Raw genomic sequence first — 57,671 nt, 5'->3', positions numbered from 1 at the left:
ATCTCGACGCGAGCGCCGAGGAGCTCGGCATCGAGGTCGGCAAGGAGTATCCGCTCGACTTCTTCTACGCGGAGCGCCGCGGCGGAAGCGCGACGTTCTTGATATCGACGTCGTTCAAGTTCACGAACTGCGACCCGATCCTGAGGTAGCGCCGACAGCGCGCCGCGCGCCACCTCGTCTCCATCGACCGTCGTCTCGCGGTCTCCCTCGCCTGCTTGCGCTGCTCAGGGCTTGACCTCGCAGCCGACCCTCCGGCAGACTCCCGCGCCTCGAGCACCTATGCCGCACAAATTCTGCGTCGCCGCGCCGTTCGCGCTGGCGTTCGCCTCGCTCCTCCAGGCCGGGGCCGCCCGCGCGTCGGGCGCGCTCGAGCTGACCGGCGCTCCGACGAGCGCCAACGGGCTGAACGCACGGGCGCTCGCGCGGGGACCGGAGGCCGCGTTCTTCAACCCGGCGCTCCTGCCGTACGCGGCAGCGACGACGCAAGCGGGCTTCTTCGTGCTCGTCACGCACGGCGACATCACCCTCGCCCCGCGCCCTCCTGGCGTCGACGTGCCCGAGTCGGTGTACGACGGCCAGATCCGGAATCCGGACGGCTCGACCTCTCGGCTCACCCACCGGCCCATGCCGGGGTCGAAGCTCGCGACCCCGCGGGCTGACACGCGCGACCGGGAGATCGTCCCGTATGCGACCCTCGGGCTCGTGAGGCCGCTCTACCAGGACCGCCTCGTCCTGGGCTTCTACGCCCTGCTCCCGCTCAGGAGCTTCCAGGAGCAGCAGGCCTTCTTCCCCGACGAGCGCGCGCAGTACTTCTCGAATCGGCTGGAGTTCGAGATGCTGGGAGATCGCTTGTCGGTCACCAGCCTGGCTGTATCGATGGCTGGCCGAATCACCCGCTGGCTATCCGTCGGGGCGGGCGTCGACGTCACGATCGGCACCAGCGCGCGGACCGCCGTCCACGTGCCCGACGCGAGCGACCAGCGGACCGCCCTGATAAACCCCGACGTGGAGGTCGAGAGCGTCTTCGCTCCTTACTTCGCCTTCGCCACCAGCCCGACACCCTGGCTGCGCCTCTCGGCCACGCTCCACCTTGCCTCGGCGTCGGACACCGACGGCGAGAACAGGATCCGCTTCTGGAACTACCCCTATCCGGAGGGCGAGAGCTCGGTCCCCCAGGCCTATCGCTTGACGCTCGACCACCAGCCGACGCGCGTCGGCGTCGGGGCCTCGGTCATGGGCCCGCCGAGCGAGGATCGAGCGGGCGGGCGCGCCGCGCGCTCGAAGAGCCCGGCGCTGCCCGCCTGGGAGATCGGCGCGCAAGCGCTCCTGACGCGGTGGTCGGAGTACCGCGATCGGCACGCCGAGACCCCGCCAGACCCGTGGTCGAGCACGTTGTCCGTGGGGCTCGGCGGCGCGGTCGCGCTGGGGGGCCGCAGGTTCTCCGCCGACGTCGCCTTCACGCCGTCTCCCGTGCCGGACCAGACGGGCAGGACCAACTACGTCGACAACCCGCGCCTCGCGCTCAGCGCGTCGTTCGAGACGCCGGTGTCGCTCTTCGGCGCCGACTTCGGCGTGGGAGTGTTCCTGCACGGCCAGCTGCTCGTAGCGCGGGAGGTGTCGAAGAGCCCGTCCGCCAGGAACCCCGTGTTCGATGAGGTCCCCGACAACCTGGTCGACATCGTGAGCGGCGAGCCGATCGACGGCGCCGGTGGGCTGCAGACGAACAACCCGGGTTATCCCGGCTTCTCCAGCGGCGGGTGGCTGGCCGGCGCCGGCTTCGTCCTGCAGCTGCCTGAGTGAGCAGCGCAGCGAAGCCGGCGTCCTCCTGACCGGAGTCCCGGGGGCGATCGGGTCACGCGGGGCGCCCCGACCGCCGGGAGGGGCATTACTGGAAGAGCGTGTCGGCCCTTTCCTTGATCCAGGCGCAGTCCGCGGCGTCAGGGACACGGACCATCACGAAGGTGCTGTTGCACTCCTCCGGATCGGGATACGTCCTCGAGCCAACCATGGTCGCCTTGAGGCTCGGAGGATCCGTTTCGAGCACGCTCTGCTCCGACGCGAACCCGAGTCGCCCCTCGATGCGATCGGTCGCGACCGCCACGCCGTCGAGCTCGGTCCGCGCCCGCTCGGCCACGTACACCGACCCGTCGATGAGCCCCTGGAGCTGAACCGTCATCCCCGGGTGTCCATCCTCGTCCTGATCGACGACGCGGGCGTCCGCCGGATCCGCCGGCAGATCGTCCTGCGCCGAGTCGTCGAGCGCGGCGCCGACCACCTCGTAGAGGGGCCCGAGCTTGTAGCGGAGTCCCCCTTCGCTCGCCGCAAACGTGCCCTCGCGCGCCACCGGGGCGAGCGCCTCGCGGAAGCTGTCCGGGATGACGGCGTGCACGATCGCGTCCGGGTCCTCGGTGTAATGGTCGCAATACGTGCCCTGCAAGGAAATGGCGTCTCCAGTCTGCTGCTGCGTGATGAGCATCACGCTGACGATGCGCGTCTGGAACGGCGGGAGCCCCTGTGCCTGGGTGAGCTGCGACCCGACGGCCCGGTACGCCCACGTGCCGGAGACATCGGTGACGTCCGGCGCCGCGGTCTGAGCGCAGCCCGGCGATTGCCCGCCCGCACCTCCCGTCCCCCCGGAGCCCGTGCTCGTCGTCGTCGCGGCCGCGTCATCATCGTCAGCAGGATCCGATCCGCAACCCAGGAGAGGCAAGGCAAGCAATCCAGCGAACAGTATGTACCTCATTCAACGCTCCATGCATCACCGGCCCGCGAGTCGACGCGGCCCTGAGCATGGCCGCGTCCGGTCGTCCATGGCCGGCGCGTCTGCGTTCGGACGACCGGTGCGGTTGTTAGCATGAGCGTACGCGCTGGACAGAAACCCACGCCCGACGGTTCGGCACCGCAGGTGCCCTCCGGCTCGGCTGACCGCTGAGCTCCCCGACGAGCGAAGGCTCGCCGCGCGGCGGTCGTTCGCGACCGATGACGCGCGCCGACATCGATGGTGCCGAGGCGGATTGCTCGATCAATCTCCGTGTCAGTAGAAAAATTCGATATGACGCGCCATCGACGCGGCGCTCGCTCCTCATACTAACGGCGAGCGGCTCATGCACCGCGTGAATCGGCAGCCGTCGTGATCATTCCGGCGCGTTGCGGGAATCTCTTCGTTTAAACCATGATAAAATCATCGAAGTTACGCTGTCTTGGGATTTTTTCTACATCATCGCCAATGACACTCGGTGCGCTGTTCTTGCTGAGCGCGCTCCAGTGTGTCGCCTGCAGCGGTGACGACGGGGGAGGCGCTGGCGGCGCGGGGGACGAGTCGACCGCGGACAACAGCAGCAGCAGCGGTAGCAGCACGACGGGGAGCACCACAGCCGGCACGGGAGGCAGCGGGCCGTCAACGACGAGCAGCGGCGACCCGTCCACCTCCTCCAGCACGGCCTCCTCGTCCACAGGGGCTGTCACCGGTGGCGGCGACTCGACGGGCACGGGCGATACACACCCGAAGGACCATTGCGTGGACGGGTACGATCCCCATCCCAGCGACGCGGCCATGAAAGACGGGCCGACGGAGTACACAAAGAACGGCCAGATCGATCTCACGGTTCAGCCGGAAGTCATCTCCTGGATGGAGGAGAACGAATGGCAAGCCGCCCACTTCGAGTGGCACAGCATCCGGCGCTGCCGTGGCGGGCAGAGCATGAGCCGGGTCAATATCTGCAGCTCGGCGGTCACGGTCCCGTCGGATCAGGAGTGCAAGACCACGGGCGACGGCTACCAGTTCCTCGCCATGCACCGGCACATGATCCAGTCGTTGAAGCAGCTCTGGCCGAAGCACTCGGAGCAGTTCGAGGGCTTCAAGAAGTTCCCCACGACGGCGGAGGAGGTGCCCCAGCAGTGGAGGTCGGACTTCAGGGCCTGGAGCGCCACGACGCTCGCCAACGCGAAGATTGGCGATGAGATCGACAAGCCGGAGAACCTGAGCCGCTTCCCGGACGAAGGCGCGCTCGGCATGTGGCTCCAGTGCTTCGCCGGTCAAGCCATCCCCGGGGCCAGCGTGCAGGCCAGCGGCCTGCACGGGGATCTCCACTTCAAGTGGGTACGCTCCAACAACACCGACCACGGCCTCGGCAATCAGTTCACGAACATCGACAATTACATGTTCTGGAAGCTGCACGGCTGGATCGACAATGTCTGGGAGAAGTACCGTGTCGCCAAGGGCTTGACGCCCACCGACCAGAAGCTGAAGGACGCAGTAGCGGCCCAGTGCTACGAGATGGACGCGATCGCTCAGGTCATCAACCCTGACTTGAAGCCGGATGAGCCGGGAGAGCCCCTGCCCACGGAGTCCGGCGTGTTCCACACCACGGTCCGCCCGATCTTCGAGAGCGCGATCCACAAGTGCAGCGGCTGCCACGCCGCGCCGTCGACAGGTCCGCAAGCAGGTCTGTCGCTCGGCGGCGACATCAGCTCCACGGACATCGTCGCGGGCCTCGTCAACAAGGCGTCCAAGGGCGGTGGGCAGTTCAAGCTGGTGGTGCCGGGAAATCCGGACCAGAGCTGGCTCTACCTCAAGGTCGCAGGGACGGCCGCGCAAGCAGGGTGCAGGGCGGCCGCCGGCGCCACCTGCCAGACGGGCGTCATGCCGCAGGCCGCGGACGGCAAGCCGAGCGTGACGAGCGCTGAGCTGGCGGCCCTCCGCAGCTGGATCCAGAGCGGCGCGCCCGCGCCGACGAAGGAGTAGGCTCGCCCGGAGCCACCTCACCCGCGGGCGGCGCGCCCCTGCGACCGCCGCCCCGTCTTCGCTTCGCGACCTCTCCGGTCTTCCGATCCAGCTTCGGCTCCCTCACCACCTCCGGCTGGGCGCACACGATCTACGGAGTCGAGCCGTGCACATCGGCCTCGATCCGCTCCTCCAGGTTCTTCGCAAGGTGTCCGCCGGCGCGGGAGCGGCGCTCCGCGACCGGCTCACACCCAGCCGGTCGTGGCTCGCAAGAGCAGCCCCAGCCCGAGCGACGCGCCGTTCGCGAGCGCCGAGGCCGCGATGGCGCGCAGGGTAGGCAGATCGCGCAGCGCGAGCCGGTAGACGCCGAGCTCGAGCAGCACCGCCCAGAGCTCCGACAGGGCGAGCCGCGCCGTGGCGCCGATCGCGAGCGCGGGAAAGATGAACCACACCGCCGGGTGGCTCGCGATGTTGGCGACGGCGACGAGCGCGGCGCGGCGGCCTCGTGACCGCTCCGCCGCGCCGAGCAGCGGCGAGGCGACGGCGAGCTCGATGAGCAGCGTACACGCGAACGCGCGCGCCCAGGCAGACACCAGCGGATCGGTGAAGACGCGGCTCATGGCGCGGCCGGCTGCGCGGCGATCTCGGGCCCGCCGCGCTCCTCCGCGAGCGAGAGCCCGGCCCGCTCCTGGCGCGCTCGCGCGGCGCGCCGGCCGACGTCGCCGCGGACATAGAAGTAGGCGAGCAACGCGAGCTCCAGGTACCCGTGGAAGGAGGCGAGCGAGAGCACCACGTTGCGCGTGCCGAGCGCGCTGTGCAGGGCGCCGAGCAGCACCAGGACGGCCAGGACGGCCACGGCGGCGAGCCCTGCGTCCCCGAAGTCGCGCCGGAGCGAGCGCGCGGACATGCGGAAGGTGGTTGTCCGCTGGCCAGGGTGATCTTCCTGAGGGATGAGCAGCAGCCAGATCGCGTAATGCACGGACTGCAGGAACGCATAACATGCGGTGAGCGCCACCGCGGAGCGGGTCGGCAGCCCGGGAGCGAGCCAGTCGCTCGCCAGGAAGAGGTGCAGCCCGAAGGCGTCCAGCCACCCGGCGCGCAGCGTGAGCGAGGTCATCGCCCCGCTCGCGAGGAGCGCGGTCCCGGCCAGCACGAGCCCGAGCGGCCAGGCGACCGCCCGCACCCCGCGGCGGAAGAGCATGAGCCATAACGCGAGCGCGACCAGGTTGTGCGTATGCGCAAGGACGAGCCGGAAGCCGCGCGGAGCAGCGAGCGCCACCGCGGACAGCGCCACGACGGCGGCGGCGGCGAGCGCGACGCGCCGCCACGCGCGCGACGCGAGCGCGCCGGCGACGACCGCGGCGCCGAGCCAGGCGGCGAGCAATGTGTGCTCGGCGCGGAGCAGCGCCGCGGCCGAGCCGAACAGCTCCTGGGCGCCCCGCACCGCCACGAGCGCGGCGCAGGCCGTCCAGACGAGGCCGCGCCACCACGACGGCAGCCCGCGCCGCAGCACGAGGTAGCGCACGTCGGCCGCGACGTGCAGGACGCCGAGCAGGACGGGCCCGAGCACGAGCAGCGCGGTGGGCGCAAAGACCGCCATGGCGAAGGCGCCGAGCGCGTTCGCCGCGGCGAGGGCGGCTATCCTGCGATCGGGGCGCGCCACGATCGCGATCGCGAGCTCGCTCCGGCGGAGCAGGCCGAAGAGGCGCCGTCGCGCGCCGTCGAGCGGCGCGATGCCGCGCTCGATCAGGCGGGCCACGCTCGCAGGCCGAGGACCGAGCGCACGCACGGCCGAGGCTCGGCTCAGCGGCGCCGGCGGGCGGCCACGAGCGCCGCGGCGCCGCAGAGCAGCATCAGCCCGGCCATCGCGCCGCCCGAGGCGGCGCTGCTCATGGCGCAGCCGCCGTCGTCCGACGACGCCTTGTCCGCATCCGCGCTGCCGGCCGACGTCGCGCCTGCGCCCGTGGTCGACGTCGCGCCTGCGCCCGTGGTCGACGTCGCGGCCCCTCCCGAGGGAGCGCACCGATTGCAGTCGTATTCGACCGTGGTGATGCCGCCGTCCGCGTCCGGCAGCGCTCGCTGGCACTTCTGCGTCGTGCAGGTGCCAGGCTGGTTGGCCTCGGGACCTGCGTTGTTACAGCTCGACCCCGGCGTGTTGCAGCCGTCGGGCGGCGCGATGTCCGCGCGCGCTGGAGCGGCGAGCAGCGGCGCCGCGAGCAAGGTGGCGACCGCCACAAGGCACGAGAGCTTCATCATCCCGCCACTCTGTGCGTTTCCCGGAAAAACTGCAAGAGCGGAACATCCGAGCCACGCCCATCCCTTGCCATGCCGTCGCCGAGCGCGTCCAGAGGTTCTGCGGAATCGTGCAGGGCGTTCGGCAGCTCCGATGGAGATCGCGTCCCTGACCGAACGTGGAGAATGCTTATATTGTGGAGTTTTGCGATCCCCTGCGGTGGCCGGCCATGAAGCCGTTACAACCGTGAGGTGGGGCGCTACAATGAGCCCAGCCCGTATGCCCGTCCATACCATCCGAATCGAAGAGCGCCTCTGGTTCAGCTCGTCGCCGCTCCGAAGGCAGGAGTGGCTCACGATCACGGCCGATATCGTCTCCGGCGAGCCGCCCTGGCCCTCGCGCGAGCCCTGCACCCTCATCGCCGGCTGCGACGACAGACACCTCCACTTCGCCTTCACAGGAAGCTCCCGCTCGGAGGACGCCATCGTCCTCGCGCGGCCGGACATCGCGCCGCTCGTGGGCGAGTACGCGGGCCTCATCCAAAAGCTCTCCGGGGGCGACCTCCATCCAACCCACATCGAGGCCATCGATATGGCCAAGCGCGTCGTCCACGACGCCGGCGCAAGGCGGATCGGCGCCCTCCTCCCCGACCTGAGCCCGAGCTTTCAGACGCGCCGCCGCTTCTTCTCGCTCGTCGTCTCGCTCACCGTCGACACGACGCAGCTCAGCCCGCTCCCGGCGCATCACCATCATTCAAAGCACGCGCGATAGCGGGCGTCACGCCTCGCAGGGAAGAATGGTCCATCGACCCGGGGCAGGTCCCGCGATTGGGGCTCGACGCCGTCCTATTCCCCCGCGCGCTCGGGCTTCGCCTGCGGCGGCGCCTCTCCTTCGGGCTCTGCCGCGGGCGACGGGGTCATCCGATCCGGCGGCTCCCGGACGCAGGTCTCTCTTCCCTCCACCAGCTTGCAGCGATAGTCGGCCGGACACTTGCCCCCGCACGGCAGCGCCTCGCACATCCCCGTCGCGGCGTTGCACGCCATGCCGGTCGGGCAGCTGGCGTAGCAGGTACCAAAGGCCTCGCGATTGACGGCCGTCGACGTGACCGCGCCGGCGAGCGTCGCCGCCGCGCCAGCGTAATCGTTGCTCGAGGTGTTGGGCGACTTGGTCTGGATCCCCGCCACCCCAGGCAAGAACTCGGGCGGAGCGTGCCGCGACGGCCGGCAACCGAGTACGCCGAACACCCCGATCCACAAGATCACGCGCTTCATGGGCGCCGCGATTGAACCATCGCGGTACCCTCGAAGCAAGGCGCCCCGATCGGTTCCCGCTCGAGAAGTCAAGGGGCGCGCGCAGTTGTATTCAAGAACACATCCGTCGAGGCGCGTTCGGGTGGCCGGCGTGAGCTGACGCAGGCGTCGTGGCGTGCTCCGCAATGCGGATCCTCAGGGCGATCTGCGCGCGCGATGGCGAGCTCAGGAGGCCGTCAGATGCACGGCGGAGCGCCCCAGAACCCGACGCACCAGCCGCAGCCCTGGGTGATGCAGCCGGTGCTGCACTTGTAGTGACACGTCTGCACGAAGGCGGTGCACGACGTCCCGATCAAGTAACACCCGTTCGGCGTCGCAGGAGTCCCCCGATCGGCCGGGGTCACGCCGTGCATCCGCCGCAGCGTGTCTGCGTCAGGCGGGCTCGATCCCATGAAGCGTGAAGACGACGGCGCATATGAAGGTGACTCGGGTAGGCGCATGACGTGTTCCTTTCTGAGCTATCGACTCGTTCGACGATCTGCAACCATGGGCGAGGAGGAAAAAGTCCTTCGGTTCGGGTAGGCGCGCGCGATCAGCGGATGGTCCACGATCGGACCTCTCCGATCCGCGCTGGCACGACGTCGCTCACATCTACCGTGAACCTGAAGAGGCGGCGAGCGCTGTCCTTCGAGGGCGAGAAGAACGTGAGCTTCACGTCCCAGCAATCGCTGCCGGCGCGCGCGAGCGGGTTCTGTTCGACCTCGATCAGATCGAGCTCCATGTCGGCGCCGAGCGCCGCCTCGTAGACGTGCTCGAGCTGAAAGGCGTTTGTCGCGGCGAAATTGATGGCGCGCTCTTGCGACGATCGGCCGGGGTTGCGCAGCTCGAAGTACACTCGCTCCAGAAACTGCGTGATCCCGTGCGCGATCCGCTCTGTCGAGACCCCCGGGTCCCGGAACTGCGCGACGTCCCCGACGAGCCCGGTCGTGGCGGCTTCCTTCTTGGCCACGATCTTCTGTACGAGCGCCTTTGTCGTCCAGTTGTAGATGCCGCGGATCTCGGGGTTGATGGTCGGCACGGAGTAGCCGGCCCTCAGCCGCTGCGATCCCGTGATGTATCCAGGGATCGAGACGCGCTCGGTGCCACTCTGCACCTGCTCCTTCCAGCACTCGCGGAGCACGTCATAGGCGTCCCGGGCGAACGGCCCTTCAGGCGCGATGACGTACACGGGGGTCCCCTCCACCACGAGGACCCACTGGAGCGAGGCCGCGATCCACGGGCTCCGTTCCAGGAGCTCGATCAGCTTCTCGGGTGATTCGAGCGCTCCCGGCGCGATCTGGCTGAGGGAGCTATGGCGCCCGGAGGACACCACATCGCAGCCGAGCTGGCCGAGAGCATAGACCAGGGGCGAGGGCTCGGCCTGCTCCGCGGTCTTGCAGCCACAGCTCGACTTCTTGGCTGACGCGTCGCTCGCCTCGGCAGCCGGGGGAGCGGCGGGTGCCGCGCCTGATGATGACGAATTGTTCGCGCTCGTTTGACTCATGCTGTTCTCCGTCGCCGGTGTCGTGCCTGATGGATGCTTGCGCTCGAGGTGATAGGAGCCGTCGGGTCTTATTTCGCCTGCGTCCATCACGGTGCACACCGTGCGGACGACGACGTTGTCGCTGGACGGGTATTTCCCGGCCGCGACACGGAACGCGGCGCCCGGCGTGTGAAAGTACCCCGCTCCGCCCTGGTGTTTGCACGCCGCCCCCCGCACGTGCGCCCAGCGCTCGTCGAGCGCGCGCGCGAGCCAGGCCGCGACGTCACGATCGGAGCTCGGCGACGGGGCGAGCGAGGCGGCGACCTCCGCCACGTACGCGCGGAGGCGTCCGCTCGCCTCCTCGGCGTCCTCAAGCCGCTTTAGCCCAATCCCCTCGCTCTCGAGCTCGGCGAGGGCAGCGGCGCGCCAGACGGAGGCGACGGAGCCGGATCGGCGCGCGTCCGCCTCCAGGTACGCCAGGTAGATCGGCCGCAAGAGCGCCTCGATGGCGACGGCCTCCAGCCCCAGCACGTCGGCCATCAGCGGCTGCAGCGTCGCCAGCATGACGGCGCTCGTGACCCCGGAACATCTGTCGAACGGCAGGTACGTGTCGAACAGGGACGCGATCACATCGGCCAACGTCTCCGGAGGCCACGCGAGCGCGTCGCGGGTCGCCTTGTGGAGGCCGTCCTCACCTTCGAGCGTCGGCGTCGCGTCGATCGCGGCGCGCACGTCCGCCGCCGTGAGCCCGTCCAGCTGCCAGAGCGGAACGAAGGCGGTGCCGTCTCGCTCCTCGAACGCCTTCCCGCCGGCTCGCTCGAAGGACCGCAAGAAGGCGTCCCACAGCGCCGCTCCGGCCTCGCCGAACACCTCGGCGAAGGCCGCAGGGCTGTGCGGCAGATTGAGCGCGATGTTCACGACGAGGAACTTGTGATCCGCGCAGTTCGTCGCGGGCAGCTGGCCTCGATCGAGCAGGAGATCTCGATAGTAGCGAAGGCAGGTGGCGAGGCTGTAAGCAGGCGTGCTGAGCAGCTCGGTGTCTTCGGGGACCTCCAGCTTGCCGACAAGGAGGAGATCCACGATCTGCAGGTTGCGGTTCACCACCGCCTGGGGAGCGCCCCGCAGCGAGATCACGTGGACGTTCGCCGGGCGCTCGCTGACGTTCCAGGTGAAGAAGCTCCCCTTCTTCTCCCACGAGGGCAATCGACGCCGCGGCAGGGCGTGGGTCGTGCGCCCGTCGCCCAGGTACGCCCCAACGTGCTGGAAGCCCAGCCTGCGCTTGTACGTTCCGAGCAGGTTGCTCAGCGGGACGCGCGTCTCATCGGGTCGCGTGTACGTCAAGAGCGCGTAGAATGGCGCACCTGGCTCGAGCGCGGCCAGCGACCTCACGTAGGTGTCGACCCAGCTCGTTCCCGCGCTCGACGCCTCGTCGAGCGGCGCGACGTGAACACCGTTGCTGCCGTCGTTTAGTCGGTAGCAGAGGTCGTCCACGCGATAGACGCGGCCCGCGAACGTCTCGACGTCGGTGGAGCCGAACGCCCCGGCCTTCAGTTGAAGGGGAGCCTGATGGGGCGCCGATCGCGGCGCATCACCGCTCGGGCCGGCGCTCGCGCTGGCGTCCTGCCCCTGCGAAGGCGCAGGACGTTCACGGTCGCCCGGCGCCGCCTCGCGCACATCCGGCAGGAGCTCGGCGAGCGCGCGGCGCGGCGCGATGCACCCGCCGCCCGATGTGCTGACAAGCGCGGACCGGACGCGCAGCGGCGCGGGCGAGGCGCCGGTCTGGATCTGCGCGCTCAGGAGGAGCGCCGCGACGCCCGATACCACCGCCGCAGACGCGCTGGTCCCACCCACGCGCTGCGCGGCGCCTCCCATCGGGGCGAGGACCGCGTTCGATCCGAACTCCGCGCGCCAGCCGGCAAACGGAGCAGGGGTATCGGCGTCGGCCCCCGACGCGCCGACAGCGAGGACCGTCTCGAACGCCGCGGGCAGCGAGAGCACGCCGGGGCCTCGGTTCCCCGTGGCCGCTACCACCAGGATGCCAGCGCTCTCGCAGCGCCTCAGCGCGCGCTCGAGCGCCGGGCTCGGGCGGCCGTCCGGCGTCGCGCTGCTCGCGCTGACGTTGATGATGTGGGCGCCGAGCTCGACGGCCTCCTCGATGGCGGCCGCAAGGTCGTCCTCGCTGCACGTCGTGGCGCCGAACGCCTCCGATTCCGAAAAGACCGGGATCGAAATGCCCGTGCAGCCGGGCGCTACGCCTTGCGGCTCGGCCGATCTCCCGAAGAGCAGGGCCGCGATGGCGGTCGCGTGCTCCGACGGGCGTGGTTGCAGCGCGGCCCTCGCTCTTCGCTGCTCTATCTTGCAGCCCGCGAGCGCCGGATCCGCGAGATCGACGACGCCGTCCAAGAGCGCGATCCGGATTTTCGGGTCGCCGCTCGATATGCTCCTGATTGGCTCCACCAGCGCGTGGAGGAGCGTCTGCGGCCGGCTGGGTGCGTCCAGCGACGGAGTTGAGCCGATCTCGATCGAGCTTCCAGCCGCGGTCATTGCAGATCTCAGGCGATGTACGGCTGTATCAACCGCGGATCGTGCAGTCAATAAAATCCAGATTGTCCGAGTTTGTTCGCTCTCAGCGGCGCGGGGTGCTGTTCCGCCGAGCGGCGTCGCCGCCGAGAACGTGCCGAAGCCTTGCAAGAGGCGTCATTCTCGGCGGCGGAGCAGCTGCGTGTCGTTCGCGAGGTCGCCGCACGCAGCGCGTTCATCGCGTTCATTCCGCGACGCGGCACCTCGGGCGCGTCAGGCCGCCGGCGCTTGGCTCGCCGGGGCAGCCATCGCCACCGCCTCGCCGGACGGCGCGGGCTTCGCGGAGGCGGCGCCCGCCGGCCGCCGGGTGAAGAGCCCGGCGACGAACCCCACGAAGGCCAGGACGCCGACGATGAACAGGCTGTCTCCGACGAGCCGCATCCAGCGCAGCGCCTCGAGGACCGGCTGCTGCAGGAACTCCGCGCTCCGCGCATACCACAGCCCGCGCTCGACGCTGGCCCACGCCTGCGCGAGCCCGATCGGCAGGAGGCTCAGGAGGATCATGAGCCCGAGTCCGCCGTTCATTCCCCAGAACGCCACGCGGAGCCGCGCCTCGTTCCAGACCGCGTCGGGGCGCAGGCGGCGGAGCATTACGAGCACGAGGCCGAGCGACAGGAGCCCATAGACGCCGAAGAGGGCGGCGTGCGCGTGCACGGGCGTCGTGTTCAGGCCCTGCATGTAATAGAGGGCGATCGGCGGGTTGATCAGGAAGCCGAAGACCCCGGCGCCCACGAAGTTCCAGAACGCGACGGCGACGAAGAACTGGATGGGCCAGCGATAGGCCTGCATCCACGCGCTCCGGTGCTGCATCTGCCAGGTCTCGTGCGCCTCCATCCCCACGAGGACGAGCGGCACCACCTCGAGGGCGCTGAAGCTCGCGCCGACGGCCATCACCGAGACCGGCGTGCCGCTGAAGTAGAGGTGGTGGAACGTGCCGGGGATGCCCGAGATGAGGAAGATGCAGGTGGACAGGAGCGCGGCCCGCGCCGCGCTGTCGGGCCGCACGAGCCCGAACCGCGTGAACAGGAACGCGATCGCCGCGGTGGCGAACACCTCCATGAACCCCTCGACCCAGAGGTGAACGACCCACCAGCGCCAGTACTCCATGACCGACAGGTGCGTCTTCGCGCCGTAGAACAGCCCCACGCCGTAGAACATCCCGATCGCCACCGTGGCGCCGGTGAAGAGCAGCACGATGTGCCGGCTCATGTCGCGGCGCGAGAGCGCGGGCCAGAGCGCGCGCAGCATCAGGAAGAGCCAGAGCGCGAGCCCGCCGAAGAGCGCTATCTGGAAGGCGCGGCCGAGGTCGACGTACTCGTACCCCTGGTGTCCGAACCAGAACGAGGTCTCGAGCGCGAAGCGCTGCTTCACCGACAGCCACTCTCCGGCGAGCGAGCCGAAGACGACGAGGACGAGCGCCCCGAAGAGGACGTTGACGCCGAGCCGCTGCCCCCTCGGCTCGCGGCCGCCCACCGCCGGCGCGAGGAACAGCCCCGCGGCGAGGAACGCGGTCGCGATCCAGAAGACGCCGAGCTGGACGTGCCAGGTGCGCGTCACGGCGTACGGCAGGTACTCCGCGACCGGCAGCCCGAAGACCTCGTGTCCCTCGACGGTGTAGTGCGCGGTCAGCGCGCCGAGCGCGACCTGGAGCACGAGCAGCGCGACAACGACGACGCAGTACTTCCCGACGGCCCGCATCGACGGGGTGAGCACCCACCCGGAGAGCGGATCGCGCTCCGGCGCAGGGTCGGCCGGCTCCTCGCTGCGGCGGAACGCGTGGTACCAGACGAGCGCGCCGATCCCGGCGAGCAGCAGCACGACGCTCACGATCGACCAGATGACGTTGGCGCTGGTGGGCACGTTGCCGACGAGCGGCTCATGAGGCCAGTTGTTTGTGTAGCTCGCGCCGGTGCCCGGGCGCTCCGCGGCCGTAGCCCACGAGGTCCAGAAGAAGAACGCCGTCAGCTTGTCGCGCCGCCCCGGATCGGGGACGGCGCCCGTGTGCAGCGCATAACTCTCGCGCAGGCCGGCGAGGCCCGGGTCATCGCCGAACAGCGCGCGGTAGTGCGCCGCGGTCTCCTCCATCGCCACCGCGCGATCCTCGGGGACGGTGAGCGCGCCCGTCGCCGCGTCGTATCCGTTGTGGCGCATCGTCTTCTGGAGCCGCGCCCTGAGCGCGGCCTGCGCCTCGTCGGGGAGCGCCGAGAACGGCGCGCCGTGCTCTCGCTGGCTCCACAGGGCGAGCTGCGCCTCGGCCTCGCGATGGAGCCAGTCGGCCGACCAGTCCGGCGCCTGGTAAGCGCCGTGCCCCCAGACGCTGCCGACCTGCTGTCCGCCGATGCTCTGATAGACAAGCTGCCCGTCAAGGATATCGTCCTTCGTGAGCAGCACCCTGCCGGATGGGGTCCGCACGACGTCGGGGATCGGCGGGGCCTTGCGGTACACCTCGCGGCCCATGAAGCCGAGTATCAAGAATCCAGCGGTGATGACGGCGGCGAGCGCCAGCCAGAGTCGTCGTAGGCTATGCATAGCGACCTCGTTGTTCGCGTGAGCCCCGGCACGCCCGCGCCTCGGGGGCGCGACTTCGGGGGGCTCCGGTCGTGACACCCGGCCGTCTAGCAGCCGGCGTGCCGCTCCCGTGCGCCCCTTCGTTTCGTGGTTCCAGCCGGCCAACGTTGCGATTTTCGCAACATCCATCCGTTGTCAAAACCACAACGTCGTTATAAAATCGACAACATGCCGAACCTGGAGGCGCTGCTGTCGGTCGCGCTCGATCTCACGACCTCGCTGGGCGCCGAGGATCGGTACCGGCGCCTGCTCGAGGCGGTGCGGCACGTGGTGCCGTGCGACGCGGCGTGCCTGCTCCGGTACCACGACGGCGTGCTGGTGCCGCTCGCGGCGCACGGGCTCGCACCCGAGGCGCTGGGGCGCACGTTTTGCACGAAGGCGCACCCGCGGCTCGACATCCTCTGCCACGCCGAGGCGCCGGTGCGCTTCCCGCCGGACACCGAGCTGCCGGATCCGTTCGACGGGCTGCTCGCGTCGGACGCCTCGTCGCTCGCGCACGTCCACGCGTGCCTCGGCTGCCCGCTGCGGGTCGAGGGCACGCTCATCGGGCTCCTGACGGCCGACGCGCTCGATCCGCGGGCGTTCGACGGGGTCGACGAGGCGACGCTCTCCTGGCTGGGCGCGCTGGCCGGCGCGGCGGTGCGCACGAGCCAGCTCATCGACGCGCTCGAGCACAGCGCGGAGCGGCTCGGCCTCGTCGCCGACGATCTCCGGCGGGCGGCGGAGCGGGAGCGGGGCGCGAGCCTGCTCGGGACGAGCGCGGCGATGCAGCGGCTGCGCGACGAGATCGCGCTCGTGGGGCCGTCGGATCTCACGGTGCTGATCACGGGCGAGACGGGCGTGGGCAAGGAGCTCGCGGCGCGCGCCGTCCACGCGGCGTCGAGGCGGCGGGGCGAGCCGCTGCTCCACGTGAACTGCGCCGCGCTGCCGGAGTCGGTGGCGGAGAGCGAGCTGTTCGGGCACGTGCGCGGCGCGTTCACCGGGGCGGAGCAGAGCCGGCCGGGCAAGCTCGAGGTGGCGGACAAGGGCACGCTGTTCCTCGACGAGATCGGCGAGCTGCCGCTGTCGATCCAGCCGAAGCTGCTGCGGGCGCTCCAGGAGGGCGAGGTGCAGCGGGTCGGCGCCGACCGGTCGCTGCGCGTCGACGTGCGCATCGTGGCGGCCACGAACCGCGATATCGAGCGGGAGGTGGCCGAGGGGCGCTTCCGGGCCGACCTGTTCCACCGGCTCAACGTCTATCGCCTGGCGGTGCCGCCGCTGCGCGAGCGGAGGAGCGATATCGCGCTGCTCGCAGGCCACTTCTGCGACGAGGCGCGCGCGCGGCTCGGCGTCGGTCCGGTGCGGCTGACGAAGGCGGCGCGAGAGCTGCTCGCGAGCGGCGCCTGGCCGGGGAACGTGCGCGAGCTGGAGAACACGGTGTTCCGGATGGTGCTGCAGGCGTCGCGGGGCGTGCCGCGAGGGGCTCCGGTGGTCGTCGAGCCGGACCACCTCGGCGCGGGGCTCCTCGGCGCAAGCCTCGCCGCGGCGGCGCCCGCGCGGCGCGGCGAGGAGGGCGCGAAGGAGGCGGCGACCTCCGAGGCGGCGCCGCTGGGCGAGCAGGTCGACGCCTTCCAGCGCGGGCTCATCGAGCGGGCCGTGGCGCAGCACGACGGCAACTGGGCCGCCGCGGCGCGATCGCTCGGGATGCACCGCAGCAACCTGCACCACCTCGCGAAGCGGCTCGGGCTGCGCTGACGCGGCCCGGGATCGGCGAAAGGCCGCCGTCGCGCCGCGGGTTACGGGTGGGGTATCCTCGGCCGCGCGCGCCGGTCCCCTCTCCTCTTCTCCTTCTCGGCGCCTCGCGGAGGATCTCGCCCATGTTCAAACGCATCGCGCACGTCTGTCTCAATGTGAGGGATCTGCAGCGCTCGGTCGACTTCTATAGCAAGCTCGGGTTCACCACCAAGTTCCGCTTCACCCGCGAGGGCGCGCCGTTCGGCGCTTACCTCGAGATCGCCGACGGCAACTACGTGGAGATGTTCGAGGACCGGAACCTCGGCGAGGTGGTCAATACGGGTATCGCCCACTTCTGCCTCGAGACCGACGACATGGACGCCGTGATGGCGACGCTGAAGAGCCGCGGCGTCCCGTTCACCGAGAAGAAGCTCGGCTGCGACAACACGTACCAGATCTGGCTCGCGGACCCCGACGGCAACAAGTTCGAGGTGCACCAGTACACGCCCACGAGCACGCAGTACACCGGCGGGGTGATCGAGGCGGACTGGTAGCCGGCCGAGGGGCGGCAGCCAGGGCTGGACGGAGGAGCGCTCCCGCGTCTGCTCGTGGCGAGAGGCGAGGATCCGCGGGCTCGTCGGTTCAAAGGAGCGGTGGACAGAGGAGCAGCCGAATGGCAACCAGAGTCCATGGACAACCGAGATTCTGGCCGTCGGTGGGCCCGGCGTGGGGTGGCTCAGGTGCTCCTGATCGGCGCGGGCGCGCTGGCCTCCTGCTCGCCCAAGCGCGCCGAGGTCACACCGCAGCCAGCGCCCACCGACAGGATCCTCACCGGCGCCGATGCGCTGGGCGACTGGACGACCGACGCGCCGGGCGTGAAGCGCAAGATCACCGTCGCCGACCTCCCCGCCCCCAACGAAGACGAGTCGGTGAACAACAGTCCGCGCAAGGCAGATCGTCCAGCCGGTGGTTTCCCTAAAGTCCCGTCGGGGTTCACCGTTGTCGAGCTCGCCACGGGTCTGGAGAAGCCGCGGGTGGTGCAGGTGGCGCCGAACGGCGACGTGTTCGTGGCCGAGAGCGCGGCGGACAGGGTGCAGGTGCTCCGGGACACGGACGGCGATGGCAAGGCCGACCTCCGCAGCGTCTATGCCGAGGACCTCAACCGTCCCTTCGGCATCGCCTTCTATCCTGCCGGCACCGACGCGCCGACGCACGTCTACATCGCGAACACCGACAGCGTGGTGCGGTTCCCTTACACGACAGGTGACACCAGGGCCAGCGGCCCGGCCGAGGCGCTGGTCACAAACATCCCGTCGGGCAGGGAGGCCGTGGGCGGCGGCGGCCACTGGACCCGCGACATCGTCTTCAGCAAGGACAACCAGCGGATGTTCGTGTCCGTGGGCTCCCGCTCCAACGTCGACGACGACGACCAGGAGATCCGCCGCGCGTGCATCCTGAGCTTCACGCCCGACGGCAGGAACGAGGTGCTCTATGCGTCAGGCATCCGCAACCCGGTCGGCCTGGCCGTCGAGCCGGCGACGGGCGCGCTCTGGACCAGCGTGAACGAGCGAGACGAGCTGGGCGACAACCTGGTTCCCGATTACGTGACGCGCGTGCAAGAGGGCGGCTTCTACGGCTGGCCCTGGTACTACCTCGGCGCGCACCAGGATCCGCGCCACGAGGGTAAGCACCCCGAGCTGCGGGACAAGGTCATCGTGCCGGACGTGCTGATCCAGTCGCACTCGGCCTCCCTCGACCTCTGCTTCTACACGGGCCAGCAGTTCCCGGCCGACTACCAAGGACACATCTTCGCGGCGGAGCACGGCTCGTGGAACCGCTCGCGGCGCACCGGATACAAGGTGATCCGGATCCCGGTCAAGGACGGCAAGGCGGCGGGGTATTACGAAGACTTCATGACCGGCTTCGTCACGAGCACCGGCGACGTGTGGGGCCGTCCGGTAGGCGTCGCGGTGGCCAAGGACGGCGCGCTGCTGGTGACCGACGACCAGAGCAACACGGTGTGGCGGGTGGCCTACGGCAAGTGAGACCACGATACGGTGCGTGCGCCATCGGCGCGGCGGCCGCAGGCGGCCCGTCAGATCACTCTCTATCCGTCGAGTCTCCGCACGCGTGCTGCGGCGCGCCGACGTAGGCCTGACCGAGCTCGTTGAGCTCGCCGTCGTCGCCGAGCAAGCTCGCGTGCCGGACGTTGTCGGCGCGGCCCGAGAACCACGCGTATCTCGCGATCCGAGGCTCGTTCTCGAGGTACTCCAGCGCGTCGACGAGGAACTCCTTCTGCTCGGCGAGAGAGCCCGCGCTGTCGCACGCGAACTCCGTGAGCCAGAGGGGCTTGTCGAACCGCGATTTGTACGTCTCGACGTGGTTGATGAGCCACTGGGCCTGGTTGTCGCCTTCTCCCTTGCAGCCGGTGTAGATGTGGATGCCGATGTAATCGACCCGGCATCCGCTGCACGCGGCGAAGAAGTCGTCCAGGTACTTGAATGGATCGGTCTCCTGGCAATCGCCGCCGCAGAAGTTCACGGCCGGCGACACGAGCGCGAGGCCGCGCGCGTCGGCCACCGCTTCGACGTGCGGCCAGAGCGCCGCCGCTTCGGCCGCGGAGAGGTCGGCCTGCGCCCCGAAGTTCGGCTCGTTGAACCCGAGAAGGAACCTCGCACCGTCGGGGATCTCGGAGGCGATGCGGCCGGCGGCGGCGCTGTCGAGGTTGTCCCCGCCCCACACCATCGGTACGTACTCGACCCCGAGCGTCCTGTAATCATCGGGCCGGACGCCCTCGTCCGGCACATGGGTCCAGTTGTACCACCAGGACACCGCCGGGGAGAGGGCCTCCATGTCGGCCTTCGAGTGATAGCCGTACGCGAGGCCGCGCTTGCAGCCCGCCGGCGCAGGGCCGCCGCTGCCGCTCGAGCTTGCTGCGCCGGCGCCCGTCGAGCTGGCGGACGGGCCTGCGCCGGCGCCCGTCGAGCTGGCGGACGGGCCTGCGTCGGCGCCCGTCGTGCCGGTGGACGAGCCTCCGCTCGCCTGGCCACCTCCGCCGCCTTGTCCTTCGGCATCACCTCCGTCACCGCAGGCGCACGCGAGGAGGACGAGAGCAGCCTGCACGAACGACGACGAGCGCTTCATGCCCGTGACTGTCTCCGGAGCAGGCGCGTTCCGTGATGAAAAACGGAGGGGTCAGAGCCGATAGGTCATCGAGAGGCCCACATGGGCAGCCCTCTCTGGCGATTCCCGCCTCTCTCCGGCACATGGGACGCAGAGCGGCGGCCTCCCGCACAGGAGACGGGTCCAGCTCGGCGTTTTCGGCGCGGAAGCGCACTCCTGTGCGCTGAGCACCGAAAACGTCGAGATGGGCCCGTATCCGAAGCGGGTGGCCGCCGCTCTAGAAACGCGCTCGCAAGCCGGCGGAGAGCCACCCTACCGTGAACTCCGCTCCAACCCCGGGGTGCCTCGACGGCGGCGCGGCGGGCGCGGCGGCGCCAAGATCCTTCGGCTCGTCGAAGGCGAAGAGCCCGAAGCCCACGGCGGCGGCCAGAAGCGACACCCCGCCGGCGACGGCCGCCGCCGCACCGAGACTGCCGCGCGCATCGACCGCGGCGTTGTAGCGATCCCGCTCGGACGGCGTGAGCGAGCCCGCGTCCTTCCTGTCCCGCAGGTCGACCGCCTCGCTCTGGCTCGCGAGGGCGAGGCCCCCGAGCACGCCGGTCGCGACGGCGCCCGCCGCGCCGACGCCGAGGACCGTCCACGCGGCGACGCGGCGAGATGTCATGCGGAGATCGGCGTCGAGCACGACCGCCTGCTCGCGCGTCACGCGGAGCTCCCGACGGAACGGCTCGTATCCCGGCAGCGAGACCTCGACCACATGAACCCCCGGCTCGATCGCGATCGCGCCGGCCGTCGGCACCGTCCCCCTCACCTGCCCGTCGACCGCGATGCGCGCGCCGCCCGTGCCGGTCACGCGCAGCTGCGCAGGCTTCACGCGCAGCACGACGTGCCGCGGCATCAGCTCGCCGGCCACCGCGACGACCGTGAGCTCTTCTTCGAAATGCCCGGTCGCCTGCACGCGCACGCGGTGCGGGCCAGGAGCGACCGGCGCCACGAGCGGCGCCGCGACGAACGGCTGGCCGTCCACCGACACCCGCGCCCCCTCGGCAGGTGACGACAGCAAGAGCCGCGTCCCGCCCGCCGCCGGCCTCGCGGCCGCCGCGGCGCCGCCGCCCTGCGCGGTCGCGCCCTCGCCGCCCGCCGCCTCCGCACCCTCGCCGGCGAGCCGCGCCTCCAGCGGCACGAGCGACCCGAGGGCAGTGACCGCCTCCTCGCGGCGCGCCGCCTTCGGATCCTGGCGCAGGTACTCGCGGTAGAGGGCGATCGCGCGGCGCAGCGCGTCCGGCGACGGCTCCGTGAGGTACTGACGCCGGAAGGCCTGCGCCGCCGAGAACAGGAGCGACGGGCTCGGCACGCGCTCGTGCGCCTCGAGGAACGCCTCCGCGGCGACCTGGTACTGGCCCGCCTCGTACGCCTGCGCGCCGGCGTTGAAGTAGTTCTCCGCCTCCGTCACCTGCTCGGGCGTCGGCCGCGCCTGCGCCTGGGCCGCGGCAGGCGCCGCGGCGAGGCTCAGCGACGCCCAGAGGAGCATGGGGCCGAAGCCACGCACCGCCGCCCTCATTGAAGCACCGGCTTGCCGCGGAACACCTTCAGGAAGGCAGAGCTCATCGCCACCGCGAGATCGTCGACGCCATCGCCGTCGACGTCGCCCGCGACCAGCGCGACGAAATCGCTGCCGGCCTCCGGCGGGGGGCCGGGGAAGGTGGTGTCGAGGCGGCGCAGCGCCCGCGCGCCGGCGTCGAGGTCGTAGAGCTCGAGCCGCCTGGGCCCGGCCACGGCGATCTCGAGCGCATCGTCGGCGTCGGCGTTGAGCAGCGCCACGGCGAGGCCCGCGCAGACCTGGTCGCCCTCGCAGGGATCCGGCGCGAAGAGCTCGGTCTCGTCGAAGCCCCCGCCAGCGCGGCCCCAGAGGGCCACGATCTCGCCGCTCTCCGCGCGGGCGAGGAGGTCCTGCTGGCCGTCGCCGTCCAGATCCGCGACGAGCGGGCGCGGCGCGTACTTCGGCGGGTTCACGTCGTCGACGATGGCCTTGAACACGTGCGCCGTCTCCTGCCGGGTCTCCTCGACCAGCTTCTCGCCGTCGGCCTCGTAGAGCGCGAGCTCGCCGTCGTTCAGCCACACGAGCTCGTCGCGTCGGTCGCCGTCGGTGTCGATCGGCGCGAGCACACACGCCTCGCACGGGGGCGACCCCTCGCCGGGCCGGCCGGACGCCTCGGCGCGCAGGTTGTCGCCCTCCGGCGAGACGGCGATCTGCCAGAGCTGCGTGCCTTCGGGCACGGGCCCCGGCGCGCCCTCGACGGCGTGCTCCGTGATCGCGGCAAGGCGCTGCTGGGGCTGGCCGTCGGCCCCGACCGCGAACATGCCGCCCGCGACGGCGAGGAGCCGAACGGGCAGGATGGAGCTCGACGCGCCAGGGCCAGACGGCATGCCGGCCGGCGCTCCGGGAGGCGCGGCGAAGTAGAACGGCGCGCGGATGAGGCGATCGCGGCCCCCCTCGATGAGCGCGAGCCCGGAGCCGGAGCCCACCTGCGCGTCGGGCGGCCGCGGGAGACCGCGCAGGGCGAAGAGCTGCACGCCCGTGGCCTCCTGGAGCACGCGGCCCGCGACGAGGCCGCCAGCGAGGTCGAGGCGGCCGTGCCCCGCGGGCGCGGAGGGCGCGGCAAAGGCGTTGCCGTAGGCGATGTCGAGCCGGGTCGAGGGCTGCGGGGACGAGGGCCGCGCCTGCTGATCGAAGTAGGCGATGTCGTTCACCCGGTCGCCGTCGAAGTCGCCGACGGCGAGGTAGTGCGGCGGGCACTGCGTCGGGACGCGCTGCGTGTAGAAGGTGCCGTCCGAGGCCCCGGTGTAGACCGTGATGTCGGGCAGCTGCGTCTCGGTCGCGACGATGTCGAGGTGGCCGTCGGCGTTCACGTCGGCGGCGATCGCCTCGCACTCTCCGCCGATGGATCCGCAGACCGGAGACTGGAACGGCGCGCCGGGGCGGCACGCGATCGGCACGAGCTCGAGCCCGGGGCGGTCCGACTCGAAATCACCGGCGACGAAGATCCGGTCCGGATCGGCGAGCGCGGCCTCGAGCTCCGCGTCCCCGAGCGAGAGCGCGCCCGTGTGCTGGTCGGGCGAGCCGGAGGACGGCAGGCTCGGCGTCGAATGGAAGCGCCCGTCGCCGAGGCCGTACGCGACGTGGAGCTCGCCGCGATCGCCGTGGATGGCGTTCACGACGATGTCGAGGGAGCCGTCGCCGTTCTGATCGTACACGGCGAGCGACGCGTTGACGTCGCGGATCCTCGCGCCGCCGCCGAGCTGCACCTCGGGCAGCGCCGCGAGCGCGGTGGAGCCCGCGGGGCCGCACACGGCGTAGATGCGGATCCGATCGTCGCCCCGCTTCGCCACGATCGCCTCGTCGCACGGCTCGGTGACCGCGGCGGCGTCGCCGTCCAGATCGGCGGCGACCGCGGCCGCGATGTCGCTGGGGGCCACGACGTCGCCGTCGAGCGTCCGCGGCTTCTCGGCCGGGTCCGACATCACGGCGATACGACCGGCGCCCCCGCTCGCGGGCGGCGCAGGCGGCGCGGGTGGCTCGCCGCTCGTACCGCCCCCGCTCGCGCCGCCCGCCGCGGCAGCTGCTCCGAGGAAGATCAGCGCGGCGTCGCGGCCGCGCAGCCGCGCCGACAGGAGGCGCGCGAATTCGCTGTCGAGGCGCGTGGTCGCGTAGAGCGTGGGCGCCATGGCCGCGCTCTCGGAGGCCGAGAACACGAAGAGGCCGTTCGCGGCGCCCCCCTGCGTGGCCACCACGTCCCCGCGCCCGGCGACGATGAGCTCGAGCTGACCGTCGCTCGTGAGGTCGCGCAGGATCGGAGCGGGGGAAGTCTCCTCGCTCGACGCCGCGCGGGCGATCGGGAGCGCCTGCTCCGCCTGCGCGCACAGCCCGGGGGTCTGGCTCGGGAGCCCCGTGATCGTGGTGCTCTCGAGCGTCGTGTGCACGAGCTCATCGCAGCCGTCGGCGTTGATATCGCCGATCGAGAGGTCCATCGCCGTGACCGTGGTGCGCGCCGCGAGCTCCTCGAACACGCCCGCGGGCCGCCGGCAGACGCCGTCGGCGCCGCAGCCGTAGCCGCCGGGGCACACGAACCCTTCGGCGCCCCCGCAGAGGTAGCGGCACTGGTGCGCGCTCCCGGGCGCGCCGCAGCCCTCCTGCCCGTCGCAGGCCTCGTCCGGCGCCTCGACGACGCGGTTTCCGCAGACGTCCTCCTCGAGCAGCGAGAGGTTCGCGCAGCCCGCCGCAGCGATCGCCAGGACGACCGACAACCCGTGAGATGCCTTCATGGTCAGGGTGCTCCGCGGAAACTGTCGAACGCCGGCTTCTCCAGATCGGTGTGGTGCTTGCGCGGGCGGCTCGCCCGGACGCCCGACGGCGCCGCGCTGGCCACCCCGGCGGCCGGCGCGGACGACGCCGGGACGACCGCGGCTGCTCCCGGAGCCGCCTGGGGATCGATGGACGCGGCGCCCGCTGTCAGCGGCGCGCTGGAAGGATCCGCGGCGCCGAGGGGTTGTACGGTGCCGGACGGCGCGCCGGTGGCCTCTGCGGCGCCGGGCGGCGCGCCCGTGGCCGCTGTCGGGGCGGAATCACGGGTCGATGCAGCGTCGCCGCCGGGGCGGAGCCACGCGATCACCCCGGCCACCACCCCGCCGAGGAGCAGCACCGCGAGCACCCCGGCGCGGCGGGCCCTGTTCCTCGATGCACGGGCGGGCTCAGCGAGCTGGGCGGACGCCACCGCCCGGTCGGGCTCGGCGAGGGGGGCGAGCGCCACCGTCCGGCCGATCTCGGCGGGCGTCACCGGGCCCGTCTGCATGGGCTGCGTGTGCCCCGCCGCGACGGCCCCGCTCCCGCCAGGGCTGCGCAGCGTGCCGGAGGAGCCACCGTCCCCGGAGGCGGCGCCCTGCGACGCGCCGCCCCCGGCGACGACGCTGCCCCCCTCCGGATCGATCGCGTCCACCGCGTCGGTCGCCGCCTCGGAGCTGACGTCCTGCGACCCGACGGACACGACGCGCGCGCTGCTCCGGGGACGCGACGCGCCCGCGCTGTCGAGCCCCCCGAGGCCGAGCTTGCGCACCTGCTCCGCGAACGCCTGGATCGCTGCCCCCGCCGAAGGCGGGCGATCCTCGGCGCGCTTCGCCAGCATCGACATGACCGGCGCGTCGAGCTCGGGCGGGAGGTCCGCGCAGACGCTCGACGCCCGCGGCGGCTCGTGGAGGAGGTGCATCATCATCACGTCCATCATCGATTCGCCCTGGAAGAGCAGCGATCCGGTGAGCACCTCGTGGGCGATCACGCCGAGGGCGTAGATGTCCGAGCGATGGTCGACGCCCTTGCCGCGGACCTGCTCGGGCGACATGTACGCGGGCGTTCCGACCGCGACCCCCGTGGCCGTCTTGTGGGCGAGCGCCTCGTCCGCGAGCTTCGCCACGCCGAAATCGAGCAGCTTGGGGAAGTAGCGGCCGCTCTTCTCGATCGCCACGAAGATGTTCTCGGGCTTCAGATCGCGGTGCGTGATCCCCGCCGCGTGGGCGGCGTCGAGCGCGTCCGCGATGCCCTCGAGGAGGGCGACGGCGCGGCCCGGCGTGAGGCGCCCCTCGCGCCGGATCAGCGCGCCGAGCGTGAGCCCGTCGAGCAGCTCCATGACGAAGTAGTGCCGCCCGTCGACGACGCCGAAGGAGAAGATGTCGATGATGTTGCGGTGCCGGATGCGGTTCACCGCGCGCGCCTCGCCGACGAAGCGCGAGACGACGGTCGGGTCGGACGCGAACCGCCGGTTCAGCACCTTGATCGCGACCCGCTTGCCGATGAGGGGGTGCTCCCCCGCATAGACGTCGCCGAACGTCCCCGCGCCGAGCCTCCGCTCCACGCGGTACTCGCCGAGCATCGTGCCCGGCGTGAGCTCCGCGTCCTCCTCGAAGAACGCCTCGTCCGGCAGCAGCGCGTCGCCGTGCTCCGGGCAGGTCGCCACATCCTCCGGATAAACCGAGCGACACGCGGGGCAGGTGGCCATCGACCGTCGTCCGAGTCTAGGCGCCGTCGCAAATGATGAACAGCGCGGAGAGCAGGACGAAGCGCGCGCGCTCGTGCCGGCCCGTGCTCGATCGCGCCGCCGGGCGAGCACAGCACCGCCGGGCGAGCGCAGCGCCGGGGTGAGCCCGCCGCGCGGGGCGCTCGATCCGGCCGCGGCTCACGCTAGCCTCCGGGCCGAGGCGCCCCTGCTCTCCTCTCAGCCATGTGCCCCTGTCTCCTGATCCTCGCGCGCCACGGCCGCACCGCCGGGAACCGCGCCGGCCTCGCGACGCCGATGAGCGGATGGACCGACACGCCGCTCGACGAGCGAGGGCGGGAGGAGGCCGAGACGCTGGGCCGCCGCCTCGCCGGAGGCCCGGCGTTCGACGCCGTGTACGCCAGCCCGCTGAGCCGCGCGCTCGAGACGGCGCGGATCGCGGCCGGCGCGTGGGGCCCGGTCCGCCCCCACGACGGCCTGCGCGAGATCTGCTGCGGCGACGTGGACGGCCACCCGATCGAGGAGGTCAAGTCGCGCCATGCCGCGCTCTGGGAGGCGCACCTGCGCCAGGCCGACGACGACTTCCGCTGGCCAGGCGGGGAGAGCTACCGCGAGCTCCGCGCGCGCTGCCTCGCGGCGATCCAGGCGATCGCCGCGGCGCACCCGGGGCAGCGCGTGCTCGTGGTCACGCACGCGGGCGTCATCGGCCAGATCCTCGGGGCGCTGCACGGAATCCCGGCCGCGTGCTGGGAGGCGTTCCGGTCGGGCAACGCCAGCCTCACGTCGCTCTCGTGGCAGGGCGACCGCGGCGTCCTCCTGCGCTTCGACGACCGCGAGCACATCAGCGCCAGCACGCGTCGGCCCGGCGGATGACCCGCAGCCAGTCCGCCGCGTTCCGGGCCGCGGCCGCGCGCGCGCTCTGCGTTGCGCCGGGCTCGCTCGCCCGGCTCACCACCGCGAGGTGGTACCCGAGCGCGCCCGCGAGCGCATTCGACGCGGCCGCGAACCAGTAGGCGTCGCGCAGCGGCCGGCTCAGCTCGCGGGCGAAGCCGCGCGCCGAGAGGTAGCCGGCGAGCAACGTATCGTGGCGGCGCCGCGCCTCCGGCTCCCAGGTGCCGAGGGCCTGAAGCCACGAGCTCAGGTCCTCGAGCGGCGATCCGATCCGCGCGCGCGCCCAGTCGAGCAGCACGGGCTCCACGACGCCGTCGCGCTGGCGGACGATGACGTTGCCCGGGTGCACGTCGCCGTGGATCACCGCGCGGCCGAGCGGCTGGAACGCGAGGAGCTGCCGGCGCATTGCGGGCAGCGCCGCCACGACCCGCCGCAGGGCGGGCAGCGCTCGGGCGAGCTCCGGGACCTCGCCGCGGGGCAGGCGCTCGGCCAGCGAGAGTGTATCCCGCGCCACGGCCAGGTTCTCGGCCTCGTAGTCCCACGCCGGCAGGGAGGCGCCCGTGGCCGCCTCCTCGTGGAGGCGCGCCAGCCGCTCGATCACCCGGGCCGTGTGCCCGCTGTCGGCCCAGGGCCAGGCGTGCGCTGGCTCGATCCGCTCGAGGTAGAGCAGCCAGCGTCCGCGCCCGAGCCGTTCCGCGCCGAGCAGCTCGGGCGAGAAGCGCCGCCCGACGGACCTGGAGAGCCGCCGATAGACGGCCGCCTCCCGCGCGGCCCTGCCGTGCACGAGCTTGGCCACGAGCGCGATCCGGCGCGCCCCCGAGCTGCCGTCCCCGCGCAGCCGCGCGGTGACCAGCGCGACCTCCGAGCAGAGCCCGCCGGGGAGCGGGCGTATCTCGATGGCCGAGTCGCAGACAGCATCGCCGTGGCGCGCGACGAGAAAGGCCGTCACCGCGGCGCGATCCAGCGTATCTCGCGTCATCCACCACCTCCCGGCCCCACGATGCGCCGAGGCCAGCTCACGATCCACCCTGCACCTCGAATCCGGTCCATGCACCTGGCCATGCCGGAGCAGCGGCACGCGACCGCGCCGACGCAACGGCCCGGAGCAGCAGCACGCGATCGCGCCGGCGCAGCGCACCGGCCCGGGAGCCGGTTCTCACTGGCTTCGCTTGCCCGGATGAGTATTCTCTCGTGCGGGTGTCGCGGCGGCGGAGCGCCGCGACAGGTCATCATGGGACGGTCGGGCCGCCTTCCCCCCTCGCGCGACGTCGCTCGCGCCTCGGTGGTCCGTTGAGCCGATCCCCCTCTCATGAGCTTGCCCCCGGAACCTGGGCCCCCGCGCGCCGCATCGCCGAGCGTGTCCTCGGCCCGATCGAGCGCTTCTTGCATGTCGAGGCCGCCAGCGGGATCGTCCTGCTGATAGCGTCCGCCGTCGCCCTCGCGTGGGCGAACTCGCCGTGGGGCGACGCCTACGAGCACCTCTGGCACGTCCCGATCACGTTCGCCGCCGGCTCGCTGGCGTTCACACAGCCCCTCCACTTCTGGATCAACGAAGGGCTGATGACGATCTTCTTCTTCGTCGTCGGCCTGGAGATCCGGCGGGAGATCCACGAGGGGGAGCTCTCGGATCTCAAGCGCGCGGCGCTGCCGGTCGCCGCGGCGGTGGGCGGCATGATCGCGCCCGCGCTCCTCTACCTCTCGTTCAACGCTTCGCCGGTCTCGCGGCACGGCTGGGGCGTCCCCATGGCGACCGACATCGCGTTCGCGGTGGGCGTCCTGGCGTTGCTCGGCAAGCGCGTGCCCCCTGCCCTGCGCGTGCTCCTGCTCGCGCTCGCGATCATCGACGACATCGGCGCCATCATCGTCATCGCGCTGTTCTACTCCTCCGGCCTCGCGTGGAGCGGCCTGCTCGTCGCGGCCGGCGGGGTGCTCGCGGTGCTGCTGCTCCAGCGCTTCGGCGTCCGCGCGCCCGCCGCCTACGTGGCCCCCGGCGCCGTCCTCTGGTGGGGCATGCTCCGCGCCGGCGTCCACCCCACGATCGCCGGCGTCGTCATCGGGCTGCTGACACCGGTGCGCTCCTGGTTCGGCAGCCACGGGTTCGTCGCTGAGGCGCGCGACGCGGTGGACAGGGTCGCCGCGCTCACCAAGCGCGACGGCCACCGCGCGGACGAGCTGCTCAAGCCCCTCGGGCGGATCCGGCAGGCCCAGCGCGAGGCGCTGCCGCCCGTGGTCCGGCTCCAGGCGGCGCTCCACCCGTGGGTCGCGTACGGCATCATGCCGCTGTTCGCCTTCGCCAACGCCGGCGTCCGCATCGATGGTTCCTCGCTCGGCCACGCGGCCTCGGGGGCGATCCTGCTCGGGGTCACGGTCGGCCTGGTCGTCGGCAAGCCGCTCGGCGTCTTCCTCGCGAGCTTCGCGACGGTCCGGCTCGGCGTCTGCGCCTTGCCGCGCGGCGTCGGCTGGCGCGGGATCGCGGTCGTGGGCTGCGTCGCCGGCATCGGCTTCACGATGGCGATCTTCATCGCAGGCCTCGCGTTCGGCGACGCCGCGATGCTCGCCGCGGCCAAGCTCGGCGTCCTGCTCGCCTCGACCGTGGCCGCCGCGGTGGGCCTCCTCGTCGCCAGGCTCGCGCTGCCGGGGACCCCGGCGCCCGGCGCGGCGCTGACGCTCGAGGAGGCCGAGACGTCGACGGAGCGGTAGCCGCGCGAGCGACCGCCCGCGCGGCGTGCCTCAGCGGATGCGGGAGCCCGCGTCGGCGTCCGCCGGAGCGCCGGCATCCGCAGCCGCGCCGGCGTCGGCCGGCGCCTCAACGGATGCTGGCGCGCACGGCGAGGTCGAGACGAGCGCCCGCCACCGGGCGCCCTGACGGACCTGCACCCGATCCGAGCGGAGGGCCGGCAGTGACCGGAGCGCCGCGAGGACCGTGTCGAGCTCCTCGCTCAGCTTCTCCCCGGGGTTCGTCGGCACCTCGACGCACCCGTGGAGCGCTTCCACGTCGTCCACCCAGGCGAGCGCTGGCCCGGCTGCCTGGAGCCAGGACCATCCGCCCGGCGGCTCGGCGACGATCGGCTCGGGCGAGATAGCGCGGTCCTGTACCGCGATCTCCGCGCCGAGCTCGCGCGAGAGCGCGCGCCCGAGCAGGTCGCCCGCCGGGGCGCCGAGCTCGGGACCGACGTGCACCACCTCCACGACGGCCGGCTCGTTCTCCGGGAACCGGAGTCGCCACCCGACGAGCGGCCCCGCCGCGTGCGGCCATGCGGAAGTGAGCGACGCCGCGAGCTCCTGGCGGACGAGCACGAGATCGGGCTCCTTGGGCACGACGTCGATGGGCGTCGAGGTCGCCCTGACCGACGCCGCCACCTCCTCCAGCGCGCTCGCGTCGAGGACGGCGATCACGTCGACCTTCGGGGTGATGCCCGCGACCACGGCGATCTGGTCGCGCAGGTCGTGCTCGATCCGCTCCGCCTCGTCGGCTCGGCCGAGCATGACGAGGCGCACGACGACGCTGCCGTGATCGACCGAGACGTTCGACCGCACGGCGCTCTGCGGCAGCGCGTCCAACATGCGCACGATCGCCGTGCGGACGCGCACCTGCCACGACACGCGCGCGAGCGCCTCGCGGAGCGGAAAATACACGGCCCCGAGGAGCGCGAGCGGCATGAGCACGCGGAAGATCCACCCGTGGCGGAGCTCGAAGAAGACCTGCAGCGCGCGCGCCACGCGGCGGATCGCGCCCGGCTTCTGCTTCGCGAGCTCCGCGTGCTCGAGCTCCGCGGTGCTGACGGCGCTGTAGCCGAGGAGCAGGAAGGAGAGGATGGCGAACAGGAGGATCGCGCAGAGGTTCGCCGTGAAGAGCAGCGCGGCGCCGCTCGCGACGCTCTTCATCCGCGTGCCGATCCCGTAGCCGATCACGCAGAGCGGGGGTACGAGCGCGATGCCGATCGCCGTGCCCGCGGCCGTCGAGGTCGTGTCCGAGCCGGGCCGCGCGGTGGTGTAGGCGGCCGCGATCGCGCAGAAGATCGCGATGAGCAGATCGAGCGCCGTCGGCGACGTGCGCGCGGCGATCTCCGAGGTCACCTCGTAGAACGGCAGCATCAGCGTGAGGACCGTGGCGCTCGTCACGACCATGACGACGCTGAAGACGACGCGCGAGAAGGAGCGCAGCGCCAGGAACGGTGAGCCGATCGCGAGGCCCATCCCGAGCTCGACGATCGGGCCCATGAGCGGCGAGATCAGCATCGCGCCGATGACGACCGCCCCGCTGCCGAGGACGAGGCCGAGCGAGGCGATGCCCATGGCGAGGAAGAGCTGGAGCCAGTAACCCGCCGCCCCCTTGGCGCTCCGCTCCAGCATGCTCTGGACGATGGCCACGCGGGCCTCGGGCTCGACGCCGAGCGCGGCGGCGATGCGGTCCTGCAAGGCCGCCCCCGCGGGCCGCCCGGGCGGGCTTTCTTCGGGCGGTTCACGGCCGGGACTTTGATCCATGGCGCGCCTTATAACGCGCCTCTCCACCGCGCTCGCCCCGGGAAACGCGGGCCGCTCGTGGACAGCGCCGCGCCGCGAGCGGCGGCGGCTTCGGGCCAGGAAGAAAGGCATGGATCGGGGCGTGGAACGCGCGTGGAGCCCGGCGCTGGTCAGGCGTGGAGCTCGGCGTCGCGCCCCGCGCGGCCGGCGTCGAGCCCCGCGGGACCGGCGTGAATCGAGCGCAGGAGGCGCCGCACTGCGCCGGCGTCGGGCAGCCGGTAGGCGGCGCGGCTGCTCTCGTTGCCGACGTGGATGGTGTATGCGGACGGCGGCAGCGCCGCGAAGATGTCTTCGTCCGTGCGGTCGTCGCCGATCGCGATCACCGCCGCCCTCGCCGGGAGGTCGTCCAGGATGAGCGGCACCACCCTGCCCTTGTGGACGCCGCGCGGCCGGACCTCGACCACCTTGGCGCCGGCGAGGAGCTCCAGGGTATCCATGGGGAGGCGCTCCTCGAGGCACGCGCGCAGCTCCCGCACGTGCTGGCTCGCCAGCTCGGGCTCGGCCGTGCGGTAGTGCCACGCCAGGGTCACCGTCTTGTCCTCGATGAAGCTGCCCGGGGTGCGCCGGGTGAAGCCCTCGAGGATCGCCCGCGCCTCGCCCTTCCAGGCGGCGGCGTCCGGCCCGAGCGCGACCCAGTCGTCGCTCGCCTTGGGCCGCGACCAGAAACCGTGCTCGGCGTGGAGGTGGAGCGGCAGCGCGCCGAGCCAACGCTCGATGTCGGCGCGCTGGCGGCCGCTCACGACGTGCACGCGGTCGCGCTGGGACAGCGCCCTCAGCAGCGCGAGCAGCTCCTCGTCCGGCGCGGCGAGGTCGGGCACCGGCGCAAAGGGGACCAGCGTGCCGTCGTAGTCGAGGATCCACACGCGCTGCGGCGCGAGGCGCACGCGCTCGACGACGCTCTCGGGCATCCCTCGGCGCGACGGCGCGGCGGCCCCCGCGGGCTCCGGCGCCGCGGCGCGGTCGAGCTCGTCGAGGAACGCCTGCGCCCAGGCGTGGACGTCGTGCGTCGCCACGCGGCGGCGCAGCGCCGCCATCCGGCGCTGCTGCTCGGCGGGCCGCATGGCGATCGCCTGCTTCATGGCACCGGCGACCGAGCCGATGTCGTACGGGTTGACGGAGATCGCCTCCGTGAGCTCGGAGGACGCGCCCGCGAACTCGCTCAGGATCAGGGCGCCGTCGTCGTCGACCCGCGCGGCGACGTACTCCTTCGCGACGAGGTTCATGCCGTCGCGCAGCGGGGTCACGAGCATCACGTCGGCGGCCAGGTAGAGGGCGACCACCTGCTCGAACGGCAGCGAGCGGTGCATGTAATGGATCGGCGTCGCGTACGTCGTGCCGTACTGCCCGTTGATGCGGCCGACCATCTCGTGCACGAGCCGCCGGAAGTCGGCGTACGCGCCAGCCATCTCCCGCGTGGGCACCGCCAGCTGGAGGAAGCGGACCTGATCGCGCAGCTCCGGCTCACGCTCGAGGAACCGCTGGATCGCGAGCAGCCGGCGCGGGATCCCCTTCGTGTAATCGAGCCGGTCGATCCCGAGCACGATCTTGCGGCCGCGCGCCTCGGCGCGGATGCGCGCCGCCTCCTCCCGCACGCCGGGGTGGCCCGCGAGGCGCTCGATCTCGGCGGCGTCGATGCTGATGGGGTGGACCCCCAGCGCGACCCTGCGCCCGTCGTGCTCGATCGCCGCCTCGCCCGGCTCGACGCCGAGCACGTGCGCCGCCGACGCCGCGAAGTTCCTGCGGTAGGCGGCCGTGTGGAAGCCGATCAGGTCCGCGCCGAGCAGGCCCCGGACGATCTGCTCCCGCCACGGGAGAATGCGGAAGACCTCGGCGGACGGGAACGGGACGTGGAGGAAGAAGCCGATCCGGGCCTCGGGGAGGCGCCGCCGCAGGAGCGCCGGGAGGAGCAGGAGCTGGTAGTCGTGCACCCAGATCGCGTCGCCCGGCGTGTACTGCGCGGCGACGACGTCGGCGAAGTGCTCGTTGACGCGCTGGTAGGCCTCCCAGTCGAGCTCGGCGTCGAGGTTCACCTTGTCGAGCAGGTAGTGGAGCAAGGGCCAGAGGACGCCGTTCGAGAAGCCGTCGTAGAAGCGGTGCTGCTCCGCGGCGCCGAGGTGCACGGGCACGGCGCGCATCCCGGCGAGCGCCAGGTCGGCATCCCTTCGCTGCTCCGGGGAGAGGCTCGCGACGCTGCCCGGCCAGCCTATCCAGACCGCACAGTGCCGCTCGTGGGGGCCGCGCATGGCGGCGGCGAGGCCGCCCGAGGAGCGGGTGAGGCAGAGCGCGCCGCGGTCGACGCGCACGCTGATCGGGAGACGGTTGGAGACAATGAGCAGTCGAGCCATGGAACTCCCCTCCTCGGCGGCCTCGTCGCCCCTCGCCGGGCGCGACGTGCGGCACTTCCCTCATCCGCCGGGCACGAGGCGCGCCGGCGCAGGGACGAGCCGCGCGCCGCGAGGCGCGGTGCCGCGAGCCGTCGGAAACGAACAGGGCGCGACGCCCAACCGGGATCGCGCAGGCGAGCGGCTGAACGAATACTTTGAACTCAAAACATATTGCGCGGCGTCGCGCAAGCTGATCCGGCACGCCGGAGGGCGTTGCGCGTCGATCGCGCCGCGTCGAGCGCCGATGGAGGGCTGAGCGCGTGAGCCGGACCGGCACGCAGGTGATGCGGTCGTCGCGCGGCGTCGAGGCTGTAGGGCTCGCGCCCGTCGCACGCAGGCGCGCGCTCCCCCAGCGCGGAGGAGCGGCCAGCTCTCGGCGCCCAGGTGGCGTGGGCGCTCGACGCACGCGCGCGCGAGCGGGGCGCTACGCGCGCACCTCTCGCTGAGAGATCGAGCTCAGCAGCGCTGACGCCCCTGCCTCGCCGTCCCTGTCGGCGATGTCCGACAGGCTGATGACGCCGACGGGATGCTTCTGGCCGTCGACACAGACGATCCTCGACTTCTTGTGGTCGCTCATCAGGCGCGCGGCAACGCTCAGATCCTCATCCGGCCCGCAGCAGACGACGTCTCGGGTCATCACGTCTTCTGCCCGTGTCGACGACGCGCGACGGTGCTCCGCGAGCACCCGGATCGCGAGATCTCGATCGGTGAGGGTCCCGATGACGGACCCGTCGTCGCCGCAGATCGGAACGAAACCGATGTTCCGCGCCTGCATCAGCTCGGCGACGTTCTCGACGGGCTCGCTCGCCTTACAGCACACAACGTCGGTCTTCATGAGCTCGGAGCAGTTCATGGACTCTCCTCCTGGCATCGCATTCCAGAATCGTGTTCGAGACGCCCATCGTCCCGCCTCGGAGGTCAGCAAACGGCGGGCCATCACGCCCGCCGACGAGGCGCGACGCCCCGCGGCAGCCTCCGCTCACCGGCGAGCGCGCGGCCGACCACGCTCCGCCGAAATTATTTTGATCTCAAATGATGAGCAGGCTAGAAATTCTGTCATGAGCCTGTCCTTCTCCGGGCCGAAGGGGTGGATCGAGCAGCGCTGGATCGTGTATGCGCTGATGCGCGACAGCATCCAGCACCACCTCGAGGACGGGCGGCCAAGCGCGGAGTTCGCGACGATCCACGGCGCTGCCAGGGCGCTCGGCGGGCAGCGGGTGGTGCTCCCTGCGCGAAAGCTCCACGACGAGCTCAGCCGCGCGCGGGCCGAGCTCGCGGGCCGCCCGATCGACGACCTGGCGATCAGCGGCCAGACCCGCGCGGTCCTCAGCCTGCGCTGGCCGCCGCCGGGGGAGCTCCAGACGATGCTCGTCACGGACTGGGGGGACTCGGTGCCGCTGCTCGGCGCGTCATGCGGCGACAGCCTCGACGACGTCTTCGGCCACCTGCTCGACGGCCTCATGCGCATCACGGAGGGAGCATCCGAGTCGGATCACGTCGAGATCATGGACCTGTAAGCGCGGTCTCACCGGAGATCACTCCTTCGACAGATAAGCGATCATGAAGCACATCTCCTGATTCGTCCCTTCGCCCCAGGACACATCCTGCGGTGGAAGAGAGAGCTGCCCCTCGCTCTCCGCCGTGTTGTCCCATGTACACTCGGTGACGAAGCGATCTCCGGCCCCCCAGCGCAGCGGCTCATCGAACATGTAGAGCGCCTGGTGGTGGAACTCGAACTCGCCGCGGGCGGCGCACTCGCTCGCCCCGCCGTCGCGCTCGATCCAGGCCCGGTAGGAGCGGCCGAGCACGTGCATGTGCGGCATGACGCCGTACACGAGCAGCGGCGGGCCCTCGTTCGGCGCGGAGCTCCGCTCGGTGTGCGCCTCGGCGCCCGCGGGGATCGTGAAGGGCACCGGGCCGAACACATCCATGTAGACCTCGGCGCGCGGCGGCTCGCGCGAGAGCTTCATGCGATAGCCCGACCGATCGCGCCGATCGCGCGCGCCCGCGCCCCTGCGCCCGAAATAGTGCATCTGCAGCACGATCTGCTCGCCGGGCTCGACGCGGACCCCGGCGCCGTCCGGCAGCCGCGTCACCCCGACGCCGGGCGCCCAGCTGTGGAGGAGCTGCCAGTCGAGCTCGATGACCGGATTGCGGCACGGAAATGCGCGCGTCCCCGGCGCGACGCCGTATCCGACGCCCGCGTCGCCGCCGAGATCGCGGTACACGGCCATGTGGTGCACGACGGCCGGATTGCCCACCACCGCCTCGAACGCCGTGACCCAGGCCGGCTCGGAGAAGGGGTTGTCGACGATCGTGCAGAAGTACTCGTTGCCATCGGCGTCCAGGGAGACCTCGTGCTCCTCGGGCATCTCGAGCGCGGCGTCGGGATCCTCGATGGTGTCCGCCGCGCCCCGCGGCGGCGGCGACTCGACCGGATCGCCGAGAGGAGCGCCGTCGCGCGCCCACGCATCGAAGAGGAGGCGCTCCTCGTGGCTGAGGCTCATCCTCTCCGCGCCTTCGTAGCTGCGGCAGCTCGGGTCCAGCACCGGCGGCGGCATGTCCCCCTCGCTCACCCGCAGGGACATGAGGCTGGCCAGCCGCTGCGCCGTCGCCGCGTCCGTCAGCGCCACCCCGCCGACGCCCGCGCCGTCGTGGCAAGAGGCGCACGAGCGCTCCACGAGGGGCTGGATGTCTCGATACCACGTCACCTCAGGCTCCGGCGACGTGGGCGCCTCTCCGTCGTCCCCACACCCGATGATCCCCACCGTCCCGAGCACGAGCACCACCGCGCTCCGTGCCCTGCGCACAGCTCCGCCCCTCGTCATCACACACCTCCTGTCGTCTCGGCCGGATCAGGCGCCGCATCTCCGCGGCAACCTCCATAAATCGATCGTTTGAAACAGTTGTTTAACATGCAATCGGCGGCATGTCAAGGACGGGCTCGACGACGGGGCGGTCGTCGAGCGGCGCTGTGGTGGTAAGGGAGGCGCATGTCGGCGGGCGCGCGGATCACCGCGCACACACAGGACGAGGGGCCGAGCCGCGCGCGCTCGGCTAGGATGGCCCGCATGCGCAAACTCCGCTCTCTCCTGACGTTCGTGACAATCCTCGTCCTGGGATCCTTGCAAGGCGCCGGCTGCTCCAGCGAGTCGCCCGGCCCCGAGGGCGGCTCCGAGGGCGGCTCCGAGGGCGGCCCCGAGGGGCAGCGCTGCGAGCCGTCAGGCGGCGGACCGCACTGGCTCCTCGAGGGCGAGACCGTGAAGTTCCCCGTGACGTGCGCGACCGGCCTCGCGCTCCCCGACGGCGCGATCGAGGTCAGCCCGCTCCCCGACGGCGCCGTCTACGACCCGGTCGCGCGCGAGGTGACGTTCTCTCCGGGGCTCGATCAGGCCGCGGTCTACGAGATCGAGATCCGCGTCGCGCAGACGTCCGAGGTCGGGCACGTCAAGGTCGGCGTCGCCGACAACTGGGCCGATCCGTCGAACGTCCCTGTCGTCGACCCGGCACGTTATCCCGAGGAGTACGGCCTGCCGGTGCTCTTCCTCTCGCCGACCCCCGAAGCGAAGGAGTACGCGCCGGCCACAGTCGTCTACCGCGGCCACACGTACAACGCCGAGGCGGAGCTCCGCGGCGAGAGCTCGCTCTCGTATCCGAAGAACAGCTTCACCCTCAAGTTCCCCAAGGAAGACAAGTTCAACGAGCCCGACGAGGCCGGCGGGTTCACCGACCGCCGCAAGGTCGTGCTCGTCAGCACGTTCGACGACAACTCCTATGTCCGGCAGCGCCTTGCTTACGATCTATGGAACCGCCTCGATCCGGAGCACATCCAGATCAAGACCTACAGCGCGGTGGTGTACCTCGAGGGGCAATACGTGGGGCTCTACACCGTCGTTGATCACGTCGACGGCTACCTGATGGAGGACCACGGGTATTCGCAGGACGGCAACCTCTACAAGGCGATCAACCACAACGCGAACTTCGCGCTGACCCGCCGGAACGGCGAGCCCAAGGAGACGCCGCACGACGGCTTCGAGAAGAAGGAGGGGACGCCTCTGGAAGGCGAGCCCGAGGCGTTCGCGGACCTGGAGGACCTCGTGCGGTTCGTGGACACGTCCGACCAGGCCACGTTCGCCGCCGAGATCGGGTCGCGGATCGATCTGCGTGATTACGGGGACTGGTGGATCTTCGTCACGTTCCTCCTGGCCGACGACTCGGCCGGAAAGAACAGCTACCACTACCACGATCCGGCCGCCGGCGGCGTGTTCCGCTATGCGCCGTGGGACTTCAACGCGAGCTTCGGCCAGGACTGGCAGACCCTCCGCGAGCCGGCGTCGGACACCTCCGAGTACCTCAACGTGAACCACCTCTTCAAGCGCCTTCTGGAGGAGCCCTCGATCGGCGATCCGCTGCGCGCCCGCTACGACGAGGTCCTGCACGGCGCGCTCGACGACGCCGAGATCCAGGCGATCGTGGACGGCTACGTCGCGCGCATCGACGCGAGCGCGCGCCGGGACGAGGCGAAGTGGGGCGAGGCGTACCGGAGCTACGGCGACTGGAGCGGACGCGACGACTTCACGACGTACGAAGAGGAGATCGCCTACCTGAAGGCGTGGATCTCGGAGCGGTGGCAGCACCAGGACGCGCTCTACTGAGCGCTGGCGGCGCCCCGCAGCCCGCCGACACGCCGCCGCCCGAGCCGCCGCCCTCCGATGGAGACGTGGGCGGCGACTCGACCGGATCGCCGAGACGAGCGCCGTCGCGCGCCCACGCATCGAAGAGGAGGCGCTCCTCGTGGCTGAGGCTCATCCTCTCCGCGCCTTCGTAGCTGCGGCAGCTCGGGTCCAGCACCGGCGGCGGCATGTCCCCCTCGCTCACCCGCAGGGACATGAGGCTGGCCGGCCGCTGCGCCGTCGCCGCGTCCGTCAGCGCCACCCCGCCGACGCCCGCGCCGTCGTGGCAAGAGGCGCACGAGCGCTCCACGAGGGGCTGGATGTCTCGATATCACGTCACCTCAGGCTCCGGCGACGTGGACGCCTTTCCGTCGTCCCCACCGTCCCGAGCATGAGCACCTCCGCGCTCCGTGCCGCCCTGCGCACAGCTTCGCCTCTCGTCATCACACACCACCTGTCGTCTCGGCCGATCAGGAGCCGCGTCTCCGCGGAAACTCCATAAATCGTCAGCTTCAGACAATTGTTCAATAGGCAATCGGCGGCATGTCAAGGACGGGGCTCGACGACGGTGACGGTCGTAGAACGGCGCTGAGGTGTAAGGGAGACGCATGTCGGCGAGCGAATCACCGCGCACACCCAGAACGAGGGGCCAAGCCGTGAACGCTCAGCTAGGTTTACCCATATGCGCAAACTCCACCCTTTCCTGACGTTCGCGACGATCTTGTTCATGGGATCTTTTCAAGGCGCCGACTGCTCCGGCGGTTCGCCTGGCCCCGGCGAGTCGCCCGGCCCAGGGGGCGGCCCCGGCGAGTCGCCCGGCCCAGGGGGCGGCCCCGGCGAGTCGCCCGGCCCAGGGGGCGGCCCCGGCGAGTCGCCCGGCCCAGGGGGCGGCCCCGGCGAGTCACCCGGCCCAGGGGGCGGCCCCGGCGAGTCGCCCGTCCCAGGGGGCGGCCCCGGCGAGTCGCCCGGCCCAGGGGGCGGCCCCGGCGAGTCGCCCGGCCCAGGGGGGCAGCGCTGCGAGCCGTCAGGCGGCGGACCGCACTGGCTCCTCGAGGGCGAGACCGTGAAGTTCCCCGTGACGTGCGCGACCGGACTCGCGCTCCCCGACGACGCATTCGAGGTCGGTCCGCTCCCCGACGGCGCCGTTTACGACCCGGTCGCGCGCGAGGTGACGTTCTCGCCCGGGCTCGATCAGGCCGCGGTCTACGAGATCGAGATCCGCGTCGCGCAGACGTCCGAAGTCGGGCACGTCAAGGTCGGCGTCGCCGACAACTGGGCCGATCCGTCGAACGTCCCTGTCGTCGACCCGGCACGCTATCCCGAGGAGTACGGCCTGCCGGTGCTCTTCCTCTCGCCGGCCCCCAAAACGAAGGAGTACGCGCCGGCCACAGTCGTCTACCGCGGCCACACGTACAACGCCGAGGCGGAGCTCCGCGGCGAGAGCTCGCTCTCGTATCCGAAGAACAGCTTCACCCTCAAGTTCCCCAAGGAAGACAAGTTCAACGAGCCCGACGAGGCCGGCGGGTTCACCGACCGCCGCAAGGTCGTGCTCGTCAGCACGTTCGACGACAACTCCTATGTCCGGCAGCGCCTTGCTTACGACCTATGGAACCGCCTCGATCCGGAGCACATCCAGATCAAGACCTACAGCGCGGTGGTGTACCTCGAGGGGCAATACGTGGGGCTCTACACCGTCTCCGACCACGTCGACGGCCGCCTGATGGAGAACCACGGGTATTCGCAGGACGGCAACCTCTACAAGGCGGTCAACCACAACGCGAACTTCGCGCTGACCGTGTACGGTCATCCCAAGGCGACGCCACACGACGGCTTCGAGAAGAAGGAGGGGACGCCTCTGGAAGGCGAGCCCGAGGCGTTCGCGGACCTGGAGGACCTCGTGCGGTTCGTGGACACGTCCGACCAGGCCACGTTCGCCGCCGAGATCGGGTCGCGGATCGATCTGCGTGATTACGGGGACTGGTGGATCTTCGTCACGTTCCTCCTGGCCGACGACTCGGCCGGAAAGAACAGCTACCACTACCACGATCCGGCCGCCGGCGGCGTGTTCCGCTATGCGCCGTGGGACTTCAACGCGAGCTTCGGCCAGGACTGGCTGAGCTTCCGCGAGCCGGCGTCGAAGTTCTCCGAGTACCTCGACGAGAACCACCTCTTCAAGCGCCTCCTGGGGGAGCCCTCGATCGGCGATCCGCTGCGCGCCCGCTACGACGAGGTCCTGCACGGCGCGCTCGACGACGCCGAGATCCAGGCGATCGTGGATGGCTACGTCGCGCGCATCGACGCGAGCGCGCGCCGGGACGAGGCGAAGTGGGGCGAGGCGTACCGGAGCTACCGGGGCTGGAGCGGACGCGACGACTTCACGACGTACGAAGGGGAGATCGCTTACGTGAAGGCGTGGCTCTCGGAGCGGTGGCGGCACCAGGACGCACTCTACTGAGCGCTGGCGGCGCCCCGCGGGCCGGACCGCGAAACGAGGGTGGCTGAGCCGCGAACCACGGTACCCGGAGCGCGCCCGGCGACCACGGAGGGCGCTCTCCCGGGCGCCCCGTGGAGCCGATGCACGCACCTGAAGCACACTCCCGTCCCGGATGCATATTTATCTCCTCGTCCGCATCGTGCGAGAGTGCGCGCGCATGCCTTCCACAGGGTCCTCTGCGATGCGCCTCGCCGTTTCGGAAGCGCTGCTGCTCGCGGTCGCGATGACCGCCAGCGCAGCGCGCGCGCAGCCCGCCGACGCGCCGCCGCCCGAGCCGCCGCCCTCCGATGGAGACGTGGGCGGCGCCTCGGTTCCTCGCGGCGGAGCGGGCGCGGTCGTCGTCCCACAGCCGGGCACGGCCCAGCCGGCGGCGCCCGCCGCCATCACCCCGCCGAAGCTGGTCACGTACGCTCCGCCGGCGTATCCGGTCGAAGCCCAGCGCGCCGGCGTCGAGGGGAGCGTCATCCTCAAGCTTGACATCGACAAGACCGGGCGCGTCACAAAGGCCGAGGTCGCGACGCCGGGAGGGCACGGCTTCGATGAGGCCGCGCTCGCCGCCGCGCCCGGCCTCGTGTTCGAGCCGGCGCGGCGGCCGGACGGCACGCCGGCGCCAGCGCGCATCCTCTACCGGTACGCGTTCACGCTCACCCCCAAGCCCGCCGACACGGCGGCGCCAGCCCCGCCTGCCGACGTGGAGACGGTCGTCGGGACCATCCTCTCCGCGGGCACCGGCGAGCGGCTCCCGGACATCTCGGTCAGCCTCGTGCGGCCCGACGGCGGCCGAGAGGACGTGAAGACCGACCAGAACGGCAAGTTCCGCTTCAAGAACCTCCCTCCCGGCAAGTACCGCGTCGAGGTCGCCGCCGCGGGGTTCGAGCCGTTCACGGCCGAGGAGGACATCGCGGAGGGCGAGGCGATCGAGGTGCGCTACCGCATCTCGCTCGCGGCGCCCAAGGACGGCCAGGCGCCGCAGGGCATCGAGGTGACGGTGCAGGGCGAGCGCCCGCCGCGCGAGGTGACCCGGAGGACGCTCGAGCGCCGCGAGATCGACCGCATCCCGGGGACCGGCGGCGACGCGCTGCGCTCGCTGCAGAGCCTGCCCGGCGTCGCGCGCAGCGGGTTCGGGCTGCTGATCGTGCGCGGGTCCGCGCCGCAGGACACCCTCACGTTCATCGATCGCACCCCGGTGCCGATCATCTACCACTTCGGCGGCCTCTCCTCGGTCGTGCCGACCGAGATGCTCGAGAAGATCGACTTCTACCCGGGCAATTTCAGCGCCGTGTACGGCCGCGCCATGGGCGGCATCGTCGACGTCGGGCTCCGCTCGCCGAAGCAGGACGGCAAGTACCACGGCGTGGTCCAGCTCGATCTCATCGACGGGCGCCTGCTCCTCGAGGGGCCCGTCCCGTACCTCAAGGACTGGAAGTTCATCGCGGCGGGCCGGCGGAGCTGGGTCGACGCGTGGCTCGGGCCCGTGCTCAAGGAGGCGGGCTCCAGCGTGACGCAGGCGCCCGTCTACTACGACTACCAGTTCGTCCTCGAGGGCCGCCCTTCCGCCAGCGAGCGCGTGCGCGCGAGCTTCTACGGATCGGACGACGCCTTCAAGATCACCCTGGACAAGCCGCCGGAGGACGAGCCGGCGCTGACGGGCGATTTCGGGCTGCACACCGCCTTCCAGCGCTTCCAGGTCAGCTACGAGAACCGCCTGGGGAACCGGGACAGGATCCTCTGGTCGCTGGCCCTCGGCAGGGACGTCTTCGACTTCGGGGTCGCTCCCCTCTCCTTCAATATCTCCACGACCTCGCTCGACCTGCGGCTGGAGCTCTCGCACCGGTTCGCCAGGTTCCTCACGATGAACGTCGGGACGGACCTCTCGGGCGGCATCGCGACGGTCAACCTCCACGCGCCGACGAGGCAGCCCGCGGGCCACCCGTCGAACCAGCCGTTCTCGACCCTCCCCGCGCAGGACCAGTCGTTCGACGGCGCGTACTCCCGGCCGGCCGCCTACGCCGAGCTCGAGGTGGTCCCCTCGGCGCGCGCGCGGATCGTCCCCGGGGTGCGGGTCGACTACGCGCTCGACACGCAGACGCTCGACGTGAGCCCGAGGATCAACGCGCGCTACGACATCCGGAGCGGCTTCCCGCGGACGACGGCCAAGGGCGGCGTGGGCCTCTACTACCAGGCGCCCCAGTTCCAGGAGAGCATCGAGCCGTTTGGCACGCCGGAACTCAAGTCGAACCGATCCATCCACTACGGCCTCGGGGTGGAGCAGGAGATCACGCCGCAGATCGACGTGACGGTGGACGGGTTCTACAAGCAGCTCGATCGGCAGGTCGTCTTCTCGGCCGAGAAGGACGGATATGCCAACGACGGCACCGGGTACGCGGTGGGCGGCGAGGTGCTCTTGAAGTACAAGCCAGACGATCGCTTCTTCGGCTGGGCGGCCTACACCCTCTCACGGTCGGTGCGCACGGACGGCCCCGGCGAGGAGGAGCACCCCACGCCATGGGACCAGACGCACGTGCTCACCGTGCTCGGGAACCTGCAGCTCGGCCGGGGCTGGGAGGTCGGCGCGCGCTTCCGCCTCGTGTCGGGCAACCTGCAGACACCCTATGTCTGCGATCCGGAGCAGAAGGGGTGTGATCCGAACCGGGTGAACGCGATCTACCATGCTTCCTCGGGCAAGTACTCGCCCTTCCCGCTCGGGGGCGACTACAGCGAGAGGATGCCGCTGTTCCATCAGCTCGACGTCCGCGTCGACAAGACGTGGCGATTCAAGGCGTGGCAGCTCGGGCTCTACCTGGACGTGCAGAACGTCTACAACTACCAGGCCGCGGAGGGCATCAGCTACAACTTCAACTACACGAAGCGGGAGTACGTGACGGGGCTCCCCTTCCTGCCCACGCTGGGGCTGCGAGGAGACTTCTGATGAAACGGACCCGACTGCCCGCTCGTCGCGCGCTGCTCGCGGCGATCTCGATCCTGGCCCTCGGCATCCCCTGCTGCGCGGGGAGCGACCTGGCTCCGTCGTCCGAGGTGGAGGGGCTCCGCATCCTGGCCGTGACGGCGGACACGCCGTACGCGGCACCGGGCGCTCCCGTGACGTTCCAGATGACGTACGCCGACGCCCTGGGCGACGCCGACGGCGCGCCGCGAGAGGTCGAGGTCACGTGGGTCGGAGGCTGCCTGAACCCGCCTGTCGGGGTGGACGAGCACCTCGGGTGCCTCCCGCAGTGGGTGGGCACTTACGTGGCAGGGCTGGCCTTGCCGCAGGGAGGAGCAGGCGGCGGCAACGACGGCGGCGGCGGCGCCGGCGGAAGCGGCAACGACGGCGGCAGCGGCGGCGCCGGCGGAAGCGGCAGCGGCGGCGGAGCTGGCGCCGGCGGCAACGGCGGAGCTGGCAACGGCGGCAACGGCGGAGCTGGCAACGGCGGCAACGGCGGAGCTGGCAACGGCGGAGCTGGCGCCGGTGGCAATGGTGGAGCTGGCAACGGCGGCAGTGACGGCGGTCACGGCGGAGCCGGCGGCGGCAATGGCGGAGATGCCAGCGGCGACGGCGGCAGCGGCGGAGGCGCCAGCGGCGACGAGGAGCAGACCGTTGCCTTCAAACGACAGGAGCTCGCGCCGGCGCTGAGCGGCAAGCCCAACGCAGCCTCGTTCACGTGGACGCTCCCCAGCGACATCCTCGAGGGCGAGGGCGTGGCGCGCGCCGAGAACGGGACGGGGTACTCCTCGGCCTATGTGCTGTTCGCCCTGTGCGCCGGCAAGACGCGGCCGGTGACCGCGCTGGCAGGGGCCAAGTTCCCGCTGGAGTGCGTCGGCGAGGACGGGAGAGTGCTCGGCCCGGACAGCTTCGTCGTGGGCTACACCCAAGTGTATGTCTTCGAGGACCAGCGACCCAACACGAACCCAGGAATCGAAGGCTTCACGCTGAAGCAGAACGACAATAAGGTCGAGCCGGGCGAAGGCGGCCTGCCCGTCGTGGAACGGTGCGTCCGGACGGAATCGAAGGTCCAGGGCTGCAGCCCGCCAGAGCCGGAAACCGACGGGTGCGCGACCTACGAGATCGACGTGATCGTCCCGCCCGGCGCCGCCGACGAGGACGAGGAGGCCACGGCGCTCGGCGGGCCGGCGCGCGAGGCGCTCTGGGTCGACTACTACACGGACGGGGGCGGGTTCGACGGGGCGCGGCGCCTCGTGAGCGACACGGTGACCGGCCCCCGCGAGCGCCACGGAACGACGTGGACGCCCCCCTCGGAGCCTGGGCCCGTGTCGCTGTGGGCGGTGGTCCACGACACGCGGGGCGGCGCGAGCGTGACGCGGATCGAGGTGCAGGTGGAGTAGCGCGCCGGAGCGCGGCAGCGATCGAGCGAGCGCTGCCCGAGCTCCGGGGCGGCGCCGCGCGCGTCGGCGCTTGTGCCGGGGCGCGCGCTCCCGTATCGCAATCCCGTCATGCCGCCCCTCGATCTGCACGTCGCCCTGTTCGGCGCCTCCGGAGCCGGCAAGACGGTCCTGCTGGCCGCCTTCTACCGGGCGCAGACCCAGCCCTCGTTTCAGGAGGAGCACGCGTACAAGATCCAGGCGGTCAACAAGGCGCAGGGCAACCAGCTCCTCGGGCGCTTCTACCGGCTCGAAGAGGGCAGGTTCCCGGACGGCAGCACGCGCTTCGACGCGTACGAGTTCGACTTCTTCCCGAGAGACCTGGCGGAGGCGGCGGTCCGCATCCACTGGTACGACTACCCGGGGCGCTGGTGGGAGGACGAGCCGGTCGACGCGGACGAGCGGGAGGCGGTGCGCCAGGGCATGCTCAAGCTCGGCATGAGCCAGGTCGGCATCCTCCTGGCGGACGGCGCGAAGTACCGGAACGAGGGCACCGGCTACATCCGGTGGCTCTTCGAGCACTTCGCCGACGAGTGCGACCGGCTGCGCCGGACAAGCGCCGCCGCGGGCGACGAGGTGAGCTTCCCGCGGGAGTGGATCCTCGCCCTCACAAAGGCCGATCTGTTCCCGCCGGACTACAAGGCGAGCGACTTCGAGCGCGAGGTCTGCCGGGACGCCGACCATCAGTTCGCCAAGCTCTGCGCCGTGCTGCGCGCCGAGAGCGCCTTCGGGCACCGCTTCATGCTGCTCTCGTCGGTCGCCGCCCCGGCCGACGCGCAGGTCGACCCCGGCACGTCGCTCGGCGTGCGCACCCTCGCCCCCGCGATCCTTGTGAGCACCATCGAGGGCGCGGTCCGCGAGGCGCAGGCCGCGAGAAAGGAGAAGTCGGCCGGAGAGACGTTCTTCCAGGGGCTGCGCGATCTCGTGCAGTTCGTCGACTCCCTCGACGACTTCCTGCCGAAGAGGTACCAGATCGTGAGCAAGATCCTGCGGTTCGTCTCGATCAAGGATTTCGCGACCACACGGCTCGACAGGCTCAAGAAGACCCGCGAGTCCGCGATCCGGCGGGGCGACGCGTTCACGGCGGTCCTGACCGCGATGGCGGCGGCCCTGCGCAACGACGAGGGAGCGCGGGCCTACCACCAGAACCAGTAGAGACGCCATGCCCGCGCCCGCGCCCGCGCCAGCGTCCTTCGTCGAGACATCGCGCCTCCTCTGGAAGACGCGCGGCGAGCACTGGGATTACGAGTTCATCTGCGTGCCCGAGATCCCGGCGCTCCCCGCCTGGCACACGACGCTCGAGGCGATGGTCGGCGACGCCGACGCGAGCGCCGGAGAGCTCCGCTATGGCCTGCTCGAGATCGACGAGCAAGGGCCGAGAGGACCTCGCGTGGTTGCCTATGTGGCGACGCGGTTCCTCGATCCCGCGCGGAAGGACTGGACCGGAAGGCAGGTCCAGCACTTCGCGGTCTGGTTCCCTCCGATCCCGGAGGAGGCGATCGAGACGTTGCCCGGAGCGATCCCCGCCGACTGGCACCTTCGCGTGCTCGCGGGGCTCGCTGCGACGTACGGCTCCGACGAGGTGTTCGGTCTGCCCGAGGCGGCGATCCGCGCGTGGAAGCGGCGTCACCGGGAGAGCCGGGCGGCCCGCGCGATGGCGATCGTGAAGCGCACGCCCCCCGTGGAGCTGCCCGAAGGCGACGCCGCGCCCTCGCGGTGGAAGCGGGTGCCCACGCTAAAAAAAAAGCCCCCGGAGCCGCAAAAGCCACCGGAGGCGGCGGGCCTGCAGCTGGCGGGAGCAGGAGATAGCATCAAGCGGCCGGGACTCGGCTGCTTCGCGGCCTGTGTGCTGGTGATCGTCGCCGTCGCTCGGCTGATGCTCGGGTGCGTGGCGAGCTGAGGCGGCCTGGCGGCCAGCGCCCTGGAGCACGCGTGCAGGGAATGTCCGCCGGACGTGAGCTCCAGGGGGCGCGCCCCGCCCCGTCAACGGCCGAGAGGGCGGCCGGAGCGCGGCGGGGCGGCGATCACTGCGCGTCCATGGCCTTGCGCAGGCTCAGCGGCCGCATGTCCGTCCAGACCTGCTCGATGTGCTGGAGGCACGCCGCGCGGGTGCCCTCGGTGCCCTCGGCACGCCAGCCGACCGGCAGATCGCGGTATGCCGGCCAGATCGAGTACTGCTCTTCGTGATTGACGACCACCCGGAAGATGGTCTCGCTGTCCTCGGAATCGCTCATCGTACACCTGCGTGGCTGTCGGGCAGCGCGCATGGTAGGAGCGGCCGCGGTGACATGCAAGCCATTCCTGGAGGTGGCCACTCACGCCGGATGATCGTGGCCCGACGCGCCGGCGCCCACTATTCTCGTCCGGCCTCGCCCCGCCCCGCTCGCGGCGCCCCGCTCGCCGCGCGATGTACGACGGCGGGCCCCAACACATGACGGAGATCCGCAGTGAATGACCATCCCGCATTGACACCTGGCCGCGTCGCCGTGGTGACCGGCGCCGCCAGCGGCATCGGCCTCGCGGCTGCCGAGCGCTTCGCGCGCATGGGCCTGAAGGTCTGTCTCGCCGACCTGGACGGACCGGCGCTTCACGAGGCCGCCGCGCGCGTCGCCGCCGTGGCGGCCGGCGGCGAGGCCGACGTGCGCGCTGCGCCGACCGACGTCGCCAAGCTCGAGGACGTCCAGCGGTTGAAGCAGGTCGCCTACGACGCGTTCGGCGAGGTGGCGATCCTGATGAACAACGCCGGAGTCGGCGGAGGCGGCGGCAAGCCGTGGCAGGACGTCGAGCGCTGGCGGCGGCTCATCGAGGTCAATCTGTGGGGCGTGCTCCACGGCGTGCAGGCGTTCACCGAGGCGATGCTCGCGCAGGGCACGCCCTGCGCCATCGTCAACACGGGCTCGAAGCAGGGAATCACCACCCCGCCCGGCGACGCTGCCTACAACGTCTCGAAGGCCGGCGTGAAGGTGCTGACAGAGCAGCTCGCCCACGAGCTGCGCAACGTGGCGGGCTGCAAGATCACCGCCCACCTCTTGATCCCGGGCTACACGTTCACAGGGATGACCGCGCGAGGGCCGGAGAAGCCGGCGGAGGCCTGGACCGCGGATCAGGTGGTGGATCGGATGATCGACGGCATGGCCCGCGGCGACTTCTATCTGCTCTGCCCCGACAACGCGGTGACGCGCGAGATGGATGAGCGCCGGATCCAGTGGGCCGCCGACGACCTGATCCGGAATCGACCTGCGCTGTCGCGCTGGCACCCCGATCACGCCGACGCGTTCGCGGCGTTCATGGCGGGCGCGGCGAAGCCCTGACACACGGACAGCGTTGTCGCTCCGGCAACGCGCGTGTGAACGGACGAGGAAGCGTCGAAAGGGTGATCTGGAGGGCCCGCCGCCGCGCCAGACACCCTTCGCGACGGCCCCGCCCTGCAGCTTCGACCGGAGCGCAGGAGCATGGGGAACAGCGCCGGCTCGCCCAGCCCTGCTCGAGCGCGGGCAGCATAAAGATCCGCTGCTGTAACGGGCGAACTGCACAGGTATTTTGCAGCCGCCCGAATTGAATGTTTCATTTCGCGTGATGGTCGGGCCCCTCACATCACAACAACACAGAGATCCTCGGTACGTCGCTCCGCTCCTCGGCCGGATGCCGATTTTGCGACGAGATCCTCGACGAACGGTCGCCCGCGGCCCAGTCTAACGCCAGAGGTATGGTCTCGTTCCCTGCACGTACCCTTCAGACCCACTGGTGCAACGAGGGCACGGTAAAGATCTGGTGTCCCGCGCCGGCGCTGATGGTCACGTGTGTCACCGGGGTGCTCGTGGAGGCGGGCGCCGCGGCGATCGAGGAGGTGATGTTGCGCCGGGTCGCCGAGCAGGGCCGGGTGCTGGTCTTCAACGATTGGGAGGCGATGACCGATTATGAGCACGTCTCGCGCACGCGGCTGACCCAGGCGACGATTTCCGTCCTCCATGCGGTCGAGGGAGGTCACTTTCTGCTCCGGTCCAGGGTGGTCATCTTTGGTGTGCAGATCGCGAATACCGCCATCCGGAAGCTGACGGTCCACCCATCGCGCGCCGTGTTCGAGCGCGTGCTGGAGGACGCGCTCCGCCAGCGCGCGCCGGAGAGCTCGAGCTAGAGCAACGAACAGGCTGAAAGTTGCCTGAATTCAATGGGCTGCGAGGCCCGACCGATCTGCCAGGAAGCAAGCTCCAAGGGCAAGGAATGCGGGAAAGAGAGAAACCGCAAGGGCGCAAGGGCGCAAGGGACCAGAGACGAGATATTTTTTGCCTTTCCCTTGCGCCCCTTGCGCCCTTGCGGTTTCTCTTCCCTTCTGTTGATTTCCTCGGGACTTCAACGTGATCTGTGCTCCAGCGCTACCGCGGGAAGTCGGGCGACAAGGCGAACCGCCATGACGCCAAGGACGCCAAGATACCAGGGGAACGTGCCCGAGCGACCGAGACGGACGAGGAGGATGCACACGCTCGACGTCGGTCCTTGCGAGTTCCGTCCGGGGGAATCGCGGCCCTTCGGCTCGTCATCTTGCGGTCATCGGCAATACTTGCGGAACCTCAGCGCCTTGCGTTGAAACCAGATCCTCTTGCCGTAGTTCGCCGGCGCATCCCGGCCGTCGCTGATGACGAAGATGTCTCTCGTCGCGCCGATGGGGGCCGCATCGAAGGCGGCCTGATCAGGCCAGAGCGGCACGTTCCGCAGCACGACCTCGCGGCGAGTGCTCTCCACGCGCTTTGGCCCGAGGATCACATCCTGGTAGCTGTCGAGCTCCGTGCACACCGCCGAGAACGGTCCCGCAACGAGCCAGTACGTCAATTCTTCGGGGATCTTCTCATCGTTGTTCTTGCGAAACACGAGGTCGGCGTGCCAGCGATCCGGGGCGATGGACGTGACCTTCAGCTCGTAGATGGCGTGGCAGTTGGGCCTCTCGCCGGTGCAAACGCAGTCCTTCCAGTCGTCGTCCTCGTCGGTGCGGGCGGGGACGAACTCGTCGAGGAGATCGATCGGCGCGCAGACATCGTCCTCGGGGCCTGCCACATCGCCCGGCTCCTCGGCGTGCGCTGCGCCGCCGGCAATCCCCGGAGCGCCGGCGCCGCCCGAGCCGCCGAGACCGTCGACGCCACTCCGGCCGCCGGCGCCCGAGCCGCCGAGGCCGTCGGCGCCCTCTGGGGCGACGTGGCCGTGTTCGTCCACGGTGGGGGGCGGCCTGTCGAGCCCGAGGATGGTGTTGCACCCGGCCATCAAGCCGAGCGCCAGGAGGGCCACGGGACCAAGCGTGTCGCTCACGATGCTCTCTTTCATTTCGCTCCTCACCACTGTCCCGAGATCTCGACGCCATGTGGTCCGACCGACACGCTCGTTCCACGATCGAGCTTTGGTGATGGCGCCGTCAACAAGAGGAGGACTCCGGCGCCGATCATGATGCCGCCGCCGGCGAAAAAGATGTCCGAGAGCGTCGCGGAGGTCCGCCCCTCGCCCCAGAACCTCGCGATGGTGTGATTGCAGTCGCTGGCCGCCGCGGTGCAGTTCAGGCCCTCCTTGCCCCTCTTCTTGTTCACGATGGCGTCCAGGCCAAACGCGGAGCCGATGCCGAGGCCCGCGACGCCCACTCCGCCGATCACGAGGCCCGCCGTGTGCTGCACGGAGGACGTCTCGCTGGACGGCGCCGTGCGGCGCGCTGGCGCACGCCGCACCGGCGCTGGCGGCGAGGCCGGGCTCGCGGCCCGCGGGGCTGAGACGGCCGCGATCGGACCCGGCGCCGCGGCCTTCGGAGGCGCCTCGACGGCCGGAGGCGCCTCGATGACCTCGGCGATGGGCGCGCCGTCCTCGGCGATCGTGATCGTCTTCTCCCATCGACCCCGGCCTGGCGCGGTGGCCACGAGGACGTGCGCTCCCCTGTCCACCGGGATGGGCGCCCCCCACTGAGCGGGGCCGACGGGGATGCCGTCACGCCGGACCTCGAGGCCAGCGATGCCTCGCACGGCTTCCGGCACCACCAGCGCGAGCGTGGCGAGGCGCGGCCGCAGCGCCTCGCTGTGCTCGCGCGCCCTCGCACTGCGTTCCGCGTTCCCGATCCGCTCCGCGAGCGCCTGGGCGACCGAATAGCTCTTCCAGGCGCTCGCGAGCCGCCCCGAGCTCTCATAACACCGGCCGAGAGTGAAGGCGATGCCGAAGCCGTCGGGCAGGAGGCGGGCTGCCTCCTCGAGCTTCGGGCAGGCGCTCTCGAAATCGCGCCGATCCATGGCTGCGCGCGCCTGATGATGGAGCGCCTGGGCCGCGATCTGCCCCTCGCGATCCGGCGGCTCGGCGCGCGCGGAGAGGGCGGCGAGCGAAGCCGCAACCAGAGACAGCACGGGGATGCAGGGAGAGCTCATCTGTTTCAGCATGGGTGTTCTGCGTCCGTCCCGCGCCTCACGCGGGCTCAGTAGGGCAGCTCTTCAAACGTCGAGTCCGGGCTCGTCACCGAGCGCGGCTTCGGGCGCGGAAGCGCCGGGGTCGTCGTCGCTCGGCGTGTCCCGGCCCGCTGGCTCGGGGCGGACGGCGCCGCCTTCGGCTCGGCAAACAAAGGGGTTGGAGGAGGCGCGGGCATCGGCGCTTCCGATCCGGAATCGGGCGGCGGCGCGGCGGGCGGCGCGACCGATGGCGAGGCGAACGGCGCGACGGGCGGCGCGGGATGGCTCTCGGGCGCGCGCTGCCCGGTGAAGGCAACGGCGAGCGCAGCGACGGGCGCGGCGGCGACGCCCAGCAGCGCGGCCGCGCGCGACGGCAGGCGGCGCTTCGGCCGGCGCGCCGGCCCTGACGGCAGCGGGGGCGCCGCCAGCGCCTCCATCGCGGCGGCGAGCGCCGAGCCGTCGGCGAACCGGGCGCCTGGCGCCTCCTCGGTGCACCGCCTGGCGATCGCCTCCAGGGCGCGGCGGCGGTCGGCGCTCCCGGCCTCTCCGGCGCGGCCCGCCAGCATCTCCTTCAACACGACGCCGAACGCATAGACATCGGTGCGCGCGTCGACGCGCCCGCGCGAGGCCTGCTCTGGGGACATGTAGCCCGGCGTCCCGGCGCCATGACCGACGGTGACCGCGCTCGCGCCCGTGCCGGGCAGGCCGCCTGGCGCGCCGTCCCGCTCCTCGTGCTCGGGCCGCTCGAGGAGCTTCGCGAGACCGAAGTCGAGGATCTTCGCGTTCCCCTCCCCTTCGCTCCCCTCGTTATCGCTCGTGTCGATAGCGACGTTGTCCGGCTTGAAATCCCGGTGAACGACGCCAGCCCTGTGGGCGTGGCCGAGCGCCCGGCTGAGCTGGATCCCATAACGGAGGATCGCGCTCGGCGTGAGCCCGCCCCGGCGGATCACGCTCCGGAGGGTCGGGCCACGGACGTACTCCATGACGATGAAGTGGATGCCGTCCGACTCGCCGACGGCGTACACAGCCGCGATCCCCGGGTGGCGGAGGATCGCCGCGCTCCGCGCCTCGCGGAGCAGGAGCCGGCGGCGAGCATCGTCCGCCGCATGGCGCTCCGGCAGGATCTTCAGCGCCACGCTCCGCCCCAGCACCGTGTCCCGCGCCCTGTAGACGCGTCCCATGCCTCCGGCGCCGAGGAGCTCGATCACCTCGAACTGCTCGATTCGTCGGCCGATCAGGTCCGCGCCGCTCCCCGTGACCCCGCCGGCCCCGCCGTCGCGCGAGGCGCGACCGAGCCGGCGCACGAGAGCGGCGAGCTCGGGGTCGTCGCCCGCAAAATCGCCATCGCTCTCCCCCCCGGCGCGGTCCCCCTCGTGATTCACTCGTTGGCTCCGGACGCCAGCAGACCTTCCTGCTCGGCCAGCGCGCGCACGTGCCGCTTGAGGCGCTCGAACTCTTTCCGGACGGCGGCCGTCTTGCGCTTCAGCGCGGCGTCGGACACCGCCCCTGGACCGAGCATCGCCCGGGCCACCTCTCGCCACGGGAGCTGGCAATCGAAGCGGAGGTGGAGCAGGGCCACGTCGTCTGGATCGAGCTTCTGTCGAATACGGGCGAATGCGTCTTTGAAATCCGTGCGCAGGTAGTCGAGCGTCGTCGTCCTGACCACGACATCCAGCGCTTCCAGAGCGGATGTAACCGAGCCCGGCGCCCGCCGCCGACGAGCCGGATCGGCCAGGTAGCTCTTGTACGTATTGCGCGCGATCGCGAATGCCCAGCTCCGGATCGGCGATTCCCACCGGAAGTCATCGATGTGCTCAAAGATGGCGAAGCATACGTCGGAGAATGTCTCCATCGCGTCCGCGCGGTTACCGAGCATCCGCTCCAGGAAGCGGAGCAGCTCGGGGCCGTGGCCGCGGACCAGGAGATCGACGGCTCGATTGCGCTCACCACGCTCGAGATGCGCCCGGAGGAGCTGTTCGAGGCGCTCCGAGGTCGGGCGAGCGCCGGGCGGCTCTACGGGAATTCCTTCCTCGTCCTGCTGCATGGAGCCTCCAGCGAAGGCATTCAAAAAAAACGGTCACATCGGGGCCGGCGCCCGTCAACGAGGTGCCAGCCGAGACCGTGGGAGCGCGGGAGCTCTCGCGCTCACGCGCGCGCAATCTGCCGTGCAGGATGGGTCTTGTCCAGCTCGGCTGACGAGGAGTTCATCATGAAGACAGGGGTCACCTCAGTTCTCTCGGTTTCCATTCTGACGCTGGGGCTCGGATGCCTTGGCGAAGCGCCACGGCAGACGGCGGAATCCGCCGGAGAGCCCGTGAGGGCCGCGCTCCGCGGCGGAGTGACCCTCACCCTGAAGCCCGGCACCACGCTCGACGACGACGAGCTTTCCTCCCGAAACGGCTATGGCGCGACGCTCGTCGACGCGAACGGAACGGGCTGGTTCACGCGGGTCGAGGCTGTCGACGAGCAGCGCCTCATCGACCTCGGACTGAAGCGTTCGTCGGCAGCGGGCCGCGACATCGTGCTCGGCGGGACGACGGATGAGGACGGCGGCGAGTGCCATGTCTTCCTCCCCCTCGGCGACGGCCGCGCCGTGGCGCTGAGTCGCGTCGACGGTGCGGAGAAGTGCCCGACGAGCGCCGAGGCCGTCGCCGGCTGGCTTCCGGGCGCGGAGGTGCTGGCGACGGATGCCGCGGAGATGTCCCACGGGCTCGGCGAGGCCCGGGGAGCGCTGTCCTACGGGACCAGCGTCGGCTCTTTCGACGGGGTCGACGCGTACTCGAACGGATCGAACACCCACGTCAGCGGCGCTTACAGCTGCTGCGGCATGGAGTGGCAGTGCGTCGAGTACGTGAACCGCTACTATGTCCAGCGGCTCGGGCACACGAACCTGAAGGGGACGGGGCACGCGAGGTCCTACTTTGCGACCGCGTCGAGCAAGGGCCTCGTCGCCTTCGCCAACGAGAGCACCACCCCGCCGGCCGTCGGTGACATGCTGGTGAGCGAGGGCCGCCCGGGGTCCGAGAGCGCGAAGTACGGGCACATCGCGCTCGTTCGGGAGGTCGGCCCCAGCTACGTGAAGGTGATTCACCAGAACTGGGCGAACGACTCCAGTGATAACGAGAAGACGCTGAGCATGAGCGTCTCGGGCGGGAGTTACACCGTCTCGGGGTTCTCCCAGAGTTACCCGGTCACAGGCTGGCTCCGGCGCCCCGAGAGCTCCGAGAGATCCGTCTGCTCCGTGACCCCGTCGACCGCCTGGCTCGGCACGCGGACGACCTTCACCGTGGAGGGCGACAACCTGCCTCCGACGCTCGCGGCCTGGATCGCCGACTGCGCCGATCTGGTGATGGGCAGCGTCACGCCGACGCGGGCGACCTTCACCTGCACGCCGAGCTGGACGCCGGGGCCCAAAGCGGGTGTCGTGAAGACCCGCAGCGGCGGGACCGTGCTGAAGGATTTCACGGTCACCGTACGATAACGCGGCGAGCTGGAGCCGAGCTTTGCCTCCGCCTCGCCGCGGCTCACCCCCCACGCCGAGCGCTCGCCGCGGGGAGCCCCGCTGGTTCGGAGCGTGATATTTGGCAGCCCGGCGGGTCAATAGTAAGGTGTCCTGCCATTCCTGGACCGCGATAAAATCATAAGCAAGTCGAAATCGCTTTGCGCGGCCCCTGCTCTCGGGAGACCCACGTGAATACCGGCATGACGAGCGTCGTGGTCGGCAGCGGCGCCGATGCAGCCCTCGTGGATGTCGGAACGTGAACCCGCGTACCCGATTCACCGCCGGAGGAGATTGTTCATGAGCACTTGGAAGACGCCCAGCGCAACCCTTGTCGTCTCGCTCGCGCTGGCCGGGGTCGCTGCACCGGCCACGAGCAACGCGCAGCCGGCGGAGCCGGCGCAGCAGGCTGCGCCGGGCGCGGCCGCGCCGCCGGCCGTGGAGGAGCCCCGGCCTGCTCCTCCTCCGCCGCCGGTCGAGCAGAAGAAGGCCGATGACAAGCCTCTCGTACGTGTCTACGGGATCCTCAAGCCCACGGTCGTCGTGGGGAACGGCCTCGAGTCCTTCGGCAACCCGAACTACAGCGCCCCGACGGCCGCGGTGAACCCGCTGTTCCTCGCCGATCCGGACGCCGTCGGCCTCACCTTTCAGGCGCAGCAGACGCGCGTTGGTGTGGCCGTCGGGGAGGGCACGCCCGTGAAGGGGCAGGTCGAGGTCGATTTCGTCGATTTCGGCAAGTCCTCGCCGGCTCAGGCGATGAGCCTTCGCGTGCGCCAGGCGTTCCTTGAGTGGTCTCCCGCCGACGGGCACAAGCTCACGCTCGGCCAGACCTGGGATCTGTTCTCGCCGCTGAACACGCACACGTACAACCTCGTGGGCGGGATGTTTCAGTCCGGAAACTCGGGCTTCGTGCGCCACCAGTTCAGCTACCTGGCGAACCTCGGCAGCGTCGAGGTGGGCGCCGCGCTCGGTCTGGTCAGCCAGAACGTCACGGCCATCCTCAACAACGTCGAGTATTCGCGCACGCCGACCGTCGCGCTGCGTGCGAGCTATCGCGCCGAGAAGACCGCATGGGTGGGCGCCTCGGTGATCGGCACGCGGCTCGCCTTCGACGCGAACCTGCCGACCGAGGAGGGGCGGCTGGCGCTCGGCGGCAACCTGTTCGCCGAGATCACGGCCGGTTCGCTGAACGTGCGGGCCGAAGCGTACGGCGGTAAGAACCTGGCCAACCTGGGCCTCCTGACGCTCGGGCAGGGATATCGCACGAACGACGTCTCCGAGGTGGGCGGCTGGGTGTCGGGGAAGGTCACGTTCCTCGACAAGCACTCTTTGCACCTCGTCGCCGGGACCGCGATGGTGCTCAGCACCGACGAGATGCAGCTCGGCTACACGCCCGGAACACCTGCGGCGGGCGGCACGCCGGCCACCGCTCCCGCGCGCGTGGGCGCCAATGGTCCCGGCATCGAGCGCAACGTGACCCTGCGCGCGGGTTATGCCTTCGCGCCCCTGAAGGGGCTCTCGATCGTGCTCGAGCCTTCCCTGTTGCTCACGCGCCACAAGCTCGATCCGGCGGCCGCAGCGCAGCAGGACGCCGACCGCACGGGCTGGGGCCTCGAGGCGGGCGGGCTCTACCAGTTCTGACGGTTCTGGCGGGCAGTTCTGACGGTTCTGGCGGGCCCCCGCGGCGGAGCGCTCAGCGTCGCCCGCTCCGCCTGCGCTCTCCCCGGCGTTCAGGCGAGGATCGAGCGAAGATCTCCGCGAGAAAATCGACGAACACGCGCACCTTCGGCAAGAGGTGCCGGTTCTTCGGATACAGCGCGTGGATAGGCCACGTCGTCGTCGGGTAGTCGTCGAGCACGGTCACGAGCGTCCCCTCGGCCAGCGCGTCCTTCGCGAGGAAGTCGAACATCGCGATGATCCCGCTCCCGGCGATGGCGAGGTGCCTCAGGACATCCACGTCGTTCGCGTGGAACGGCCCGGAGATGGGCACCTCGAGCACGGCGTCGCCGTCTCCGGTCAGGAAGCGGAACGCCGAGGGCCGCCCGTCGCGCAGGTACCCGACGCAGTCGTGACGCGCGAGATCGGCCGGCGTCGCGGGCGCGCCGCGCCGCGCGACGTACGACGGCGCCGCGCAGTGGAGGATGCGGCTCGCGCCCAGCCGGCGCGCGACGAGGCTCGAGTCGCCGAGCGGGCCGATGCGCACCAGCAGATCGAGCCCCTCGGCCACGGGGTCGACGAACTGATCGCGCAGCGTCAGGTTGATCCGGACGTCGGGATAGCGGGCGGCGAAGCGCGGCAGGCTCGGCGCGATCACGTCGCGTCCGAGCGCCACCGGCGTGTCGACGCGCAGGAGGCCGACGGGCTTCTTGCTCGCGCGCGCGATCGCCTCGGTCGCCTCCCCGAGCTCCTCGACGATGCGGACGCAGCGCGCGTAGAAGGCCTGCCCGTCGTCCGTCAGGCGGAGCGTTCGCGTCGTGCGCGCCAGCAGCGCCACGCCGAGCTCCTGCTCGAGGCGCATCACGCGCCGGCTCACCGCGGACGGCGTGACGCCGAGCCGGCGCGCGGCGCGCGAGAAGCTCCCGGTCTCGACGGTGGCGACGAGCAGCTCGATCGCGGCGAGCGAGATCATGATCTGTGCTGAAATAGCACAGGTGACGTTCCCTCGC

Annotated in this window: 45 protein-coding genes (1 of these 45 running past the window's edge); 21 read left to right on the top strand and 24 right to left on the bottom strand. The window is 71.1% G+C overall.

Annotated features, from left to right (window positions below; all coding sequences use genetic code 11):
- A protein-coding gene (locus WME90_RS17000; protein WP_437282183.1) for a fibro-slime domain-containing protein crosses the window boundary here: on the top strand, positions 1-149 show its 3' end. It extends 772 nt beyond the left edge of the window; the window shows 149 of its 921 coding nt (coding positions 773-921); the start codon falls outside the window, past its left edge; it ends in the stop codon at positions 147-149.
- Between the two features lie 130 nt (positions 150-279).
- On the top strand, positions 280-1,800 hold the full coding sequence (locus tag WME90_RS16995; protein WP_437282182.1) for a hypothetical protein: 1,521 nt from the start codon (positions 280-282) through the stop codon (positions 1,798-1,800).
- An 85-nt stretch (positions 1,801-1,885) separates the two neighbouring features.
- On the opposite strand, the gene WME90_RS16990 is transcribed toward WME90_RS16995, so the two are convergent.
- Positions 1,886-2,743 carry a hypothetical protein gene (locus WME90_RS16990; RefSeq protein WP_437282181.1) on the bottom strand — a complete coding sequence of 286 codons (858 nt, stop codon included), beginning with the start codon at positions 2,741-2,743 and terminating at the stop codon, positions 1,886-1,888.
- Between the two features lie 483 nt (positions 2,744-3,226).
- On the opposite strand from WME90_RS16990, the gene WME90_RS16985 reads away from it, so the two are divergent.
- Entirely contained in the window at positions 3,227-4,744 is a 1,518-nt protein-coding gene (locus WME90_RS16985; RefSeq protein ID WP_437282180.1) for a hypothetical protein, read from the top strand.
- Positions 4,745-4,968: 224 nt separating this feature from the next.
- Here the strand turns inward: WME90_RS16985 and WME90_RS16980 are convergent, their stop codons facing one another.
- The 3 genes from WME90_RS16980 to WME90_RS16970 are packed head-to-tail and all read right to left on the bottom strand — an operon-like array spanning position 4,969 to position 6,979.
- A complete protein-coding gene (locus WME90_RS16980; RefSeq protein ID WP_437282179.1) occupies positions 4,969-5,343 on the bottom strand; it encodes a hypothetical protein in 375 nt (124 codons plus the stop codon).
- The gene (locus tag WME90_RS16975) at positions 5,340-6,482 is read right to left on the bottom strand and encodes a hypothetical protein (RefSeq protein ID WP_437282178.1); all 1,143 of its coding nucleotides are present in this window, start codon (positions 6,480-6,482) and stop codon (positions 5,340-5,342) included. Before WME90_RS16975 ends, WME90_RS16980 begins: the two co-directional genes overlap by 4 nt.
- A 44-nt stretch (positions 6,483-6,526) precedes the next feature.
- On the bottom strand, positions 6,527-6,979 hold the full coding sequence (locus WME90_RS16970) for a hypothetical protein (RefSeq protein WP_437282177.1): 453 nt from the start codon (positions 6,977-6,979) through the stop codon (positions 6,527-6,529).
- A gap of 256 nt (positions 6,980-7,235) precedes the next feature.
- On the opposite strand from WME90_RS16970, the gene WME90_RS16965 reads away from it, so the two are divergent.
- On the top strand, positions 7,236-7,727 hold the full coding sequence (locus WME90_RS16965) for a UPF0262 family protein (RefSeq protein WP_437282176.1): 492 nt from the start codon (positions 7,236-7,238) through the stop codon (positions 7,725-7,727).
- A 74-nt stretch (positions 7,728-7,801) separates the two neighbouring features.
- Here the strand turns inward: WME90_RS16965 and WME90_RS16960 are convergent, their stop codons facing one another.
- The 4 genes from WME90_RS16960 to WME90_RS16945 all read right to left on the bottom strand — a co-directional run bounded on the left by WME90_RS16960 (position 7,802) and on the right by WME90_RS16945 (position 14,837).
- Entirely contained in the window at positions 7,802-8,227 is a 426-nt protein-coding gene (locus tag WME90_RS16960; RefSeq protein WP_437282175.1) for a hypothetical protein, read from the bottom strand.
- A gap of 215 nt (positions 8,228-8,442) precedes the next feature.
- Positions 8,443-8,706, bottom strand: a complete 264-nt coding sequence (locus WME90_RS16955; RefSeq protein ID WP_437282174.1) for a hypothetical protein — start codon at positions 8,704-8,706, stop codon at positions 8,443-8,445.
- Between the two features lie 92 nt (positions 8,707-8,798).
- Positions 8,799-12,272, bottom strand: coding sequence for a S8 family serine peptidase (locus WME90_RS16950; RefSeq protein ID WP_437282173.1), 3,474 nt, complete (start codon positions 12,270-12,272; stop codon positions 8,799-8,801).
- 249 nt (positions 12,273-12,521) lie between these two features.
- Positions 12,522-14,837, bottom strand: a complete 2,316-nt coding sequence (locus WME90_RS16945) for a nitric-oxide reductase large subunit (RefSeq protein WP_437282172.1) — start codon at positions 14,835-14,837, stop codon at positions 12,522-12,524.
- Between the two features lie 207 nt (positions 14,838-15,044).
- Here WME90_RS16945 and norR point away from each other — a divergent pair, with 207 nt between their 5' ends.
- The 3 genes from norR to WME90_RS16930 all read left to right on the top strand — a co-directional run bounded on the left by norR (position 15,045) and on the right by WME90_RS16930 (position 18,634).
- Positions 15,045-16,610 carry a nitric oxide reductase transcriptional regulator NorR gene (norR, locus tag WME90_RS16940; RefSeq protein WP_437282171.1) on the top strand — a complete coding sequence of 522 codons (1,566 nt, stop codon included), beginning with the start codon at positions 15,045-15,047 and terminating at the stop codon, positions 16,608-16,610.
- A gap of 122 nt (positions 16,611-16,732) precedes the next feature.
- Entirely contained in the window at positions 16,733-17,143 is a 411-nt protein-coding gene (locus WME90_RS16935) for a VOC family protein (RefSeq protein WP_437282170.1), read from the top strand.
- 135 nt (positions 17,144-17,278) lie between these two features.
- Positions 17,279-18,634 carry a PQQ-dependent sugar dehydrogenase gene (locus WME90_RS16930; RefSeq protein ID WP_437282169.1) on the top strand — a complete coding sequence of 452 codons (1,356 nt, stop codon included), beginning with the start codon at positions 17,279-17,281 and terminating at the stop codon, positions 18,632-18,634.
- Positions 18,635-18,689: 55 nt separating this feature from the next.
- Here the strand turns inward: WME90_RS16930 and WME90_RS16925 are convergent, their stop codons facing one another.
- From WME90_RS16925 to WME90_RS16905, 5 genes are all read right to left on the bottom strand, one after another.
- Positions 18,690-19,733, bottom strand: a complete 1,044-nt coding sequence (locus WME90_RS16925; protein ID WP_437282168.1) for a glycoside hydrolase family protein — start codon at positions 19,731-19,733, stop codon at positions 18,690-18,692.
- 256 nt (positions 19,734-19,989) lie between these two features.
- Entirely contained in the window at positions 19,990-21,261 is a 1,272-nt protein-coding gene (locus tag WME90_RS16920) for a PEGA domain-containing protein (protein WP_437282167.1), read from the bottom strand.
- 8 nt (positions 21,262-21,269) lie between these two features.
- Positions 21,270-24,035 carry an FG-GAP repeat domain-containing protein gene (locus tag WME90_RS16915; protein WP_437282166.1) on the bottom strand — a complete coding sequence of 922 codons (2,766 nt, stop codon included), beginning with the start codon at positions 24,033-24,035 and terminating at the stop codon, positions 21,270-21,272.
- Positions 24,036-24,037: 2 nt separating this feature from the next.
- Positions 24,038-25,759 (bottom strand): serine/threonine-protein kinase, encoded by a 1,722-nt coding sequence (locus WME90_RS16910; protein WP_437282165.1) that lies wholly within the window; start codon positions 25,757-25,759, stop codon positions 24,038-24,040.
- Between the two features lie 16 nt (positions 25,760-25,775).
- Complete coding sequence (locus tag WME90_RS16905) at positions 25,776-25,940, bottom strand: hypothetical protein (RefSeq protein ID WP_437282164.1); 165 nt, start codon at positions 25,938-25,940, stop codon at positions 25,776-25,778.
- A 41-nt stretch (positions 25,941-25,981) separates the two neighbouring features.
- On the opposite strand from WME90_RS16905, the gene WME90_RS16900 reads away from it, so the two are divergent.
- Positions 25,982-26,629 carry a histidine phosphatase family protein gene (locus WME90_RS16900; protein ID WP_437282163.1) on the top strand — a complete coding sequence of 216 codons (648 nt, stop codon included), beginning with the start codon at positions 25,982-25,984 and terminating at the stop codon, positions 26,627-26,629.
- Here WME90_RS16900 and WME90_RS16895 read toward each other — a convergent pair.
- The gene (locus WME90_RS16895; protein ID WP_437282162.1) at positions 26,598-27,626 is read right to left on the bottom strand and encodes a phosphotransferase family protein; all 1,029 of its coding nucleotides are present in this window, start codon (positions 27,624-27,626) and stop codon (positions 26,598-26,600) included. The two genes, WME90_RS16900 and WME90_RS16895, sit on opposite strands and share 32 nt — an antisense overlap.
- Positions 27,627-27,937: 311 nt before the next feature.
- Between WME90_RS16895 and nhaA the strand changes: the two genes are divergently transcribed.
- On the top strand, positions 27,938-29,347 hold the full coding sequence (gene nhaA, locus WME90_RS16890; RefSeq protein ID WP_437282161.1) for a Na+/H+ antiporter NhaA: 1,410 nt from the start codon (positions 27,938-27,940) through the stop codon (positions 29,345-29,347).
- 30 nt (positions 29,348-29,377) lie between these two features.
- Here the strand turns inward: nhaA and WME90_RS16885 are convergent, their stop codons facing one another.
- Together WME90_RS16885 and WME90_RS16880 are read right to left on the bottom strand one after the other, a co-directional pair.
- Positions 29,378-31,132, bottom strand: coding sequence for a DUF389 domain-containing protein (locus WME90_RS16885; protein WP_437282160.1), 1,755 nt, complete (start codon positions 31,130-31,132; stop codon positions 29,378-29,380).
- Positions 31,133-31,281: 149 nt separating this feature from the next.
- Positions 31,282-33,516 (bottom strand): bifunctional alpha,alpha-trehalose-phosphate synthase (UDP-forming)/trehalose-phosphatase, encoded by a 2,235-nt coding sequence (locus WME90_RS16880; RefSeq protein ID WP_437282159.1) that lies wholly within the window; start codon positions 33,514-33,516, stop codon positions 31,282-31,284.
- On the opposite strand from WME90_RS16880, the gene WME90_RS16875 reads away from it, so the two are divergent.
- Positions 33,515-33,811, top strand: coding sequence for a hypothetical protein (locus WME90_RS16875; protein ID WP_437282158.1), 297 nt, complete (start codon positions 33,515-33,517; stop codon positions 33,809-33,811). The two genes, WME90_RS16880 and WME90_RS16875, sit on opposite strands and share 2 nt — an antisense overlap.
- Before the next feature lie 168 nt (positions 33,812-33,979).
- On the opposite strand, the gene WME90_RS16870 is transcribed toward WME90_RS16875, so the two are convergent.
- Positions 33,980-34,408: a CBS domain-containing protein gene (locus WME90_RS16870; RefSeq protein ID WP_437282157.1), complete on the bottom strand. Its 429-nt coding sequence runs from the start codon at positions 34,406-34,408 to the stop codon at positions 33,980-33,982.
- 205 nt (positions 34,409-34,613) lie between these two features.
- Here WME90_RS16870 and WME90_RS16865 point away from each other — a divergent pair, with 205 nt between their 5' ends.
- Positions 34,614-35,072, top strand: a complete 459-nt coding sequence (locus WME90_RS16865) for a hypothetical protein (RefSeq protein WP_437282156.1) — start codon at positions 34,614-34,616, stop codon at positions 35,070-35,072.
- 18 nt (positions 35,073-35,090) lie between these two features.
- Here WME90_RS16865 and WME90_RS16860 read toward each other — a convergent pair whose 3' ends face one another.
- Positions 35,091-36,383: a hypothetical protein gene (locus WME90_RS16860; protein WP_437282155.1), complete on the bottom strand. Its 1,293-nt coding sequence runs from the start codon at positions 36,381-36,383 to the stop codon at positions 35,091-35,093.
- A 243-nt stretch (positions 36,384-36,626) separates the two neighbouring features.
- Here WME90_RS16860 and WME90_RS16855 point away from each other — a divergent pair, with 243 nt between their 5' ends.
- The 6 genes from WME90_RS16855 to WME90_RS16830 all read left to right on the top strand — a co-directional run bounded on the left by WME90_RS16855 (position 36,627) and on the right by WME90_RS16830 (position 47,002).
- Complete coding sequence (locus tag WME90_RS16855; RefSeq protein WP_437282154.1) at positions 36,627-38,210, top strand: CotH kinase family protein; 1,584 nt, start codon at positions 36,627-36,629, stop codon at positions 38,208-38,210.
- Positions 38,211-38,955: 745 nt separating this feature from the next.
- Positions 38,956-40,683, top strand: coding sequence for a CotH kinase family protein (locus WME90_RS16850; RefSeq protein WP_437282153.1), 1,728 nt, complete (start codon positions 38,956-38,958; stop codon positions 40,681-40,683).
- A gap of 220 nt (positions 40,684-40,903) precedes the next feature.
- A complete protein-coding gene (locus WME90_RS16845; protein WP_437282152.1) occupies positions 40,904-43,651 on the top strand; it encodes a TonB-dependent receptor domain-containing protein in 2,748 nt (915 codons plus the stop codon).
- On the top strand, positions 43,651-45,066 hold the full coding sequence (locus tag WME90_RS16840) for a hypothetical protein (protein WP_437282151.1): 1,416 nt from the start codon (positions 43,651-43,653) through the stop codon (positions 45,064-45,066). Before WME90_RS16845 ends, WME90_RS16840 begins: the two co-directional genes overlap by 1 nt.
- Before the next feature lie 108 nt (positions 45,067-45,174).
- Positions 45,175-46,257: a TRAFAC clade GTPase domain-containing protein gene (locus WME90_RS16835; RefSeq protein ID WP_437282150.1), complete on the top strand. Its 1,083-nt coding sequence runs from the start codon at positions 45,175-45,177 to the stop codon at positions 46,255-46,257.
- Between the two features lie 7 nt (positions 46,258-46,264).
- Positions 46,265-47,002 carry a hypothetical protein gene (locus tag WME90_RS16830; protein WP_437282149.1) on the top strand — a complete coding sequence of 246 codons (738 nt, stop codon included), beginning with the start codon at positions 46,265-46,267 and terminating at the stop codon, positions 47,000-47,002.
- A gap of 124 nt (positions 47,003-47,126) precedes the next feature.
- Here the strand turns inward: WME90_RS16830 and WME90_RS16825 are convergent, their stop codons facing one another.
- The gene (locus tag WME90_RS16825; RefSeq protein ID WP_437282148.1) at positions 47,127-47,336 is read right to left on the bottom strand and encodes an MbtH family protein; all 210 of its coding nucleotides are present in this window, start codon (positions 47,334-47,336) and stop codon (positions 47,127-47,129) included.
- A gap of 213 nt (positions 47,337-47,549) precedes the next feature.
- Between WME90_RS16825 and WME90_RS16820 the strand changes: the two genes are divergently transcribed.
- Both WME90_RS16820 and WME90_RS16815 read left to right on the top strand, forming a co-directional pair.
- The gene (locus WME90_RS16820; protein WP_437282147.1) at positions 47,550-48,413 is read left to right on the top strand and encodes an SDR family NAD(P)-dependent oxidoreductase; all 864 of its coding nucleotides are present in this window, start codon (positions 47,550-47,552) and stop codon (positions 48,411-48,413) included.
- Positions 48,414-48,808: 395 nt separating this feature from the next.
- Positions 48,809-49,237: a hypothetical protein gene (locus tag WME90_RS16815; RefSeq protein WP_437282146.1), complete on the top strand. Its 429-nt coding sequence runs from the start codon at positions 48,809-48,811 to the stop codon at positions 49,235-49,237.
- Positions 49,238-49,647: 410 nt separating this feature from the next.
- Here the strand turns inward: WME90_RS16815 and WME90_RS16810 are convergent, their stop codons facing one another.
- The 4 genes from WME90_RS16810 to WME90_RS16795 are packed head-to-tail and all read right to left on the bottom strand — an operon-like array spanning position 49,648 to position 53,550.
- A complete protein-coding gene (locus WME90_RS16810) occupies positions 49,648-50,400 on the bottom strand; it encodes a hypothetical protein (protein ID WP_437282145.1) in 753 nt (250 codons plus the stop codon).
- Between the two features lie 23 nt (positions 50,401-50,423).
- Complete coding sequence (locus WME90_RS16805) at positions 50,424-51,488, bottom strand: tetratricopeptide repeat protein (protein ID WP_437282144.1); 1,065 nt, start codon at positions 51,486-51,488, stop codon at positions 50,424-50,426.
- Between the two features lie 47 nt (positions 51,489-51,535).
- A complete protein-coding gene (locus WME90_RS16800) occupies positions 51,536-52,888 on the bottom strand; it encodes a serine/threonine-protein kinase (protein WP_437282143.1) in 1,353 nt (450 codons plus the stop codon).
- Entirely contained in the window at positions 52,885-53,550 is a 666-nt protein-coding gene (locus WME90_RS16795; protein ID WP_437282142.1) for an RNA polymerase sigma factor, read from the bottom strand. The genes WME90_RS16800 and WME90_RS16795 overlap by 4 nt, the downstream gene beginning before the upstream one ends.
- A gap of 135 nt (positions 53,551-53,685) precedes the next feature.
- Here WME90_RS16795 and WME90_RS16790 point away from each other — a divergent pair, with 135 nt between their 5' ends.
- Positions 53,686-54,987, top strand: a complete 1,302-nt coding sequence (locus tag WME90_RS16790; RefSeq protein WP_437282141.1) for a CHAP domain-containing protein — start codon at positions 53,686-53,688, stop codon at positions 54,985-54,987.
- Between the two features lie 318 nt (positions 54,988-55,305).
- Positions 55,306-56,646: a hypothetical protein gene (locus tag WME90_RS16785; protein ID WP_437282140.1), complete on the top strand. Its 1,341-nt coding sequence runs from the start codon at positions 55,306-55,308 to the stop codon at positions 56,644-56,646.
- Positions 56,647-56,698: 52 nt separating this feature from the next.
- On the opposite strand, the gene WME90_RS16780 is transcribed toward WME90_RS16785, so the two are convergent.
- Positions 56,699-57,634, bottom strand: a complete 936-nt coding sequence (locus tag WME90_RS16780; RefSeq protein WP_437282139.1) for a LysR family transcriptional regulator — start codon at positions 57,632-57,634, stop codon at positions 56,699-56,701.
- Between the last annotated feature and the right edge of the window lie 37 nt (positions 57,635-57,671).

This window comes from Sorangium sp. So ce375 (genome assembly GCF_051473855.1).
GTDB lineage: Bacteria > Myxococcota_A > Polyangia > Polyangiales > Polyangiaceae > Sorangium.
The sequence above is the reverse complement of the archived record's forward strand: the minus strand, read 5'-3'. Positions and strand labels throughout refer to the sequence as shown.

Bases quoted from the DNA above. Each gene is read 5' to 3' on its own strand.
- WME90_RS16900 (WP_437282163.1), top strand. From the start codon at position 25,982: ATGTGCCCCTGTCTCCTGATCCTCGCGCGCCACGGCCGCACCGCCGGG.
- norR (WP_437282171.1), top strand. From the start codon at position 15,045: ATGCCGAACCTGGAGGCGCTGCTGTCGGTCGCGCTCGATCTCACGACC.
- WME90_RS16815 (WP_437282146.1), top strand. From the start codon at position 48,809: ATGGTCTCGTTCCCTGCACGTACCCTTCAGACCCACTGGTGCAACGAG.
- WME90_RS16895 (WP_437282162.1), bottom strand. From the start codon at position 27,626: ATGACGCGAGATACGCTGGATCGCGCCGCGGTGACGGCCTTTCTCGTC.
- WME90_RS16995 (WP_437282182.1), top strand. From the start codon at position 280: ATGCCGCACAAATTCTGCGTCGCCGCGCCGTTCGCGCTGGCGTTCGCC.
- WME90_RS16965 (WP_437282176.1), top strand. From the start codon at position 7,236: ATGCCCGTCCATACCATCCGAATCGAAGAGCGCCTCTGGTTCAGCTCG.
- WME90_RS16925 (WP_437282168.1), bottom strand. From the start codon at position 19,733: ATGAAGCGCTCGTCGTCGTTCGTGCAGGCTGCTCTCGTCCTCCTCGCG.
- WME90_RS16930 (WP_437282169.1), top strand. From the start codon at position 17,279: ATGGACAACCGAGATTCTGGCCGTCGGTGGGCCCGGCGTGGGGTGGCT.
- WME90_RS16835 (WP_437282150.1), top strand. From the start codon at position 45,175: ATGCCGCCCCTCGATCTGCACGTCGCCCTGTTCGGCGCCTCCGGAGCC.
- WME90_RS16780 (WP_437282139.1), bottom strand. From the start codon at position 57,634: ATGATCTCGCTCGCCGCGATCGAGCTGCTCGTCGCCACCGTCGAGACC.
- WME90_RS16985 (WP_437282180.1), top strand. From the start codon at position 3,227: ATGACACTCGGTGCGCTGTTCTTGCTGAGCGCGCTCCAGTGTGTCGCC.
- WME90_RS16830 (WP_437282149.1), top strand. From the start codon at position 46,265: ATGCCCGCGCCCGCGCCCGCGCCAGCGTCCTTCGTCGAGACATCGCGC.
- WME90_RS16855 (WP_437282154.1), top strand. From the start codon at position 36,627: ATGCGCAAACTCCGCTCTCTCCTGACGTTCGTGACAATCCTCGTCCTG.
- WME90_RS16980 (WP_437282179.1), bottom strand. From the start codon at position 5,343: ATGAGCCGCGTCTTCACCGATCCGCTGGTGTCTGCCTGGGCGCGCGCG.
- WME90_RS16865 (WP_437282156.1), top strand. From the start codon at position 34,614: ATGAGCCTGTCCTTCTCCGGGCCGAAGGGGTGGATCGAGCAGCGCTGG.
- WME90_RS16840 (WP_437282151.1), top strand. From the start codon at position 43,651: ATGAAACGGACCCGACTGCCCGCTCGTCGCGCGCTGCTCGCGGCGATC.
- WME90_RS16825 (WP_437282148.1), bottom strand. From the start codon at position 47,336: ATGAGCGATTCCGAGGACAGCGAGACCATCTTCCGGGTGGTCGTCAAT.
- WME90_RS16785 (WP_437282140.1), top strand. From the start codon at position 55,306: ATGAGCACTTGGAAGACGCCCAGCGCAACCCTTGTCGTCTCGCTCGCG.
- WME90_RS16880 (WP_437282159.1), bottom strand. From the start codon at position 33,516: ATGGCTCGACTGCTCATTGTCTCCAACCGTCTCCCGATCAGCGTGCGC.
- WME90_RS16795 (WP_437282142.1), bottom strand. From the start codon at position 53,550: ATGCAGCAGGACGAGGAAGGAATTCCCGTAGAGCCGCCCGGCGCTCGC.
- WME90_RS16850 (WP_437282153.1), top strand. From the start codon at position 38,956: ATGGGATCTTTTCAAGGCGCCGACTGCTCCGGCGGTTCGCCTGGCCCC.
- WME90_RS16860 (WP_437282155.1), bottom strand. From the start codon at position 36,383: ATGACGAGGGGCGGAGCTGTGCGCAGGGCACGGAGCGCGGTGGTGCTC.
- WME90_RS16870 (WP_437282157.1), bottom strand. From the start codon at position 34,408: ATGAACTGCTCCGAGCTCATGAAGACCGACGTTGTGTGCTGTAAGGCG.
- WME90_RS16875 (WP_437282158.1), top strand. From the start codon at position 33,515: ATGGAACTCCCCTCCTCGGCGGCCTCGTCGCCCCTCGCCGGGCGCGAC.
- WME90_RS16935 (WP_437282170.1), top strand. From the start codon at position 16,733: ATGTTCAAACGCATCGCGCACGTCTGTCTCAATGTGAGGGATCTGCAG.
- WME90_RS16945 (WP_437282172.1), bottom strand. From the start codon at position 14,837: ATGCATAGCCTACGACGACTCTGGCTGGCGCTCGCCGCCGTCATCACC.
- WME90_RS16990 (WP_437282181.1), bottom strand. From the start codon at position 2,743: ATGAGGTACATACTGTTCGCTGGATTGCTTGCCTTGCCTCTCCTGGGT.
- WME90_RS16805 (WP_437282144.1), bottom strand. From the start codon at position 51,488: ATGAGCTCTCCCTGCATCCCCGTGCTGTCTCTGGTTGCGGCTTCGCTC.
- WME90_RS16960 (WP_437282175.1), bottom strand. From the start codon at position 8,227: ATGAAGCGCGTGATCTTGTGGATCGGGGTGTTCGGCGTACTCGGTTGC.
- WME90_RS16970 (WP_437282177.1), bottom strand. From the start codon at position 6,979: ATGATGAAGCTCTCGTGCCTTGTGGCGGTCGCCACCTTGCTCGCGGCG.
- WME90_RS16955 (WP_437282174.1), bottom strand. From the start codon at position 8,706: ATGCGCCTACCCGAGTCACCTTCATATGCGCCGTCGTCTTCACGCTTC.
- WME90_RS16845 (WP_437282152.1), top strand. From the start codon at position 40,904: ATGCGCCTCGCCGTTTCGGAAGCGCTGCTGCTCGCGGTCGCGATGACC.
- WME90_RS16910 (WP_437282165.1), bottom strand. From the start codon at position 25,759: ATGGCCACCTGCCCCGCGTGTCGCTCGGTTTATCCGGAGGATGTGGCG.
- WME90_RS16950 (WP_437282173.1), bottom strand. From the start codon at position 12,272: ATGACCGCGGCTGGAAGCTCGATCGAGATCGGCTCAACTCCGTCGCTG.
- WME90_RS16885 (WP_437282160.1), bottom strand. From the start codon at position 31,132: ATGGATCAAAGTCCCGGCCGTGAACCGCCCGAAGAAAGCCCGCCCGGG.
- WME90_RS16915 (WP_437282166.1), bottom strand. From the start codon at position 24,035: ATGAAGGCATCTCACGGGTTGTCGGTCGTCCTGGCGATCGCTGCGGCG.